Genomic DNA, 57,671 nt, shown 5'->3' on the forward strand with positions numbered 1-57,671 from the left:
CGGAAGAGCCGGGGGAGGACGAGGGTGAACACGAGCAGTTCGATGACGACGATGGGGCCGAGGTTGAGCAGGAAGTCGTTGAACGCGAGTCCGGCCCGGCTGCCGATGATGATGTTCGGGGGGTCGCCGATCAGGGTGGCGGCGCCGCCGATGTTCGAGGCGAGGACTTCGGCGATGAGGAACGGGACGGGTTTGATGCCGAGCCGGTCGCAGAGCAGCAGGGTGACCGGTGCGATGAGCAGGACGGTGGTGACGTTGTCGAGCAGGGCGGAGGCGACGGCGGTGATCAGGGTCAACAGGATCATCACGCGCAGTGGTGATCCTTTGGCGCGTTTGGCGGCCCAGATGGCGACGTATTCGAAGACGCCGGTTTTGCGCAGCACGCTGACGATGATCATCATGCCGAGGAGCAGGAAGATGACGTCCCAGTCGACGCCGGTGTCGTGGGAGTAGAAGGCGTCTTCGGAGCCGGTCACGCCGAGGGCGAGGATCACGGCGGCGCCGGCCAGCGCGGCGATCATCTTGGGGATTTTTTCGGTGGCGATGAACAGGTAGGCGACCACGAACACGGTGATCGCGATGAGAGAGCTCATCGGGTGGCCTCGCTGTTGTCGGCGGGTGGGGCGTGAGGGCCGGCTGCGGCAGCTTGTCGCGCGATATCGTCGGCGTGCACCGGGTGAGCGTAGGGCGGATCGAGGGTGGGCGGGCGCGCCGAGCAGGCGGGCGCCGAGTTCCGCGGTGCTCTCGCCGGTGACCGGTGAGAGCGGTTGCTGTCAGTGAATTTTGACTGCACCTGGGGTATGCGGAGGCGCACCGACGTGCCCCGGGTGAGCGGTCGAAGATTGAGTTGCATGCCACGATCCGCTGATCTTGGGCCGGTAGATCTCGTGGTCGCGGTGGCGTTCTGCGGCGGTCGTGTCCGGGATGTCCGAGACGTACGATGGTGGTCAGGCATGCCTGTCGGGGCGTCCGGTGGGCGCCCGCAACCCGGGAACACAGCTGTGTTCCCGGGAAGGAGACCGCGATGTCGCGTTCGTCTCATGACCCCCCACCCACCGCTCCCACCGGCTCGTCCGGGCCGCCGGCGCAGGACTTGTCGCCGTTGGTGCGGACTGTTCTCTCGGCCAGCCCGACCCGGTCGTATCGTCTCGGCGTCGCGGTCGGTGCGTTGCTGGCGGTGTCGGTGGCGTTGCTGATCATCCAGAGCGGCAGTCCGCGGGCCTGTCCTGGCTGGGTTGGCAGTTCCAGGTGCCGTTGTGGCTGATCCTGCTGCTGGCGGTCGCGGCCGGTGCGGTCCTGATGGCGGTGGGGGTGCTGTTGGGGATGTGTGCTCGCAGCCGCCGCGACCGGCGTAGTGCCGCGGCTCAACGGCTGCAGGAGCTCGCCGAGCCCGCCCACCCCGCGAGCGCGGGGCCCGCCCCGTCCGCAGGCGTGCCCAGCCCCGCACCGGCACCGCTGGCGCGACGCCGGCCATGCCGCACCCGGCCGAGCGAGGCAGCCCGGCCGACGCCGCCCGGAACGACGGTGCCCGCAGTCACGACACGGCCGCGAAGCCCGGGGACCGGCGATGATCGGAGGTGGGGGCGTGGTGACTTCGACGCACGAGCGTCCCGGCCGGCATCCGCAGGTATTGCCGGGGGGTGTGCTCGATGCGCCGGGTCATCATGGCCCCGTTCGCCGCCGTGGTGACCGCGTGCCTGGCCCAGGACGGCGACATCGAGGCCGCTGACGGCTGGACGTTGCTGTGTCGGGACGGGTAGCGGCTGCTGTTGCAGCGCGGCTGACCGCCGACGCGTGGGCGTGGCCGCGTGGTGGCTGTCCGGAGTCGGTGTGGACTCGATGGAGTAACGCCGGTAACCCAGACGGCGGCGTAAGCGACAGTTCCTGTACACGACCCAGACCTCGTCGTGAGGAGGCCGACCGATGCCGACACCCCGATCACGACCGGGCACCGCCCGCGACACCGTGACCCTCCGGGCAATGCTGGCGGCGTGGCGCCGTGACATCGACACCGAGCCGGTCAGCCGCGGCCTGGACCCCGCCGCGCTGACCCGCCGCTGGCAGCGACACCGGTAACTCTTCCCTGTTCCCTTGCTTCCGCCTCCGCCGCGCCCGCGGGGATGCGGCGATGTGTCGACCCCTGGAGGTATCGGTGAGCACGTCTGCCCACGCGGTGGGAATGCGCCCGCGCTACCGGGCCCGCCACGCCCGGCCCCGTCCTGAGCTGCGCTGGATCCGCCGCGGCGCGGCGGCAGCGCTGCTGGCCAGTACCCCGGCGGCGCTGGTCGCAGGCGGAGCACTGGCGTTGGTCCCGGCGGCGATCCTGGCTGCGCTGCTGGGTGTGAGCGTCGGACTACTGCTGCTCGCGGTGCGTGCCCTGCGTCGTGCCACCCGGCGCGTCGAGGGCATCTTCGCCGAGGAGCTCCCCGCCGGGTCCGTGTCCGGCACGCACGGTGGCCGGGACAACGCCTCGTTCTCGTCTCGGCGCCAGGCGTCATAATCCGCCGTGTGCTCCCTCTGGGGTGGGTATCCGGTGGTGTGCCCGGTCGGCAGGCCCCCCGACCGGCCCGGCGCACCGCCGGACCCACCACAGTCCGGCCCCTCGTCGTTGCTCCGTTTGGCCTGGAGTGTCGGTCCATGAGTACTGTGCCCGCGGCGACGTTGCGTGAAGGCGACTGGTTCTGGCATGAACCCTGGCCCGGATACCGGGCGGGGCTGTTGCAGGCCGTGAGCATCGAGCTCGGCGAGAGCACGGTGCAGATCACCACCACCGACTGTGAACGTGCGCTCGTGGACTACCGCCACAACCGGCCCCTGCACCTCGCCGACGCACCCCCGGCCGCCGCCACGCTGACCGAGACCGGGCAAGCGACCACCTAGCCTTGGGCGTTCTCCCTGAGCAAAGAGCTGGCCGGGGAGCTGGTCCTCGGCATGACCCCCTCTTGGTCCCGGCACCACTGTGCGGCGCCTCGTCTCGAGCTGGAAGGACCGATCGACATCAATCTCCACCTGCGTCGGAGAATCTTAAAACGCCCATGCATCTGAGGCCGGCTATCTGGTCCTGGGACGAATCGGTCAACCTGCCAGGATGAGCGGCTGCGTCTCCGCACGTAGACGACGGTTCTGTTTGTCGATGGTCGCTCCCCGACGGTCACGGCTGGGATGCGGGACGCGCTGATGCCTCTGTCGATTTACGTTGGCCCGCTGCCCTTGCCGCTGTCACCAGCGGTGTGACCATCGCACGGGCCGCGATGGCGATCTCGGTGGCGCATTTCTTCACCGCTGATGTGCGCCTGGCACGGGCCGGTCGCGGGTAGCGGGGTGGTGGCGCGAGCAAGGCGGCTGCCCAACGGTCGGCCCAGCCCGACGGCGCGCCCGACCGCCTCACAGAGGTGTCGTTTCGGCGGGTCTGTCTGGCAGAACGGCCCAGCCCCGCGTCAGGCCGGGCACGACCCGCCTGGGTGTGTGTCACGTCTTCGACAATGGCCACCGCTGGATCAACCTCCCGAACTGGAAGTAATTCACCACCATCTGTCATTCGGCGGCAACTCGGCGTCCGGATTGGTGACCAGCGGGCTCACGTAGATTGGCTGGTCGCAACGGGGTCTGGGTGGGCCCGATCACTCCATCGGGGTAGCCGTCGTCACGCGCCCAGGCTGGGTGCTCTCGCAGCGTTGACGTGAGGCGGATGGCGACGTTGCGGAAGAATCACCCGCCGCAGCTCACTCCGGGTGGAATCGCAGGGTAACGGGTATCGCCGGATACACCGACCGGTTCGAGGGATGTGTTGTCGTGCCTACCGAGTGGCCCTGGATTCCACGCCGGCGCCACCGTTCGTGTGGCGACGTCGAGAAGGAGGACGAGGCTGCCTGAGTTCCTGGTCGTCACCGCGGGCCTGCCGGACCGGATGGGGCGCGGCCGGTCAGGCTGCGACGCCGAGGCAGTCGCGCAGGCGGATCAATCCGTCGCGCATCCGCGTCTTGACCGTCCCGGTCGGCACGCCCAGGTTCGTCGCGACCTCGGTGTAGGTCTGGCCCTGGTAATAGGCCATCGTCACCGACTGACGCTGCAGCTCGGTCAACCGGTCGAGGCAGGCGCGGACCTGGGCGCGCTCGTCGCGGTGTTCTGCGGACTCGGCGACCTCATCGAATGGAGTGCTCTGCCCGGCCTCGAACATCGCCTTGGTTTCCCGGTTGGTGGCGGCCTGCTCGGAGCGGACCCGGTCGATCGCCCGGCGATGCGCCATCGTCAGCGCCCAGCTCACGGCTTTTCCCTTGTCCGCGGAGTAGCGCGTGGCGGTGCGCCACAGCTCGATCATGACTTCCTGGGTGACCTCTTCGGCATGGGAACGGTTGCGCAGCACCTGGTGCGCCATCCCGAAGATCGGACCGGCCAGCCGGTCGTACAGCATCGCGAACGCGGCTTCGTCGCCCTGCTGCGCGACCTTGGTCAACAGCTCTTCCGAGGTCAGCCCAGGGCCGGACGATCGCTCCGTGGGCACCGAATGGAGCGGCACCTGATCAACCACGGCGCACACCTGCACGAGGGGAAATGCGCGAATGGCACAAGATCTGAGGCACGCCGACTCGTCGCTCCCTTGACGGTTCGTACTGGTCCGGATGGCGTAACGCAGTCAGAGCAGTCACCGCCGCGGGGCCGGAAGCCGCGAGTTCACCTTCGTCCGGGCGTGCCGGATCGCCGCCCGCCCGGGACCACCGGAACCTCTTCCAGAGTCCCTCCGGCGCACCTTCCCCTTCGCCGACGCCACCACCGGGTGATCCCGGGCACGACACCGCCTCGGGATCACCCGGTCGCCGGCAAAGATCAGGACGGCTTCAGCCCGGGGTGGCAGGCCCAGGCGTAACGGTCCGTGAGCGGGATGTGGAAGAGGTAGGAGACGATCTGGGTCTGGCCGTGGGTCTTCGCCTTGCACGCGGCCAAAGCCGCCTCTGAGTTCTTGCCGTGCGTGATGACTCCCGTAGTGGGATCGGGCAGGACGGACGCCGGAGCCGCGTCAGCAGTGGCCGTGCCCCCGATCACCGCCGCCGCGGCGATCAGGCCGATGCCTGCCGTCCGAGCCAGCCACGTCCGGGTGGCCGACGGTCCCGTGCTCTGTACTTCGGTCATTTCAGATCTCCTTGCGAATGAACGAATGGCTCGAAAGCCGTTTTAACCTGACCCGAGAGTGTCTCTCACGTGGTGATCGATGCTGCTTGAGCCATGATCTTGGGGTGACGGGCGACGCCGCGGGCATGGCGCGATCCGGCCACGCCGTTGTTCGGCCCGCTCAAGTTGCCCGTGGCTGACGACCATCAGGTGCGGATGCCGCTGCACGATCGGCTCGGTGGTGTCCGATGTGTAGAGCCCCGCGCTGCCGTCCTCGATGAACAACAGGTATCGGGCCAGCCGGCTTTCCCCCGTGCGGCCGAGGTAGTCCTCGACGACGGCGCGGTCGTTCCTGCGCCGCCCCTCCGGTCAAGCCCTGCGTCGCGCTGGTCGTCATTTCGGCGAACCTCCTGCCCGTCCTTGGGAGTACTGCGATCACCTTGTCCCGCACGGCCCTCGCCGGTCAATCAAACTGTCCAACTGGAGCAGTGCACGGTCGGACACCGCACTGGCCGGTTTGCCCGGTCCTGTCTGACCTTCGCCAGGTGCACCGGTACCTGATCGTCGACGTCTTCACCGACACGCCCTTGCACGACAACCTCGTCGCCGCCTTCCTCGACGCCGCGGACCTGCCCGCCGATCTGATGCAACGCCTCGCGCGAGCTCAACCTGTCGGAGACCACGTTCATGCTGCCGCCGGAGAACGACGGTGACGTGCGGGCGCGGATCTTCACCCCGGTGAACGAGCTGCCGTTCGCGGGCCATCCGACGCTCGGCACGGCGATCGCGCTGGGCGAGTCCGTCTCCGGCGACCGGCTGCTGATGGAGACGGGCAGGGGCACGATCCCGTTCGACCTGCACCGAGCCGGCAGCCGCGCGGTGTCGGCCCGGATTCGCCAGCCCGTGCCGACGTGGGAGCCCTACCTCCGGACCGGGAACTTGCCGGCCGCGCTCGGTATCGAGTCCTCGACGCCGCCGGTCGAGGTGTACCGCAACGGACCGCGCCACGTCTTCGTCGGCCTGCCGGACGTTGCGGCCAACTGCTTCGTCCCCGAGGGTACCCGGCGGCGGACGCGCATGGTCTCGCCCGCCACCGGAATCGCCGGGGACACCGCGGCCGGCCCGCTCGCCGTGCACCTGACGCGGCACGGCCTGGCCCGCTTCGGCACGGAAATCGAGATCCGCCAAGGAGTGGAGATGGGACGCACCTCGGTCGTGCGGGCCGAGGTGCACGGATCGGCAGGTGGCATCGACGTCGGCGGGTCCGCGGTGGTCGTGGCGGCCGGCGAGTTCCGCGTCTGAAACGCCAATCAGAAGTGGACGGCCGCCCCGGCGGAGCGGCCTGCTCCAGCGACGACGCCCGGTCGAGCGGCTCCCGCTCGTCGGCGAGGGGTTCGCTTTGCCGGGTCGCCACCGACATCGTGTTCGCCCAGTCCGGGCGGACGACCCACAACGCGTCCGTCTCGGTGTCGCCCCAGCCGCTCGACGTGGCCGGCGAGGCTGATCTGCTGGTTGGTCTCGCGCCAGTAGGACTTGCCCGCCCGTAACCGGTCTTCACGAACTCGATTCCCTTGCAGCTGCCTGCATGCGTGGCGAAGATGATCCCGCGGCCGGTGATCCGGCTGAGCCGGACCATCCGGCTCGACACGTGGCCCGGCCGCCCCGCCGTCGTCAGTGCCATCGCTCCCGGTTCACGGACGCCACGGGCCACGGCCAGCTCGAACCACCGCTGCAGCAGCGAAACGGTCTTCCGGGAACTTGTCGAACTCGCTGCCGAGTTGCGCGCGCTGTTCACCTCCATGATCACTCCTGGCCTTCCGGTGCGGCGGCCTCGACGTCCAGCACGAGCCGCAGGTTCGGCGGTAGGCTCCGCCGGGATCGGATACCCGGAACTGGTGGCACGGACTCTCGACCAACACCCACGCGTCCGTGCGCTCCTGATCATGCTCGGGAGGATGGCCGGTCTCGGCGCGTCAGCACCGATTCGGGGTGGAACTGCGCCGACGCGAACCGCGGGTGAAGCGTCCACCGCCGTCATGCGGATGCCCACGTGCGCGTAGACCCCGTAGATGATCAGCTGGTCCCGTCCGTGTGAGGGACAGCGCGGTAGCGCCACTTCGTGCGCAGCCAGTCGGACGGCCCGGGCGTCAGCGCGTCGACGATCTCGTGGTCTGCGGCGTCCCGCGCATGCCGGGTCCCCTGATGTCCTTCAGCAGCCGTATGTCCACATCGGACATCCGGCCGCGCTGGGCGGTGTGGGCCGTCGGCATCCCCGTGGCCCGGCGGTACTCGCGCAGCGCCACCACGTTCTTCGTCAACGGATCGGCGAGTCCCGGTACGAACGGCCGAAGGAAGTACCGCTGCCTGTCGTGGATCAGCAGCACCGCGCGAGCGGGGATCCACGACCCACGACACCAGCCGCTCCGGCGGATCTTCGTCCGCGGGCAGCGGGCAGGAAGTGATCTGCGGAATACCGGCCATGAGACGCGGAAAGCGCGCGTCAGGAAGCCAGGTCGCGTTCGAGCTGCTCGGCCAGTGCGCGCCAGCTCACGGCGTTCTGCCTGGCGAGGGCCGCCAGGCTGCCGTGACAATGCGGTGGCAGGTGCCCGACCAGGTCCGTCCAGCCGGACCTGAAGGTGCAGCAGGCGCAGCAACGCACGCCCGGCTTCGGTCGACCGCAGTGCCGGATCGTTGCCCAGCCGCTGGAGCGTGTCGCCGTCCGTCTCCGGGCTGCGCGTGGGCAGCCGCCTGGGGCGCGCCACGTCGGCGGCCGGCTGCGGCGCCGTGGGCCGGTCTTTGCCAGCGACGAGGTCCGCGCGGACGGCGCGGACGGTCTCCGGTGACAGCCCGGTCGCCCTCGCCGCCTGACGTAGGGACAGGCGCGGGTCGTCCAGCAGCAGCTCACGGACGAGCCGGCGCCGCTGTGCGCTGTCGGTGGGACGACGGCGGCCGTCCAGGCCCACCCGCTCGGCGGCGTGACGGCCCAGCTGGTCACGCAGCTGCACGACGGTCCGCGGCGGCACGCCCGCCGTCGCGGCGATGCGCCGATCAGACCACTGTGGACACAACGACAGGAAGTGCGCCGTCGCGGCCCGGCGATCCGCCTGGGTGAGCGGCAGTCCGCCGTGGCCGGTGTTGGCCTTCAAGGCGAAGGCGAACGCCTCGATGTCCTCGTGGCCGACGAACCGAGCATCGATGTGCGACGCACCGCGCAGCCGGGCCGCGCGCACCCGGTGCCGGCCGTCGATCACCTGCATCGTCGCCCGCTGGACGACGATGGGCGGCAGGTCGCTCTCGGGCAGTGTGGATAGCCTCCGGACGTGCGCCGCGTCCTCACCGCCGACCCGCACGGAACGCCCGGTGGCGAGCGCGTCGATCGGCAGGCGCACCGTGGCCCCGTTTTCCCGATCCTCCGCAGTCGACTTGGCCATGCTTTCCCCGATCGATCAGGACGTGCGCCCAGCACTCGTACAGTGGACCCAGTAATCATGGGAACTTCTTGCTGGGCGTCGCAATCCGCCAGTTCACGGTGTTCCATTCGCCAGGTGACGAAGCCGGTCGCCCATAAGTCTGCGGTAATTGGCAGGTCTTGGGGAGTGCACTATTATCGGCTGCGAGATCGACCCGTCCGATGGATCGGGACTGTGGTATGAATAGGGAATTGACGGCTGCCGAAGGTGTGGTCGAAATCATCACCGGCGGCTGATGTGCGCAACGCCTTTGCGTCGCCGTAAAACTGGGCATTCCGGACCGGATGGCGGGCCGGTGGGAACCGGTATCGCGCTGGTGAGGGTAGGTGGCGTCGGGGAAGAGGGCGCCCGCCGGCTGATGTGACTGCTCGTGGCCGTGGGGGTATTGCCCGGCGATGGAAACACCGGTTACCGGAACACGCACGTCAGCCGCTCCTGGCCAGCGTGCGGGAGTTCCTGTGGAATATATGCCGTGCTCTGCGGCGAAGAGTTCTACGCGGCCAGGACGCACGCCGAAAATCGGTCGTCACGCTTACCGCAGGATTCGAAATCGTGTTCGGTGCGCCCCTCTGCGAGCGCATCGGCCACCGCGAAGAACTGAGTGAGCGGCTCCAGTTCGTCATGAAGGCGGGAAACCTGTTCTTCGACCACACGTGCCCTGCGTGATCGGCCTGTCCGGAGAGACCTTCGTCGACGTCGGGTCGAGCCCCGGGCAGCTCACCCCCGGCGACATGACGAAGACCGTCTCCACCGGTGGCGACGTCTACTTCCGGTGTCGGGTGCCGGCCGGGTGGAGCGGCGCTGCGGGGTGTTCGAGAACGTCCGTGCCGCCATGCCGGATGGGGCATCCCGGCCCGTCATCCTCGAACGCGTCGTGGTCGATGAAACCCGACGGTCCTGCCCTCGTTGCGGGCCCTGCACCTGCTGATGGATTCGGTGCCGTTGGCGGCGGGTTCGCCGGGAGCCGAGCGTGGATGCGGTCGCGAGGCGGGTCCCCTGTCGCCAGACCGCGCGAATCGAGAGGCTGTCGTCGATGGTCGTGGTGGGATCACCGTCGACCAGGACGAGATCTGCTCGCAGGCCTTGCTTGACGCGGCCCCGATCGTGGAGGCCGAACCGTTGCGCTGTCAGTGAAGTCGCCGAGCGCAGGGCTTCGGCGGGGCTGAAACCGGCCTGGACGAACAGTTGCAGCTCGCCGTGCAGGCTTGCTCCGTGGGTCACGCCGCGCACGGCCAGAGCCGCGGCGTCGGTGCCGGCGATCACGTCGACCCCAGCCTGGCGCAGGGCGGCGATCGTGGCCAGTGCCAGGTCGAAGTGCGAGGCGGGCAAGCCGCCGAACGTGTCGGAGAGGTGAGACCTCAGCTCCGGCGGAAGCTTTCCCGCCACGCGGGGATCTTGCGCCAGGTCGGTGCTGTGAGACAGCCCGACGATGGAGGCAAGGGGAGTCAGTGTCGGCACCACGAACACGTTCGCGCCGGCGATGCGGTCGACGATCTCCGGGGTGTGGGCCGTGTCGGCGAACAGGTGGGCGAGGCCGTCGGCGCCGGCGTCGACCATCTGTTCGGTCTCGTGCAGTGTCATGGCGTGGGCCATCACCATTTTCCCGCGAGCGTGCGCCTCGGCGATCACGGCGGCGTGAATCTCCAGTGGTACGTGCGGCAACTCGAAGCCGAACGCCCCACCGCTCTCGGCTATCAGCTTGATGTAGTCCGCGCCCTCGCTGATCCGGTCGTCGACGAACCCGGCCGCCTCCGCCACCGTGGTCGCGGTCGGCCAGACCGGATCGCCGAGGCCCTTCCGGAACTGGTGGGGGTGGCCGTCGGGGTGGGTGAGCGAAAAGGAGGCGCTCCGCACGTCTGCGAGACTCCGGTCGGCCTCGACCTCGGCGCGCAGCGGGATCATGGTGGCGGGGACCGAGCCCATGTCGAGTTCGGTGGTGACGCCGAAGGTCAGGGCCTGGCGCAGCATCGCGGCATCGGTGTGGGTGTGTGCGTCGATCAGGCCCGGCAGCAGGGTTGCGCCGGTGGCGTCGACGACTTCCACCCCGGTGACACGCGGCCCGCCCACCGAGACGATGACGCCGTCGTCGACGTGCACGTCGACGTGGCCAAGGTTCTTCTCGCCGTCGAACACCTTCGCGCCGACGATGACGAACTCGTTCATGGAACTCTCCTCGCAAAGCCGGCTCGTCGTGCGGGTGGGATGGGAATCGGCTCGACGCCTTGCACGACGCGGGTGGTCAGGGTGCCGAGTTGTTCGACGGTGACGGTGACGACGTCGCCGGGTTGCAGGGGGCGGTGGGCGTTCAATCCCTTGCGGCCCCACAGTTCGGCGAGGCAGCCGCCGCCGCAGGTGCCGGAGCCGAGGATGTCGCCGGGGCGGATCTTGGTGCCGCGGGAGGCGTAGGCGATCATGTCGGCGTAGGAGAACGCCATGGCCGACCAGCGGTCCTGCCCCAGCCGTTCGCCGTTGATCTCGACCGTCATCGTCAGGTCGAACGAGGTGTCGGTGCGCCAGGGTTGCAGCTCGTCGGGGGTGACCAGGACCGGTCCGAGGGTGTTGGCGGTGTCCTTGCCCTTGGTGGGGCCGAGCCGGACCTGCATCTCGGCGAACTGGAGGTCGCGGGCGGACCAGTCGACGAGGATGGTGTAGCTGGCGATGTAGGCGTCGGCGTCGTCGGGGTGGATGTCGCGGCCGGTGCGGCCGATGACGGCGGCGATCTCCAGCTCGAGGTCGAACATCCGGCTGCCGGGCGGGACGGGGACGTCGTCGGCGGGGCCGAGGATCGCGTAGGGGTTGGTGAAGTAGAACGCGGGTGCCTCGTACCAGCGTTCGGGGACGGTCGAGTCGGGTCCGCCGAGTTTGGCGACGCCTTCGACGTGCCGTTCGAAGGTCATGAAGTCCCGCACGGTGGGCGGGTCGGGGATCGGTGCGCGCAGCCGGAGGTCGCCGACCGCCCGGGGCGCGGCGGGCGCGGCCAGGGCCTGCTCACCGGCTTCCCGCAGGGTGCCGTCGCGTAGGAGGCCGAGCATCGTGACGCCGCGATCCAGGGGATGGACCTGGTTGTGGTGGAGGACGCCGACCCGATCACCGTCGTCGTCGGCGTAGGTCACGAACCGCACAGTCGCGCTTCCCTTCAGACGGAGGTGTGCATCGGGTGGCCGAGCCAGGCGACCGCGTCCTCGAACGCGGCGATCACGTCGAGGTCCCGGCCGGTGTGGTCGGCGTAGGCGCGGTGCAGGTTGAGCACGATCCGTTCGGCGTCGGCCCAGCCCGTGAACTCGCCCAGGTCGGCCTGGCGGGCGGTCTGCAGGGGCGTCAGAGCCCGGGAGAGCCCGCCCTGGGCGGTGTCGAGGATGAGCCGGTAGTAGCGGCGGTGCTCGTCCAGGACCCGCGTGATGCCGGTGCCGGTGAGGACCGGGCCGTGGCCGGGGACGACGACGTCGGGTTGCAGGGACTCCAGCCAGTCGACCGCGGCGAGGGCCCCGTCCACCGAGCCCATGAAGACCAGCGGGGTGAGTCCGGCGAACACCAGGTCGCCGGAGAACAGCACGCGTTCGCCGGGCAGCCAGGCGATCCCACAGCGGAGGGCAGCCGTCGATGACCAGGTCGGCCTGAAGCCCTTCCCGCATCCGGCCGTGCCCGACGATCACCGTCGTGGCGGGGAGGAGGCTGTTGCCGTAGGTGTGGTCACCGTGCTGATGGGTGTTCACCGCCAGCCGGACGGGCGCCCCGCCGGTGGCCGTGTCCACGGCGTCGAGAAACCGGCGGGTGCGCGCCGCGGTGGCACAGGTGTCGATCACCAGGACCCCGTCGTCGCCGGCCACCGCGCCGGCGTTGTTGACCCACCAGGTCCCGTCCGGCTGCACCCAGGCGTGGATCCCGGGCAGCAGCTCCTGGAGTTCCGCCGCGTCCGCGGTGGGCGAAGGAGCGGAGTTCGTCACGGTCGGGCGCATGGCAATCCTCGGGATTCGGGTGAGTCGGCAGTGGTCGGGGTCGCCGTGTCAGACCGGCGGAGCGACGAAGACGCCGTGGTCGACGTCGTTCTGCATCTCCTTGCCGACCATCTCGTTCATGGGGTTGGCCGTGCCCCACTGGTCGGAGTTCTCGGGCTGGGTGATGTCGTAGATGTGCGGGTGCCAGGTGTCCTCGTCCAGCTCCTCGAGTTCGGTGGTGTACTCCACCGTGTTGCCGTTCGGGTCGAGGAAGTAGGTGAAGGTGTTGTCGCCCGCCATGTGCCGCCCGGGGCCCCAGATCTTGCGGGCACCCGAGCGCATCACCCGGCCGGAGCCGCGCATGTACTCGTCGATGCCGCGCATCTCGAAGGAGATGTGCTGCAGGGAGGTGTGCGGACCGCGGGCAATGGCCATGGAGTGGTGCTGGCTGCTGATCCGCATGAAGTGCATGAGCTCGCCCATGTGCGGAATGCTGAGCGTGTCGGACAGCCGGAAGCCGAGATGCCGCTCGTACCAGGCGCGGGTGGCGCTGGGGTCGGTGGAGTTGAGGACGACGTGGGAGAGCCGGACGGGGATGGATTCCTTCTCCTCGACACGACGGTGCCGGCGTGCCTCGACGTCGGAGGAGACCTCGATGGTGCGGCCGTCGATGTCGAAGAAGCGGAAGCCGTAGCCGCCGCCCGGGGTGTCGAGTTTGCCGGGCTGGCCGATCAACTGCATCCCGCCTGCGAGGAGCTGTTCGGCAAGCGTGTCCACGTCGGCGGGGTTCGCGGCGCCGTAGGAGATGAGGTCGAGCCGCTTCTCCTGTGCCTTGCGGAGCCGGACGATGTACTGCTCGGGGGAGCCCTCGGCGGCGAGGAAGGAGATGCCCGAGTCTTCGGCGACCTTGGTCAGGCCCCAGACGCCGGCGTAGAACTCGAGCTGCTTGTCGTAGTCCGGCACGGCCAGGTCGACGTGCCGCAGGTGGGTGAGCAGACGCGCGTCCATGGTGGAGGTTCTCCTCTGTGCGTTCGGATGGTTCAGGCAAGGCGCAGCAGTGCTGCGGCGTTGCTGCCGCGCACGGCGTGGAAGTGAGAATCGGGGAGGTCCTTGACGGCGCGCAGCGCGCCGAGCGGGTCGTCGGTGCCCATGTCGAAGGGGAAGTCGGAGCCGAGCAGCACCCGGTCGGGACCGGCCACCCGGATCAGTTCGCGCAGGACGTGCGGGTCGTGGACGAGGGAGTCGAAGTACAGCCGCTCGAGGTAGCTGCTGGGCGGGTGCGCACAGCGGCGGGCGTCGGGGCGGGCCCGCCAGGCGTGGTCGGAGCGGCCGATGTGGGTGGGCAGGTAGCCGCCGCCGTGGGCAGCGATGATGCGAAGCCCTGGATGGTCGTCCAGGACGCCGGAGAAGATGAGGTGGGAGAGCGCGACGGCGTTCTCGGTGGGCTGGCCGACGGTGTTGGACAGGTACCAGCGGTCGAGGCGTTCGTCGAGCGTGCAGCCGAAGGGGTGCAGGAAGAGAATCACCCCCGTTTCCTCGGCATGCTTCCAGAACGGTTCGTAGGCGGGGTCCGACAGCTCGCGCCCCGGCGCGTGGCTGGAGATCTCGACACCGCGCAGGCCCAGGCCGAGGGCGTGGTCGAGGGCTTCGACGGCGTGCTCCGGGTGCTGGAGCGGGACGAGGCCGAGGCCGAGCAGTCTTTCCGGGGCGTGCGCTACGTGCGCGGCGGTGCCCGTGTTGGCCTCTTCCCAGACCGTGCGGGCCAGTGTCTCCTCGGCCCAGTAGTGGTAGTGCGACGGGGAGGGCGAGACCAGCTGGACGTCGATCCCGGAGGCGTCCATCGCGGCGAGCCGGGCCTCGACGTCGGTCAGTTTGGGGACGCGGTCGCGGAACATCGGGCCGCTGACGGCGAGCGCCTCGGGGCCGTTGCGGCGCGCGTCGAGAGCTCGGGCGGCGGCCAGCGCGGGATGCCCCGCGACGGTGTCCTCGACCTGCGGGAGCAAGACGTGCGCGTGCACGTCGATCGTGGGCGTGCTGCCGAGCGGGCTCACGGGGCCTCCATGATGACGGACATCGTGTGGCCGATCAGGCCGGGCATGCCGGCGTTCCCGGCGCCGTCCAGCTGCCACTGACCGAGCTGCACCGAGGCCTCGACCACCGTGCGGACACGGTGGATCCGGCGTTCGTGGAAGCCGGTCAGCAGGGCGTCCAAGGAGCTCCAGTCCTGCCGGTCGCTCAGCATTTCGGCCAGCACGGAGGCGTCTTCCAGCGACATGGCCGCGCCCTGGGCGAGCGTGGGGGGACAGGCGTGGGCGGCGTCGCCGATCAGGACGACCCGGCCGCGGTGCCAGGGGCCCTCGACGAGCAGCCGGTGGAACCACGTGTAGTTGACCTTCGCCGGGTCGGTGATGCTCGCGGCGATCTCCCGCCAGACGCCGCCGTAGCCCGCGGCCAGCCGACGCATTTCCTCCGCGTAGGAGTCGGGGTCGATGGCGCTGCGGTCGCGGTTGGCCTCCACGAGGTAGGCGTACATGGTGTTCTGGCTGGTGGGGCAGTAACCGGCGATGTAGCAAGAGCCGCCGTAGACCAGGGCGGAGTGCTCCACGCCCTCGGGGCGGTGCGTGGCGACGCGCCAGATGGCCATGCCGGTCGGTTCGGGCTTGTCGCCGATGCCGATCATGGCGCGGGTGGCGGAGTTGAGTCCGTCGGCGGCGATGACGAGGTCGTAGCGTCCCTCGGTGCCGTCGCTGAGGCGGACGGTGACGCCGTCCTCGTCCTGGAGCAGTTCGCTCGCGGTGGTGCCGAGGCGGACGCTCGCGCCGCCGGCGCGGACGGCCTCGCACAGGATCTTCTGAAGCTGTGCCCGCTGCATGCCGGCGGTCGCGGGCAGATCCTCGCCACCCGTGCGGGCGTCCTCGTGGACGAAGAGCATCGTCCCGTCGGGCGCGGCCAGGCCGATGGCGTTGAAGGGATAACCGGCCTCCTGGACCTCGTCCCATACGCCCAGTTCGCGCAGGACGCGCAGCGCGTTGCCCTGCAGGGTGATGCCGGAGCCGAGGACGTTCCAGTCGGGTTGGGCCTCGATCAGGTCCACGGTGATGCCGGCCCGCCGGAGCAGGATGGTCACGGCGTTGCCGGACGCGCCACCGCCGATGACGAGGACGGTGCGAGGACGGGGATCTGTCATGGGGTCTCCTGTGCGGGGCAGCGAGGCGCTACTTGGCGGCGGTGGGGGTGACCGGCGAGGCGACACAGCGGGTGCGCTGGGCGCCGAGCCCGGTGATCGAGCCGTCCATCACGTCGCCGTCGCGCAGCAGCCGGCCCCAGTGGATGCCGTTCCCGGCCGGGCTGCCGGTCAGCACCAGGTCGCCGGGAAGCAGTCGGGCCGTCTGGGAGATGTACGAGACGATCCGCGCCACGTCGAAGATCATGTCCTTCGTGGACTCGTTCTGCATGGTCTTCCCGTTGAGCTTGAGGGTGACCTGCAGGTCGGACGGGTCGGCGACGGAGCTTGCCGGGACGATCCACGGGCCCAGCGGGGTGAAACCGGGGGCGTTCTTGCTGCGCAGCCAGTCGGTACCGATGGGGGGCATGTCCCGGCGGAAGACGGTCGCGCGGTCGGTGAGGTCATTGGCGATGGTGTAGCCGGCGACGTGGTCCAGGGCCTCCTCCACGGTGACCTGGTAGGCGGGGCGGGAGATCACCGCGGCCAGTTCCAGTTCCCAGTCGGGCTTTTCCGCCCAAGCGGGGAGCACCACGTCGTCGTAGGGACCGCAGATCGAGGCAGGCAGGCCAATGAAGACGTACGGGAGGTCCTCGGCGGCCCGCTTGTCCATGATCGCCGCGATCTCGGCGCGGGCCTCCTCGACGGTGCGCGGGTCGTCCGGGGCGCGCTGCGCGACCCCCAGATCGATCACGTGCTGCCGGTAGTTGGCGCCCGACTGGAAGATCTGCCGGGGCTCGAGGGGCGCGTGCACGGCCAAGCCCGCCAGCGGCCGCCAGTCGCCCGCCGGATCCGCCACGAGGGAGTGCAGGAGTGGCAGCTGCTCGTCCCAGCGCTCCAAGAGCACCAGCGTGGTCAGCGTGGGCTCGCCCAGTGCTGTGGACAGGTCGAGGACCCGGCCGTCCCGCGCCACGAGACCGGGGAACCTGGGCCCATCCGGAGCCGAAAGGGTGCCGATGGCGAACGGGCCGGAGAAGGGGGCCGACGCGGCTGTGGATGTCACGGAGCTGTCCTCCCGATTGCGATGCCCCCAATCTGGCCCGTAAGGTGTGATCTGGCAAATCGATTCCTTGGATGGCCTCAATCCAGGGCGCAAATACTTCTACGTTCCGACTCCGCACTGGGATGCTTCGTGAATCTGGCCAGCCTGGACCTCAACCTCGTCGTTGCCCTGCGCGCTCTGCTGGAGGAGCGCAACGTCACCAAGGCGGGCCGGCGCATCGGGCTCAGCCAGCCCGCCATGAGCGCTGCCCTGGCCCGGCTGCGACGTCATTTCGACGACGACCTGCTCGCACGGGCCGGAACACGCTACGAACTGACCGCCCTCGGCCTGGCTCTCCTCGACCGCACCGCCACCGCCTGCGACCTGCTGGAGCGCGTCTTCGCCAGCCAGGCCGACTTCGACCCGGCACGCGAGGAGCACGAGTTCACCCTGATCGCCTCCGACTACGCGGTGGCCGTCTACGGCGCCGAACTCGCCCGCACCATCCATGCCGAGGCGCCCGGCATCCGGCTCCGGTTCAAGCAGGCGCCGACGGAAAACATCGACGACGCCGGGGAGTTGCTGAGTACCGTCGACGGGCTGCTGATGCCCCACGGCATCATTCGCGGCTTCCCCACGGTCGATCTCTATCGGGACAGCTGGGTCTACGTCGTTGCCGACGACAACCCCGACGTCGGCGAGCAGCTCACCCTCGACGACCTGGCCCGGCTGCCGTGGGTGACCTACCAGCGCACCTACGACGCGCCCGCCGCTCGCCAGATCGGTTTGCTCGGAATCGAACCACGCGTGGAGGTCTCCGTGGACAGCTTCCAGCTGATGCCTCAGCTGGTCGCAGGTACCCGCCGGGTGGCCCTCGTCCAGAGACGGCTCGCCGAGCGGCTGGCCGGGTTCGTCCCGGTCCGCGTGGTGGAACCGCCCTACGACGCAGTGCCACTCCAGGAAGCCCTGTGGTGGCACCCGGTGCACACACACGACGCGGCGCACATCTGGCTGCGTGAGACGGCGGCCAGGATCGGCGAGGCTGTCGATGTCGAGCGGCCCGTGATCTCCGGGCCGCCGATTTGAGCGCGCGTCCGGATTGTGTGTAGTGACCTCGGAGGCCGCTCGACCCTCGTCACGGCGACCTTCATGTCCAGGCGAAGGGAATTTGTCCGATGTGGACGTTCGTCGGCTTGACAATGCTTACTATGGTGGATGTAGCCGGTGACCGAGCGCGGTAGTTTCCGTCCGGCCGGGGCGGCGCCAGTCTCGGCTCCTTTCCGCTGAAGTCTTGTCTTGAGAAAACAAAGGTGAACGAAATGACCCAGATCGATTCCTTCGTCAACACCGGTGATTCCCTCCGGCCGCTGGAGATGGTGACGCGAGTGGCTCCGGTGACCTGCTTCGAGGCTGCTTTCCACGGCGTCATCGCCGCCATGCTCATCAACCATGTCGTCGAGAGGGGCGTCAACTGGTGGCAGCAGGGCCACCAGCACCAGGGTGGTGGCCACTTCGCCGGCAGCTCTGAATCGGGCGTCACGGCTGCGCCGTCCGGCATGTCGGGTGACGGTCTGGTCGAGCTGCTTGCACAGCGGTTCTGACGGCTCGCTTTCCACGACGATGGGGTCCGGTGCTGCACCGGGTCCTCGGTTCACCGGGTGCACCCCGCAGGTGCCCTGCCCGGGCTGGGTGGCCGTGGCTCCGCTGAACGAGAGTTACCTGAGTCCCCTTATGAAGATCGTTTCCGGGCCTTCGCGAACTTTTTCCCGGCCTTGGTGCCCCCGTCGACCAGGATGTCCACCCCGGTCAGATAGCCGGGTGCTTCGCTTGCGCAGAACGCGAGAACGGCCGCGACCTCCTCGGGCTTGCCGAATCGCTTGATCGCTGCCGACTTCACCAGGTCACCGGCGCCGTGGTTCTCCTCCAGGCGTCCCATCGCGGTGTCGAAGCTCCCCGGCGAGACCGAAACGACCCGCGCTCCCCGCTCGCCGAACTCGGCCGCGAGGTAACGGCTGTACCAGTGGACGAAGTTCTTGCTGATGGCGTAGGCCAGTCCGGGCTTCAGCTTGGGGCCGGCGAACTTCGCGCGACCGACGATCGCCTTCTCGAAGTCGTCGGGTCGTTGTTCGGCGAGGCGGAAAGAGCGGAGCGGGACGAGGACCCTGGGAATGCTGTGTCCGGCGGTTGAGGCCACATTGACGAGTGCGTCACCGTTCGCGGCCCGTGCGAGGAATGCTCGCGCGATGTTGACGGTGCCGGTTGCGTTGATGCGGGCGATACGTTCGGCCGTGCCCATGTGCGGACTGACCCCCGCGGCGTGGACTACCGTGCGAACGTGACTTCCTTCCGGCTCCGCGCGCTGGAACAGTTGCTCGACGGATGCCTTGTCGGTGATGTCGCAAACCACGCCGATCGCTTCGATTCCGGCCGTCGCCAGCTCGTGCACCGCATCATCGAGGCGGGTCCGGTCGAGGTCTGCCAGCACGATCCGGTGGTCGTGACCCATGAGCCTTGCCGTGGCCAGCCCCATGCCGCCGGTCCCGCCGGTGATGATCGCAGTCGGGTGTGTAGTCGGCATGGTGATCCTTGTCGTCGAGATCGGAGTCGGAGATCAAGTGCATCCTCGTCCATCCTCGGCATCGCCGACCACTCGGCCGGGGCAGAGGTACCCGATCCGGTCGTGCCATTTGTCATCGAGCGCTTTGTCAGCGCACCACGATGGCGCGTCCGGGACAGTTGACCGCGGCGGAGCCGAGCTTGCCTGCGTGGCCCGGGGCAGCGTCACGCCCGCAGATCCGGCCGTCATCGGGGTCGATGACATCCCCATGGCGAAGTCGGCTACGACAAGAAGACCATGGCCACCGGCCTTCTCGCGCCGGCGCACTTTCCCGGACACGAACGAGCCGACATCGCCAGCGGCTCACCGCGCTGCCCCGGCCCGAGCGGCCGGCCACCATGTGGTGGCGGGCGTTCAACCAGCTCCGCGGGCTGCCGGAGCAGCTGTGCGCACGCGTACGGCGGTCCAGCTCGTGGCGGAGCCGGCCCGTGATCCGGGCCGGCTCCGCGATCCGGATCACCGGCCGGGCGACAGCGACGGCGTCGTTCCGCCACCCGTTGGCCCTCGTCGGCGTGCCGGGTGGACTCGGACGGGGTCTGGGTGAAACCGCGCTCTTGCGCAACCTCCGAAGCTCCCGTCCGAACCGGTCCAGCTCGGCTCCGGCTGCCCGGCGCACACCATGGTTGCCCGCCTCAGCAGCCGATGCGGCTCATGCCGCGCGGAAGACGTAAGTGGTGATGCTCTGTGCCGGCAGGTTCAGCGACGCGGTGGCGCCGGACACCGTGGGCAGCCCGACAGCGACCAGGTTCTCACTGGCGCTGGTGCGGTACGCGCCGCTCGCCGTGACGCCGCCGGACGGGAGCTGCACGCTCACGGCTTGGGCGCTCTTGTTCAGGTTGTTGACGACGAGCGTCCAGTTACCGCCCAGGAACGTGGCCGTGACCTGCACTCCGCTCGGTGCACCCGTCACGGGATGCCGCACGGATCCCGGCCGGACGAACTTGCTGTACTGGCCGAGTGTGTAGAACCGCTTGGTCAGGTAGAGATTCTGGTTGCCGTTGCTCGCGTACTTCGGGTCGAAGTAGATCAGCCCGTCGTTGTAGCCCACGCTGTTGATGGTCGTCGCGCACGACGCGCTACCAGCCGGGTCGCAGCCCATCACCTTGGACAGCGCGGTCCACCAGTGGAAGGCCGAGTCGTTGGAGACCGCGAAGTCCCGGTAGATCATGCTGGCCATGCCGAGGCCACCGGTGATGGTGGGGTCGTACTGGGCGCCGTAGACCGGGCTGGTGGGGTTGTTCCAGCAGCAGAGCTCGGTGGCCCAGGTGGCCTTGCCGTACTTCTTGGCCATCGCCGGGATCTTCGCGAGCGTCGCGTCGCTCGGGAAGTCGTACGTGTGGTGGGCGAGAGCCGACACGTACTGCGCGGTGCCGGGCTGGCCGATCCACTGGGGTACCTCGGAGAGGAACTTGTCGACGTGGTCGGACTCGTCGGCGATGATGCGCGTGTCCGGGGCCCGGGACGCCAGGGTCTGTCCCACCGCACGCACGATGTCGTCGCGCTGGCCGGATGCGACGTGCATGCCCTCCTGGTTGCAGGCGGAGAACGACACTCGCGGTTCGTTCATCGGGCTGATGTAGTTGATCTTCACGCCCTCGGCGCGGAAGTGGGTGACGATATCGGCCAGGTAGCCGGCGTACGCCTGGGTCGAGCCCGATTTCAGGTCTCCGCCGCAGGCCTTGCCGTTGCTTGTCCACACCGCCGGCGCGCTGTTGACGAACCCGACGATGTCCGGCACTCCGTACTGGGCGGCGTAACGCAGGAAGGTTGTCCCGCCGGGGTCTCGGTTCCAGTCGTAGCGGCCCGGTGAAACCAGGAACGTCTGCGGCGCCCGGTCACCGGCCGCCACGCCGGTTCCGCCGCCGCCGATGTTGAACCGGTACGCGGACAACTGGATTCCGCCGGGGCCGAACAGCAGGTCTGCCACCCGCTGCTGGGTGGCCGGGGCGAAGCGGGCCAGATCGTTGACCCACCAGGCACCCGACGCCCCGATGTTCTGGATCGTCTGGGCAGCCGCCGAGGAGACCTGGACGACGGCCGCGGCACCGATGCCCGTGGCAGCCGCATGGGGGAGCGCGATCGTGCCGGCGAGGATGCCCGACGCGAGCGCGACGGATCTGAACCACGATCGGGGTGTGGTGGCCATGTGACTCGTTGTTCCTTTCTGTCCTGCCCGTATCGCTACCGGACGCCTGTCACGACACCGGTGGCCGCACTTCAGTAGCGCAGGGCGGCCAGGTTGACCGCGTTCGCCATGGCCTGGTAGCCGCGGTCGCCCGGGTGCAGGTGGTCGCCGCTGTCGTAGGCGGGGGGGATGCGGGTGGTCTCGCCGGGGTCGCGGATCGCCGCGTCGAAGTCGATCACGCCGTCGAAGGCGCCGCTGGTCCTGATCCACTTGTTGACGGCTTGGCGGATGCTTTCACGTCCTGCGGTGTAGCCGCTGAAGTGTCCGAACGGCGTGATGGTGCCGCCGTAGACGGCGACTCCCGTGTTGTGGGCCTTGGTGATCAACGTCTGGTAGGCGTCGGTCAGCTGCTTGGCCGTCAGGGAGCTGCTGTTGGTGATGTCGTTGATTCCTTCGAGGAGGATGACGTCCCTGACGTTCGGTTGGCCGAGCGCGTCGTGGGCGAAGCGGTCGAGTGCCCTGTCGCCGTAGGTGTTTCCCGCGTTGGTGAGCACCCGGTTGCCGCCGATTCCGGCGTTGACGACGCAGAGCCGGGGGCCGCCGGACACCGCAGCGAGGCGGCGGGCCAGGTAGTCCGGATAGCGCCGGTTGGTCCCCTTCGACGACTTCGCTCCATCGGTGATGGAGTCACCGAAGGCCACCAGCGTGCCCGTTGCGGTCGTGCTGGTCACTTCGAGGCCGGACAGGAAGTGCCAGGAGCTTTTCGTCGAGGGATACCGGCTGGTGCCGTCGTCCGCGGCGTGGTCTCCGGTGGTCGAGACGTAGGTCGTGTCGGCCGAGCTGGGGTGCCAGGTCGACGCGCCGGTCGTTCCCGGGACGTACACGCTGGCCAACAGGTTCTGATTGGTGCTCACGGTCATGGACACGGGGTCGCTGACCTGTTCCTGGCCGGGTGGGATGGTCGCCGTGGCCGAGCCGGCGAAAGTCACCCGGTGGTGCGTGCCGGTCGTCGCGGTGCCTCCGGTGGACTGCGCGGCGAGATCAACGTGGCCGATGGTGAGTGCGGTGGTGCCGTGCAGGTTCGACAGACGCAGCCGGGTGCCGTCCCGCCGGCCGACACGTGCACCACTTGCCGGATGGTCTGGTTGGTGAATCCGGGGCCTCCCGCGTTGACTCCGGGTCCCCAGCTGCCCACTGTGGTCGTGGCCACCGGTGCCGCGACCGCGGTGGCGGCCGTGCTCGCCGTGACGAGAGCCGCCGAGATGGCCACGGCCAGCAGGTGGAGCGTGCGGTGACGGCTCACGCTGGTCGTGGGGCCGTTTTCGTGCAGGGTGGTCACGGGCGCTCCTTTCGTCTGCGAAGGAACTCGAAGGGCGAGGGCGGCTCAGCCCCAGCGTTGCAGGAGCCGGTCGTACTCGGCCTGGGTGATCGGCAGGACAGTGCCGTGACGCGGCTTGCCGGGCATGGCGTAGCCGGAGACGGGCGACCATTGCCGGGTGTTCAGGTCGGTGGTCGTGAACGGGAGGTAGCCCCTGCCCCCGTACTCGTCGATGAACAGGTACCAGCGCTCTTCGGTATTCGACTTGAAGATCAGCGGCCCCTCGCCCTGACTGATCGCTCCGCGCCCGAGGCACTCGGCGACGAACGAGTAGGTGTGAGCGAGGATCGCTGCCGACTTCTCCGCGAGGACGAACTTGCCGCAGGTGGACTGCGAGGCGCTCCGCTCGTCCTTGGTGAAGCGGTAGTATGTGCTATTGTGCTTGATGAGTGTCGAGTCGATCGTCGAGTAGCCCTTGTCGACCCAGACCTGCGGGGCGCTGAAGGTGCGGAAGTCGGACGTCGTGGCGTACATCATCCGGTTGTAGGTGGTGCCGGTGTGGCGGGGATCGTTGGTGGCGTACAGCTTCGACGCACAGAACACGACGTACTGGCCGAGTCCTTCGTCGTAGTAGGCCTCCGGGGCCCACGTGTTGCCCGCTGTGTCCGGTGAGACGCGTGTCAGGCGAGGCGCGCTCCAGGTCACCAGGTCGGCCGACTCCCGGACCACAATGGACTTGCTGCCCGTCCGCTGGACCTGGTCCCAGTTGCCGTTGCCGTACATCCGCAGGTCGGTGGCGATCTGGTAGAACCTGTCACCCTGCGGTGACCGGATGACGAACGGGTCGCGCACGCCGCGGGTCCCGACGGTCGAGGTCAGCACCGGCTTCCCGCCGTTGAGCTGCCGCCACCGGGTCGGGTCGTTGCCCTGGCTGAGCCCGAAGTAGACCTGTTCGCCGGTGGAGGAGTTCTCGCCCGTGAAGTAGGTGAACAGATAGCCGGCGTACGTCGGGGCCGGTGCCGCGTCCGCCGGCGGTCCGGCGGCCAGCGCGGCGAGGCCGCCGGCGAGCAGTGCGCCGACGAGAGCGATCACGGTGCGGCGGCGGCGCGGACGTCGCGATGAGACCGGAACGGGGGAATGCTGTGTCATCGAACCCGTCCAATGTGGTTACGTGGTCGGATGCGGCGGGCCCGCTGTGCTGGGCCACCGGGGTGGGGGTGGCCCAGCACAGCGGGTGGGTTACCCCAGTTGGGCTTCCCATTTGATCTTGGTGCCGGACGCGTCGGCCGCAAGGCGATCCCGTGCGGCGGTGTCGCCGTACATGGTCCAGCGGGCCCAGTCGACGACGGTCTTGGGGAAGCGCTGGTCGCTCCAGAAGCTGGTGTGGCTGCCGCCGACGAAGGTGAGGAACGCCTTGGGCCACTTGATCTCGTTGTAGGCCTGTCGGGCTGAGGAGTAGGCGCAGGTGGTGTCTTTGTCGCCGTGGACGAACAGGGTCTTGGCGGTGACCGAGGCGGCGGGGTTGCCCATGTCCACGCAGGACTGGGGGTTGGCGGAGACGATCCGGCTGTCGGGCCAGGAGGTCAGCAGGCCGTGGGTGACCATGCCGCCGAGGGAGTGGCCGGAGACACCGACGCCGATGGTGGTGTTGATGTGTCCGGCCAGGGGTCCACTGGTGTTGAGGGCGAGGGTGTTGGTGAGGATCTGGGAGACGTCCTTGGAGGTGTTGCCGTTGTTGACGTCGCCGAAGTTGTGGTTGAAGTGCGGGGCGGGGACGACGAAGCCTGCGGCGGCCAGGGCCTTGATGATGAACAGGGAGTTCTGGGGGCTGCTGCCGTAGCCGTGGGTGAAGTTGTAGACGGGGAAGACGCCGGCCGCGGTGGGGGCGTTCGTCACCGGGTTGCCGCCGGCGGTGCCGGTGGCGGGGTAGTAGACGTAGGTGGTGCAGGGGCGGCTGCCGCGTTTCCAGTCGTACCGGCGCACGCCGACCGCGAACGGCGTGGCTGGCGCCGTGCCCAGCGGTCCGAGGGCGGCCAGTGCCGGTCCTGCGCCGAGCAGGGCCAGGCCTGCGCCCGCCGCGCCGACGGCGGTCATGCTGAGGAATTTCCGTCGTTGCATGGTCATGGATGGCTCCTGGGGTGTGGGGTGGGATAGGCGTCAAACCACTGACTACTTGAGGTAGCCCGCGAGGCCGATCTTCTGGTCGCGCAGCGCCTTCGCCACGACGCGCGCGATCTGGTCCGCGCCCGCGGCTTCGAAGTGGGTGTGGTCGTTGCAGAAGAATGCGCCCACGGCGCCTTTGCTGTAGTCGCCGTTGTTGGGACACAGCTTGAGCGTGTTGTAGAGGGTGTAGCTCAGCTTGTGCAGGTCGATCACGGGCGCTCCGGTGGCGGTGCCCGCTGCCGTTGTGGGGGAGAGGAATCCCCGGTTTCCGACCGCTGTGCTTCCGCTGCAGGTGATGGCCGCGACCGGGGTCAGCAGGACCGGGTGGGCACCTCGGCTCTTCGCCGCGTCGACCATCGTGGTGAGCAGGCTCTGGTAGCGGGCTGGGCCGACGTGTCGTGGGCAGTTCGGGTCGCCGTCGTTGATGCCGAACTGGATGAACAGGTAGTCGCCTGGTTGCATCCCTTTCGCGGGATCGAGCATGTCCAGCCAGCGTTGGGTGTAGGTGTTCGGGCTCACCACGCATTCACCGGCGGAGTTCTTGGTGCGGGTCACGTTCGATTCGTAGAGCCAGGTTTGGATACTGCGGCCCGACACGGCTTTGTTGACCACGGTCACCTGGTCGTTGAACAGCGGGTCGAACTTGTTGCCCCAGCCGACCGGGCAGGAGGACTTCGGATCCGCCATGGTCGAGTCACCGGCGAGCCACACCTTGACCGTGGCCGCTGCCGTCGCGTTCGACTCCGCCGGGCGGGCCGCGCAACTCGGTGCGGCAGTTTCGTGGAGCGAAGCGCTTGCCGGAACGGCGCCCGTGAACATCGGCGCCGCCAGCACTGTCGCGATCGTGAGAACGAGTTTTCGCAAGGCGGTCTCCTTCTGGCGGTCAGCGCAGGAACGCGGCGGCGGGCAGCTGAGCCTCGGCCATGCCCTGGGTGACGAGACCGGCCATGACCGTTCCGCCGTATTCGGAGAAGTGGGCGTAGTCCTGGACGCCGTCGTGCTGGACGGTCAGGTACAGCGGCCAGGAAGCGCTTTCTCCGAGTCTCTCGAGCAGGGCCTGGCTGCGCGCGGTGAGGTCGATCAGCGGCACGTGCAGCTTGCCGGCGAGGTCGCGGATCACCGCGGGCAGGTCGACGCCGAGGTTGTTGACGATCAGCCCGGTGGGCGTGAGCTTCCCGTCCGGACCGAACTGGTGCCGCACCGGCGGGGTGACCAGGACCGGCAACCCGCCGCGCTGGCGGACGCCGTCGACGAGCTTGCCCAGGTTGGCCTGGAACGTGCTTTCGGGGGTGGTTTTGTCGTTGTGCGCCAGCTGGATCAGCACTTCGTCGCCGGGCTGGATCAACGGCTTCACAGTGGCGAACAGCCGCGGGTTGCTCAACCAGCTCCCGGTGCTCTCCCCGGAGTCCGCGTAGTTGGCGACCACGATCCCCGGTCGCAGCAGCTGGGGCAGTTCCTGCGCCCAGCCCCGCTTCGGGCCCTTGAGCCAGTCCGAGGCGGTGGAGTCGCTCACCACGAACAGCCGCGGCCGGCGCACCGGTGCCACGGACACGTTCACCGCGGCCGGACGGCTCCCGGTGAGATGGACCTGCAAGCCGGGCGTCCCCGTTCCCTCCTCGCCGGTGGGCATGCTTTCCGGGCTGCGCACGTTCACCGTCAGCACCTCCCGGCGGAACTCCCCGGCGCGGGTGCTCACGGGCGCGAGCATGGTGCGGCGGGCCTCCACCTGGACACCGGTCTGCGCGGCCTGGGTCGCGCTGCCCTTGGTCAAAGTGACCTCGTAGTCGCCGGGCGCCACGGTGAAGGAATAGTCGACGGCGGCCGCCGTGGCGGCGCCGGCCCCGCCCTCGGTCACGACGAGCCCGGCGACGAGCAGCACGGCGACTCGTGACGTGAGCCGCACCAGGCTCACCGGAAGCCGTCCATGATGGCGGTGGGCTTGCGGGTGGCGGAGTCCCAGGCGACGTTGGCGTAGCCGGTGAACGGCGAGTACCCCTCCGGCTCCCAGTAGAAGAGTCCCTGCCCGCCGGTGCTTTTGAGCGTGCTGAGGTAGGCCACCAGCGAAGCCTTGGTGGACGAAACCTTGCTCACCGGGCCGCCGAACTCGCTCTGCAGGAACGGTTTCCCGTACTGGTCGGAGATTTTCTTCATGTTCGCCACGATGCCGGAGGCCAGATTGGCGCTGCCGTAGGAGGAGAAGACCGACATGTCCCACTTGCCGCCGTTTCCGGCGTAGCGGCTGAAGAAGGTCTGCATCGAGTCCCACTTCTGGGGCTGGGCGAGGTGGATGCACACGGTGGTGCTCGGTGACACCTGCTTGACCTGGTTGTAGGCGGCGTTGAGCAGGCCGGTCATCTGGGCTCCGTTGGAGACGCTGCCGACGGGGCGGCAGATGCCGCTGTTGATCTCGTTGCCGATCTGCACCCAGGTGGGCAGGACGTCGTTGCTCTTCATGACGTTCATGGTCTGGCTGACGTAGGAGTTCATGGCGCTGAGCATTTGGCTGTAGCTCATGTTCTTCCACGCCGCGGGCGGGTTCTGCACGCCGACGGAGTTCCAGGTGTCGCCGAACATGTAGTCCAGCATGATGGACATGCCCGCGGCCTTGACCCGCTTGGCCAGCGCGGTGACTTCGGTGATGCTGCAGTGGCCGTCGGTGGCGCTGCCCGAGGGATTGACGAAGGTGCGCAGTCGGATCGCGTTGATGCCGTAGCCCTTGAGGATGGTCAGCAGGTCCTGGGTCTGCCCGCTGGAGTTCTTCCAGGTGTAGCCGTGGGCTTCCATTTGTGGTGCCCAGCTGATGTCGGCGCCTTTGAAGAAGGCGGCCGCGGCGGGCTGCGCCGGGAACACGGCGGCCATCGCCTGCGTCGCGGCACCTGCGCCCAGCGCGAGCGCGCCCACGCCCGCAGCGGCGCCCAGTAGCACACTGCGGCGTCCCAGCGGAGGCGAAACGATTTCCGGCCTTTCGTTCATGGGGAACTCCGTTTCGTGCATGGTCATCCGATCTCCCTTGATCGACGACGAAGGCCGCGGAGCCAGGCTGGGAGCGTACACAACCGACTACGTGCGGTTCTGGTGAAGATGGAACCTCAAGTTGGGGGCTGCCGCAAGACTTGCGGACGAAATCCTGTGAACGTACACAGTCGCCGGGGGCGAACCTGTCGATTCGATCTGGGTTCGACACTGTTTCGTCGAATTCTTCCGGATGATCGAACGATCGAATTCCGGCGTGACCGTGACAGGGCTTTCAGGCCTTGCGGCGTTCTGTGTTGTGCGGTTCCATTTCCAGGGAATCATGCGGCGCCGCGCCGCCCTGTGGAAGGGGATACTCCCGTGATCGCCAAGCCGCCGGGCCATCCGGATGACGACGCGTTCGTGCCATCCCGCCGGTCGTTCCTGCGGGGGCTGGCCGCGGTGGGTGCGTTGCCGCTGACCCCGGCCTTGCCCGCCGCCGAGCCGGCCGCTGCCGCGGGTGATGGCTTTCCCCTGGTTGCGGGCGGTGTCGCCGCCGATGTGTTCGTGGACGCGGCCGACGACGTGGCCGTCCGCCGCGTGGCGGGAGACCTGCAGGCGGACATCGAGCGCGTCAGTGGTGTGCTTCCCATCCTGACGAACCGCACTGCCGGGCTGTCCCGCACGGCGGTGCTGATCGGCACGATCGGCCACAGCCCGGTCATCGACAAGCTCGTCGCGTCCGGCCGCCTCGACGTCTCCGATGTTGCCGGGCGCTGGGAAGCGTCGGTGACCCAGGTCGTCGAGGCGCCGATCGCCGGGGTCGACCGCGCGCTGGTCATCGCCGGCAGCGACCGGCGCGGCACCGTCTACGGCGTTTACGACCTGTCCGAGCGCATCGGTGTCTCGCCGTGGTACTGGTGGGCCGACGTGCCGATCCCGCACCGCGACACCGTGACCCTGCCTCTGGCCACGGAGAAGCGGCGTGAGCCGGCGATCCGGTACCGCGGCATCTTCCTCAACGACGAGGACAACCTGTCGCAGTGGGCGTATCGGACGGAAGAGCCCGGCAAGCACATCGGGCCGGTGACCTACACCCGGATCTTCGAGCTGATGTTGCGGCTCAAGGCGAACTACCTGTGGCCGGCCATGCACCCCGAATCGGACCACTTCAACAAGTACCCGGACAACCCGCGCCTGGCGGACGAGTACGGCGTCGTCGTCGGGTCCAGCCACCCGGAGGCGTTGCTGCGCAACAACGTGTACGAGTGGCAGCCGTGGGCGCAGGCGCACCGCAACGCGGACGGCAGCCTCCCGGAGTACGACTTCACGGTCAACCCGGAGACGATCCTGGACTACTGGCGCGCGCGGGCGAAAGCCAACGCCCGGTACGAAAGCGTGTGGACGGTCGGCATGCGCGGCATCCACGATTCGGGCCTGGTCACCAAGAACGCCAAGACCACGGCCGAGCGGGTCGCGGTGATGAACGACATCATCACCCAGCAGCGCCGGATCCTGGCCGAAGAGGTCGCCCCGGCGGCCGGTGCCGTGCCGCAGATCTTCATCCCGTACAAGGAGGTGCTCGACCTCTACAACGCCGGGGTGCGGGTGCCCGAGGACGTGACGCTGATCTGGCCGGACGACAACCACGGGAACATGCGGCAGCTGCCCACGGCGGCCGAGCGGCAGCGCTCCGGCGGCAACGGCCTGTACTACCACATCTCCTACTGGGGAGCACCGAAGAGCTACCTGTGGCTGGACACCACGGCGCCGGCCAAGATCTGGCAGGAGCTGCGCCGGGCGTACGACAACGGGGTCCGCCACACCTGGATCGTCAACGTGGGCGACCTGAAGTCGCAGGAGACCGGGCTGTCGCTCGCGATGGAGCTCGCCTGGGACATCGACCGGTGGCGCGCGGAGGACGCGCAACCCCAGCTGGCCGAGTGGGCCGGTCGCCAGTTCGGCGCCGCGCACGCCCGGGAGATCGCCGAGATCCGGCAGGGCTACTACGAGCTGGCCGCGGCGCTGCGCCCCGAGTTCATCCAGAGCGGCGTCTTCTCCCTCGTCCACCACGGCGACGAGGCGGATCGGCGGATGACGGCGTACCGGAGCCTGATCGACCGCGCCGAGGCCGTTGGCCGGCAGCTGCCGCCGTCCTATCAGGACGCTTTCTTCGAGCTGCTGCTGTATCCGCTGACCGGCGCGTACCTGATGAACCTGAAGTTCGTGTGCGCCGACCGCAACGCGCTCGCCGTCAAGCAGGGCCGCGGGGCCGGGGTGAACGTCTTCGCCGACCTGGCCGAGCGGGCCCAGGCCGACGAGGAGGCGCTGACCCGCCGCTACAACACCACGATCGCCGGGGGCAAGTGGAAAGAGATCATCAACCCGTACCCGGCCAACGTCCCCAAGGCCCCAAGGGTGCCCGCCGTGACCAGACGCACGCCGACGAGTGCCGTGGGTCTCGGGGTGGCCGCCGAGGGCAACGAAACCGGCGTCGCCCGGCCCCTGACGTTCTCCTCGTACACCCGAACCACGCGCTTCATCGACATCTTCAACACCGGGTTCGCCCCCCTGTCCTGGCAAGCGTCCCCCAGCCACCCCTGGGTGCAGGTCAGCACCAGGGCAGGGACCACCCCCGACCAGGCGCGGATCTGGGTCAGCGTCGACTGGGCCGCGGCCCCGCCGGGCGTCAGCAGCCCACAGGTGCGCATCACCGGCGCGGGCGCAACCGTGACCGTGCCGCTGCAGGTCGCCAACGACGGCGAGCAGGGCCGGGCGGCGGCGATCGGGTTCGTCGAGGCACACGGCTACGTGTCGATCGAAGCCGAGCACTACGACCGGCTGGTGCCGCGGTCCGGGGCGACCTGGCAGACGGTGCCCGGCCTCGGCCGCTCCGGCGCCGCCGTCATCGGCGCGCCGTTCACCACGGCACGCCTTGACGGCGACAGCCGCACCGTGGCGCCCGAGCTCCAGTACAACGTCCGCTTCGCCACGGCCGGCACCTTCCCGGTCACCGTGTACCGGCTGCCCTCCCTGGACGCACGCGGCACCCGCCGGCTCGCCATCGGCCTCGATTCCGGCACCCCGATCCTCCTCAAGGGAACGGGAGTCACCTCCGCCACCGCCGCGTGGTCGCGCAACGTGGTCGAGGGCATCGAGAAACTGACCACGAGCATCACCGTGGACCGGCCGGGCGAGCACGTCCTCAAGCTGTGGATGGTCGACCCGGCGAACGCCGTCGACCAGATCGTCATCGACACCGCCGGGCTGCCGGCCACCTACCTCGCCCCACCGGAAAGCTTCCACCCCACCTTCAACCCGAACCCCGGGCAGTGAAGGCGAGGGTGCGAGCCTGAGGACGAGTTGTGCCCACGGAACGTTCGCCGTTCTGGTTCGACGGCCCCGCCACGCGCTGGGTGGAGGGCCTGCCGGTCGGCAACGGCCGTCTCGGTGCGATGGTGCGCGGCGACGCGGCGGAGTTGTGCTGTTCGGTCAACGAAGACACGTTCTGGTCGGGGCCGCCGTCCCGTGGCGAACCGGACGTGCCGGACGGACTGCTCGAAGCCGTCGACGCGGCGCTGCGTGCCGGTCGGCACGCCGATTCCGGCGAGTTGCTCAAGACCGTCCAGGGCCGCAACGCCGAAGCGTTCCAGCCGGTGGGCGATCTCGTGTTGCGCTGGGCCGGCCCGGCAGGCCGGGCGGACCTGCGGCGCGAACTGGACCTCGCCGGAGGCGTCGCCACGCATCGCCTGACGGACGGGACCGTCGTCGAGGTCTTCGCCGAGGTTCGGCACGGACTCCTGCTGGTGCGCTGGGAAAGCCCGGCTCCGAGGGACGGTGAACTGCGGTGGCGGACACCGCAGCGGCGGCAGGCGATCCGGTCGCGCGGTGCGGACGCGCTCGAGCTCTCGGTGGTCGCGCCGTCGCGGGTCGGCCGGGACGACCGTGGCCCGGTCGTGGAGTACGCCGACCACGCTGTGCGGGCCGCCGCGGTGGCCCGGGTACGCGTCGAAGGGCCCGGATCGGTGGAGCCGGCCGCGGACGGGCGGGCCCTGCGGCTGCGCGGTGTCCGGGCCGTGACGGTCTTCGTGAACGTGGCTACGAGCTTCGCCGGCTGGGACCGTCCCCCGATGCGAGACGAACAAGCCTGCGCGACGGCCGCGGCGCACGGGATCGCGCCGGCTTTCCCGGAGACCTGGGCGGAACTCCGCGCACAGCACACAGCCGAGCACGCCGCGCGGATGAGCCGCGTCACGCTGCGGCTCGGCAGCCCGGCGGCCCCGGCCGAGACCCGGCCGCTCGACGCGCGGTTGCGCGCCCGGGCTCAGGGCGAGCCGGACGAGCAGCTGCTGCCCGTGCTCTTCGACTTCGGGCGCTACCTCCTGCTGGGATCCTCGCGCGAGGGCACCCAGCCCGCTCACCTGCAGGGGCTGTGGAACGATCAGGTGACGCCGCCGTGGAACTGCGACTACACGGTGAACATCAACACGCCGATGAACTACTGGCCGGCCGAGCCGACGGCGTTGCCGGAGTGTCACGAACCCTTGCTGCGTCTCGTCTCGGAGCTCGCGTCGGCCGGTCGTGGGGTGGCCCGGGCATTGCACAGGGCACGCGGCTGGGCCTGCCACCACAACACCGACCTCTGGCGAGCGAGCTGGCCGGTGGGGGAGGGCCGGGACGACCCGATGTGGTCGTTCTGGCCGATGGGCGGCGTCTGGCTCTGCCTGCACCTGGCCGAGCACTGGGAGTTCGGCCGCGACCGGGACTTCCTCCGCCGCACCGCCTGGCCGGTCGCCGCCGGGGCCGCCCGCTTCGCGCTGGACCTGCTCCACGAGGACGACGACGGCCGGCTGATCACCGGTCCCGCCACGTCGCCGGAGAACCGGTTCGTGACCGCGGACGGCCCGGCGTCGGTCGACCTGTCCACCACAATGGACGGCACGTTGCTCCGCGAGCTGTTCGCCTTCCTGCGGCGTAGCGCGACGGACGCGGGCGACGTGGCAGACCCGGCGCTGCTGGCCGAGATCACCGCGGCGCTCCCGCGGCTGCGCCCGCTCGCGGTGGGGCCGGACGGGCGTCTGCTGGAGTGGCACGTCGAGCGCGGGGAGACCGAGCCGGCGCACCGGCACCTCTCGCACCTGATCGGCGTCTTCCCCGGGAGCTCCTTGCCCGCGGAGTACCGGGCCGCGGCGCGTCGCAGCCTCGAAGCGCGCGGCGACGAGAGCACCGGCTGGTCGACCGCGTGGAAGGCCGCGCTGTGGGCGCGGCTCGGTGACGGGGACGCGGCGCACCGCCTGCTCGGCCTGCTGCTGCGGCCCGTCCCCGCCGACGGCTCCGGTAGTGGTGGCGGCGTCTACCCGTCCCTGCTCTGCGCCCACCCCCCGTTCCAGATCGACGGGAATTTCGGGGCCACGGCCGCCATCGCCGAGATGCTGCTCCAGTCCCACGAGAGCGGTTGTCTCGATCTGCTCCCGGCGCTCCCGGCTGCCTGGCCCGAAGGTGAGGTGCGCGGGTTGCGCGCTCGCGGTGGCTTCCAGGTGGACCTGCTCGCCTGGGCGGATGGTGTCCCGGTCCGCGTCCGCGTGACCGCCGCGGAGAACGCCGTCGAGGGCGGTGCGGTGCGCCTGCGCTGGCGCGACGGCTCCGGCGTCGCCCGCGAGCGGGTCTGGCGGGCGGGGGAGGCCACCGTCGAGCTGACGTAGCTTCGCGGTTACGGGGCCAAGCCGTGCTCGTGCAGCCAGGCCAGCTGTACCGTCGGGTTCGAGCCGTAGCCGCCGCCGTGGTCGGCGAACGGCCAGACGGTCATCTGCCGGTCTTCGCCCGCGTAGCGGTTGAACGCGGCGTAGACGGTGGAGGGCGGGCAGATCGGGTCCATCAGGCCGACGCTGAACAGAGCCGGCGCCGTCGCCCGTTGCGCGAAGTGGACGCCGTCGAAGTAGGACAGCGTGGCGAACGCCGGCTCGACTTGGTGACGGCTGTGCCAGCGCAGGTACTCGGCGAGTTCCCCGTACGGGCCGTCTCCGCTGATCTCCGCGCCCCGGCGGAAGTGACACAGGAACGGCACGTCGGGCAGCGCCGCGGCCACCCGGCCGGCCAGCCCGGCGACGGCCAGCGCCAGGCCGCCGCCCTGGCTGCCGCCCGCGACGACGACCCGGTTCGGATCGAGACCGGGTAGCTCGCCGACCGCGTCCACGGCGCGGACGCAGTCGGTGATGAGGCGCCGGTAGTAGTGGTGCTCGGCGGAGCCGATACCGCGGGTCATGAAGCCCTTGACCCACTGGGAGGACTCGCCCGCATCCCGGTCCGGCGTCTCGTGGCCCTGGCCCCGGCTGTCGACGACGAGCTGGGCGTACCCGGCGGCGGAGAAGAGCAGGCGGTCGGTCGGGAGCCCGCGCCCTTCGCTGTAGCCGAGATAGGTGACGACGACGGGCAGCAGACCTTCGGCGTCGCGCGGCCGCAGCAGCCACGCGGCCACCGGCTCGCCGTCCCAGCCCGGGAAGCGCACGTCGTCGACCTCCACTGTGCGCAGCAGGTGCCGGTCGGTGATCCGGTCGGCCTTGACGGCTCCGCCGTGGCCGCGCGCCTGGATGAGCGTTCGCTCCCAGAAGTCGTCGAAGTCGCCGGGGGCCGGCAGCTCCGGGCGGTAGCCGGTCAGGTCTTCGAGCGGGAGGTCCGTCAGCGGCATTGTGCTCCTCCGGGTCGGTGGGAGAGGGGGTTCACCCGGCCGCCTCGGGGGACGAGCCGAATCGGAAGCCGGCGAGCCGGAAACCGCCGTGCAGGGTCAGGTGCAGGTCGTGAACTCCGGCCACCGGGCCGGCGAACTCGCCGGTCACGGTCGTCCACTTGTAGCGGCTGCCGGTGACCGGGACCGGGAGCAACGCCAGCAGCCGGTCACCCGCCCGGAGCTCGAGCAGTGCTTCCCCCGGTTCCCCTGCTTCCCGGGCGACCTCGGCCTCGACCCGGACCGCACCGGACAGGTCGGGGGAGCGGAACTCCAGGGTCGCGCCCCGCCCTGTGGGGCAGACCGCGTCCCCGGTGGTGCGGCCGGCGTCGACGAGCGCGATGTCCGTGTGGTCGTCGAAGTCGGCGGCCCGGGTGGTCCGGTCGACGACCACGCGCGGCGCGGGATCGGGCCCGGTCACCGTGAGCCCCGCGGTGAGGACGACGTCTTCGGCCGAGCGGGCGACGAGCACCTCGTAGGAACCGGGGTCGACGGTGAAGGCCCCGGTGGCGACGTCCCAGTGCGCGAACTCCGCGGCGGGCAACCGGAAGACCAGGTCGGTGCTTTCGCCCGGCGCGAGCCGGATCTTGCGGAAGTCCGCCAGCTTCAGCCGGGGTGCGTGGTAGCGGGCGTCGAGGGCGCGGACGTAGAGCTGGGCCACTTCGCTGCCGGCCCGCGCACCGGTGTTGGTCAGCGTCACCGCGACGTCGACGGAGTCGTCCGGGGCCAGTGCGGTCCGGGACAGCCGCAGGTCGCGGTAGGCGAAGCCGGTGAAGGAGAGGCCGTGACCGAAGGGGTACAGGGGCGCGGCGCGGTGGTACTGGTATGTCCAGCCGGCCTTGATGATGTCGTAGTCGAGCGACGGCGGCAGCTCGTCGTCGCCGCGGTACCAGGTCTGGGGCAGCCGGCCGGCGGGGTCGGCCTCGCCCAGGAGCACGGAAGCGAGCGCGCGACCGGTCTCCTGCCCGCCGTGGGACATCCACAGCGCGGCGGGAAGGTGAGCTTCGGCCCAGTCCAGCGCGTAGGGATAGCTGCTCATCACGACCAGTGCCGTCTCCGGGCGAGCCGCGGCGACCGCGCGCAGCAGCGCGTCCTGTGTCTCGGGCAGGGCGGTACTCCGTCGGTCCTCGGTCTCGCGCCCGTTGATGAGCGGCTGGTTGCCGAGCACGACCACCGCGACGTCGGCCGTCCGCGCAGCGGCCGTGGCCTCCGCGATGCCGTCGCGCAGCACTTCGCGCTGCCAGCGCTCGGCGGCCTCGGGCGTCTCGGCGGTGACGGCGACCCGGCCGTCCGCACCGTCGACGACGGCGTAGCGGCCGGTGAGGACGCTGCGCAGCAGTACGCCGGGGCCGCCGTCGGGATCGGGCTCCAGGCGGAAGGTTTCGTGCACGTCCCAGCTCTTGACCTGGTCCTGGTCGGCGACCAGCGAGGCGTCGGCGTCTTTGAGGCTCAGGTACCGGCCGCTCTCGGCGGACTGCAACGTCAGCACGCCACCCCAGTCGACGACGTCGAACGCGGTCTCGCCGAGCAGCGCGCCGGAGGTGCGGGACCGCAGGGTGATCCGGTCGGCGGCCGGCACGCAGACCACTTCGCCGCCGTGTTCCCCGAGCGCCGCCGCCAGCCCGGCCGCCACGGTGCTGCGGTACGGCATGGTGCCGCTGTACCAGTCCTCGCACAGCAGGTCGGCGAGCGGACCGACGACGGCGACCCGCCGGACCCGGGTGGCGTCGAGCGGCAGGAGGCCGTCGTTCTTCAGCAGCACCACCGACTCGGTCGCGGCGCGCAGGGCGAGGTCCTGGTGCTCGGGACAGTTCACCACTTCCGGTCCGATCCCCGCGTAAGGGTCGAGGTCCTCGTCGAACTCGCCCAGCCGGAAGCGGACCAGCAGCTGACGGCGTACCGCGCGATCCACGTCGTCGGCGTCGATGAGGCCGCGGTCCAGTGCTTCGCGCAGCCGCGCGATCGTGACGCTGCTGTCGAGGGCGTGGTCGGTGAAGCTGTCGATGCCCGCCTTGAGCGCCGCGGCGTGGGACTCGGCGTGGTCGTCGAAGTAGTGCTCCAGGTCGACCAGATTGGACGGTGCCTCGGCGTCGCTCACGACGAACAGCTCGTGCCCGGTCGGCTCGGCCCAGCGGCGCAGTTCCGTCCCGATGAGCGGGCTGACGTGGCACGGGCGGCCGTTCACCAGGTTGTAGGCGGCCATCGCGCCGGTGGCCGCGCCGGAGGCGACCACGGGCCGGAAGGCGGCGAGGTCGTACTCCTGCAGGACCCGCGGGCGCAGGCCGGAGGACGTGACACAGCGGTCGTCCTCGTTGTTGTAGGCGAGGAAGTGCTTGAGGACCGGGGCCGCGCGCAGGAACTGGGGATGGTCGCCGGCCAGCCCCCGGCAGAAGGCCACCGCCAGCCGGGCGGTGTGCACGGGGTCCTCGGAGTACCCCTCTTCGTTGCGTCCCCAGTGCGGGTCGCGCAGCAGGTTCACCGTGGGGGCCCAGGCCTGCAGGCTGTTGGCCGCGGTGCCGTCGACGGGCGGGCGGTGGTAGTGGAAGGCGCGCACCTCGACGGAGACGGCCTCGGCGACCCGGTGCACCAGCACCTCGTCCCAGGTCGCACCCAGCCCCACCGCCTGGGGGAAGACGGTCGCGGGGCCGAGCCAGGAGACGCCGTGGAGGGCCTCGGTCCCCGTGCGGAAGGGGCGGACGCCCAGGCGCGGGACGGCCGGCGCGTGCTGGTGCAGCATCGCGACCCGCTCGTCGAGCGTCAGCCGCTCGAGCAGGTCGTCGACGCGCTTGCGCAACGTCAGCGCCGGGTCGCGGAATGGGAGCCGCTCGGCGGCGGAGACGGGGAGCGAACTCACGTGGCAACCCTTCGGGCGAAGATCGGATGTGAAGCGCTTCGACATTCGCATGAGGGTCTGGACCTGTCAACTACCAGGGACTACTGGCGAATATGGCAGATGAACCCTTGCCGAACGAGAATCGATGTGACTACGCTCACCGCCAGCGTTCAAGCGCTTCGACACTTCAACGAGGAAGGGCGCTACACCCATGGGCATCGAGTGGAACCGCAGAAGGTTCATCAGCGCCGCCGCCACCGTCGCCGGAGCGGCCGCCATGGCGCCGGTGCTCTCCGCGTGCACCGGTAGCCCGGCCCAGCAGACCGGGGCCAACACCGAGTCGGGCCTCCAAGCGGCCTTGCCGGCGTATCTGCCGAGCACGGCGGTCAAGGCGGACATCCCCGCCGTGGCGGGTGGTCCCGACGTCCTGACGGATGCCGGCTTCCTCAGCTACCCGGCCAACCTCGTCACCACCGTCTCCGGAGTCCCGGGCCGGGGCGGGAGCTACTCCGCGGTCACGCCGCTGTGGGGAACCGTCCCGCCGGCCGGCAACTCCTTCTACCAGGCCATGAACAAGGCGCTCGGCGTCGACCTCGCGATGAAGCCCGCGGACGGGAATAACTACAACACGATCGTCCCCACCATGACCGCCGCGAAGCGGCTGCCCGACTGGATCCAGCTCCCGGCCTGGTGGAACCCCAACTTCAACATGGGCGGCCTGGTCGGTACCCAGCTGGCGGACCTGACGCCCTACCTGGCCGGCGACAAGATCAAGAAGTACCCCAACCTCGCGGCCCTTCCCACCGGCGCCTGGAAGGCGGGCGCCTGGGGGGACAAGCTCTACGGCATCCCGTCCTACTCCACCGGCTTCTCCATCGCCGGCATGATCCAGTACCGGCGCGACATCCTGGACGCGAAGGGCATCACCGCCGACCAGGTGCGCTCCGCGGACGACCTGATGAACCTGGGCAAGGAACTGACCGACGCCAAGGCCGGCGTGTGGGCCTTCGACGACGTGTGGACCTACCTCTACAACTCGGCCTTCGGCGCGCCCTACAAATGGCGGGTAGACAACGGCAAACTGGTTTACAAGTACGAGACGCCCGAGTTCCTCGAGGCACTCGACTGGCACTACCGGCTCGCCACCTCCGGCTACCTGCACCCCGACGCGCTGGCGGGCGACAACGCCAACGCCAACACCCGGTTCTACGCCGGGAAGACGCTGATCGGCGGCGGCGGTCCCGGCCAGTGGAACCTCGCCGACCACCAGGCCGGCGCCGCCGCGAACCCGAACTACCGCCGTGGCGCGTTCCCCATCTTCGCCGCCGACGGCAAGAGCACTCCGCACATCCCCATGAATCCCCTGTCGACCAACGTGCTCAGCTACCTCAACGCCGGCTTGAAGCCCGAGCAGATCGAGGAACTGCTGTCAGTCGCGAACTATCTCGCCGCACCGTTCGGCTCGGTGGAGTACTCGATGGTCAACTACGGCGTCGAGGGTGTCCACTACACGATGGTGAACGGCGTGCCGACCGCCACCGAAGAGGGCAAGAAGGACGTCCAGGCGGCGACCTACCCCTTCCTGGCCTCCCCGCAGGCCGTGATCAGCAACCCGGGTGCGGACGTGGTCACCAAGGACTACACCGCCTGGCAGGCGGCCAACGTCAAGGCGCTCACCAAGCCGGTCTTCTGGAACATGAACGTCAGCATGCCGCTGTCGATGTCCACGGCCGACGCAGCACAGGCCGTCGAGGACACCGTCAAGGACTGCTACCACGGCAAGAAGAAGGTCGCCGACGTGCGGGCGGCCATCGCCGGCTGGAAGTCGGGCGGCGGCGACCGGCTGACCCAGTGGATGACCGACAACGTGCTGCAGAAGTACGGCACGGGCCAGTGAACACGGCGGTGACGCGGCGGGCGGCACCGCCGCCGCGGCGGAACTGGCGGTTCCGCCTGCGCCGCGACCGGTCGCTGCTGCTGATGACGGTGCCCGCGATCGTGCTGGTGATCGCGTTCAACTACGTGCCGCTGTTCGGGCTGGTCACCGCCTTCCAGGAGTACGACCCGCTGGTCGGGGTCCGGTACAGCGAATGGGTCGGCCTGGACCAGTTCAGCCGGCTCTTCGACGACCCGCTGTTCTGGGGGGCGCTGAAGAACACGCTCTACCTCAGCTTCGTGCAGCTGATCCTGTTCTTCCCGATCCCGATCGCACTGGCGCTGCTGCTCAACTCGGTGCTCAGCGAGCGGCTGCGCAACTTCATCCAGTCCGTCGTCTACCTGCCGCACTTCTTCTCGTGGGTGCTCGCCGTCACGATCTTCCAGCAGATGCTCGGCGGCGCGGGTGCCCTCAACCAGTTCCTGCGCAGCCACGACCTCGGCACCTGGGACGTCATGACCGACCCGCACACCTTCGCGCTGCTGGTCACCTCCCAGGCCATCTGGAAGGAGGCCGGCTGGGGGATCATCGTGTTCCTGGCCGCCCTCGCGGCCATCAACACCGAGCAGTACGAGGCGGCGGCCGTGGACGGGGCGGGGCGGTTCCGCCGGATGTGGCACATCACGCTGCCCGGTCTGCGCGGCGTCATCATGCTGATGCTGGTGCTGCGCCTCGGCAACGCGCTCACGGTCGGCTTCGAGCAGTTCCTGGTCCAGCGGGAAGCCGTCGGCCACGACGCGGCCGACGTGCTGGACACCTTCTCGTTCTACTACGGCATCGCCACCGGGAACTACAGCTACGGCGCGGCGGCGGGCCTGTTCAAGAGTGTCATCTCGCTGCTGCTCATCTGGGGTGCGAACAGGCTGGCGCACGCCTTCGGTGAAGACGGGTTGTACCGCAAATGACCGATGTGCTCACGATCCAGCGCACGGACGGGAACGCCGGCGCGACCGAGGTCCCCGTCCGGCGCAGGAAACGGCCGGTCCGACCGGCCTGGGAGGAGCCGCCGACGACCGTCGGCCAGGCCGCGAAGGGGCTCACCTTCACCGGGGTCCTCGCGGTCGTCTTCGTTCCGCTGTGGATCGTCGTGGTGACCAGCCTGTCCACCCAGGCCGCGATCAACCGCGCCGGGGGACTGGTGATCTGGCCGGACGGTCTCACCCTCGAGGCCTACAGCCAGATGCTGGCCGACACGACGGTGCGCTCCGCGTTGCTGGTGAGCCTCGGTATCACGGTGGTCGGCACAGCCGTGTCCATGACCGTCTCGGTGCTGTGCGCCTACGGCCTGTCCCGATCCCGGTCGTTCGGGCACCGGTTCCTGCTGGCCCTGCTGGTCGTCACGATGTTCGTCAGCGGCGGCCTGATCCCGACCTTCCTGGTCGTCACCGGGCTCGGCGGCTACGGCCAGTGGTGGGCGCTGATCCTCCCGGGCGCGGTCTCGGTGTTCAACATCCTCGTGCTGCGCTCCTTCTACGCGAGCACGTCCGCCGACCTGATCGAAGCGGCACGCATCGACGGGGCGGGGGACTGGCGGATCCTGTGGTCGATCGTCCTGCCCACCTCGCGGGCCGTGACCGCGGTGGTCGCGCTCTTCTACGGGGTGGGCTACTGGAACTCGTTCTTCAACGTCATGCTCTACATGCCGACGGACAGCGAGAAGTGGCCGTTGCAGTACGTGCTGTTCACCTACGTGAGCAGGGGCAACGGGATGCCGGGTTCGGTCAACGCGGGCTTTGGCACACTCGAAGCGCAGACCGCGCCCCTGGCGCTGCAGATGGCCGTGGTGGTACTGACTCTGGTGCCGCTGCTGATCGTCTACCCATTCATGCAGAAACACTTCCGCACCGGTGTCCTGACCGGAGCGATCAAGGGCTGACTACCCAGAAAGGCAGGCACCCCACCATGGTGACCCTCGCCGACGTGGCCAGACACGCGGGCGTCTCGGCCAGCACGGTCAGCTACGTGCTGAGCGGCAAGCGCGCGATCTCCGAATCGACCCGGCGCCGGGTCGAGCGGGCGGTGTCCGAGCTCGGGTACCACCCCAACGCCGGTGCCAGGGCGCTGGCCGGGCGCCGCTCGCACATCATCGCCCTCGTCGTGCCGCTGCGCGCGGACGTCTACGTGCCGATCATGATGGAGATCGCCATCTCGGTGACGACGTCGGCCCGGCAGCACGGCTACGACGTGCTGCTGATCACCAACGACGAGGGCCCGGACGGAGTGCACCGGGTCGCCGCGAGCGGGCTGGCGGACGGCGTGATCCTCATGGACGTCGAGCTGGAGGACAAGCGCATTCCCGCGCTGCTGGCCAACGGCACACCGGCCGCGCTCATCGGCCTGCCCGCCGACCCGCGCGGCCTGTCCTGCGTGGACCACGACTTCGCGGCGGCGGGTGCGCTTTGTACCGACCACCTTGCCGACCTGGGGCATCGGGAGATCGCCTTCATCGGCTACGGGGCCGGGGTTTACGACCGGCACGCCGGGTACGCCGAGCGCACGATCACGGGCTTCCGCGAGCGTGCCGAACAGCGCGGCGTGCGCTACGTGCACCGGCCTTGTGAAGGCACCTACGAAAGCACCGCCGGGGTGCTCTCCCGCATTCTCGCCGACCGGCCCGAGACCACGGGTTTCGTGGTGCAGAACGAAGGCGCGATCGGTCCGCTGCTCGGCCTCCTGCGCGCCGGCGGGCGAACGGTGCCCGAGGACGCCTCGGTGATCGCCCTGTGCCCGGAACAGCTCGCCGAGCAGTACGCGCCCCGGCTGACGGCCGTGACCGGTCCGGCCCAGGAACTCGGCCGCGTCGCCGTCGACCAGGTCATCGGCACCATCGCCGCGTCGGCCAACGGCGGGGACCGGGAGGACCGGCTGGTCCTGCTCAGCCCGGTCCTGACGGTGCGCGAGAGCACGGGGCCCGCGCCGCGACAGGGTCCCCCCCCGCGCATCGAGGAGCGGACATGACCATCCAGGGCCTGATCGACCGGCTCGGCGGACTCGCCTTCGGCGGGGACTACAACCCCGAGCAATGGGATGAGCCCGTGTGGCAGGAAGACGACGAGCTCATGCGGCGGGCCAAGGTCAACCTGGCCACCGTGGGCGTCTTCTCCTGGGCCTTGTTGGAGCCGGAGGAAGGCTGCTACGACTTCGCCTGGCTCGACGCCCACCTCGATCGCCTCCACGCCAACGGGGTCGCCGTCGACCTGGCGACCCCGACCGCGTCGCCGCCCCCGTGGTTCACCCTCGTCCACCCGGACGCCCTGCCGGTCACCGCCGACGGCACGACGCTGGTCCACGGCAGCCGCGACACCTACTGCCTCGCGGCACCCGCCTACCGGAGCGCGGCGAGCCGGATCGCCGCCGCGCTCGCTCAGCGCTACGGCGACCATCCGGCGGTGGCGCTGTGGCACGTGCACAACGAGTACGCCACCCTCTGCTGGTGCGAGCACACCGCCGTGGCGTTCCGGCGGTGGCTACGGGCGCGCCACGGCTCGCTCGATGCGCTCAACGACGCGTGGGGGACGGCTTTCTGGAGCCAGCACTACACCGGCTGGGCGCAGGTGCTCCCGCCCCGCGCGACCCAGTGGCACAAGAATCCCGGACAGGCGCTGGACTTCCGCCGCTTCTGGTCCGACGAGGTCCTCGCCGCGTTCCGCGAGCAGCGCGACGTGATCCGCGACCACAGCGACCGTCCGGTGACGACCAACCTGATGGTGCCCGGGTACCAGAACCTGGACCTGTGGGCGATCGCCCGTGAAGTCGACCTGGTCGCCATCGACCACTACCCGGACGCCCCGGGACCGGGCGCCGCGGCGGACACCGCTTTCGGTGCCGACCGCGCCCGGTCGTTCGCCCGCGGCCGGCCGTGGCTGCTGATGGAACAGGGCACCAACACCGTCTACGCCGGCGACCGGACGCTGGGCAAGGAGCCGGGGGAGATCCTGCGCCACAGCCTCGGCCACATCGCGCGCGGCTCGGAGGGCGCGCTGTTCTTCCAGTGGCGCCAGTCCCGCGCGGGCGCCGAGCAGTGGCACTCGGCGATGGTCCCGCACGCCGGGCCGGACAGCCGCATCTTCCGCGAGGTGACGGCGCTCGGCGAGGTTGTGGCCGGCCTCGGCGAGCTCGCGGGATCGACGGTCGCGGCCCGGGTGGCCGTGCTGCACGATCCGGACGCCTGGTGGGCACTGGACGGGGACGGCCTGCCCTCGCCCGACCACGGCTACCACGCGATCCTGCGCCGCGCGCACCGGACGTTGTGGGAGGCCGGTGTCACCGCCGACTTCGCGCATCCGGAAGACGATCTGAGCCGCTACCCGCTCGTCCTCGCCCCGGCCCTGTTCCTGATCCCGGACGCCGGCGCCGTCAATCTCCGGCGCTACGTCGCCGACGGCGGCACGCTGCTCGTCCAGCACTTCAGCGGTGTCGTCGACGAACGCCTCCACGCCCGCCTCGGCGGTTACCCCGCCGCGCCGCTGCGTGAGGCGCTGGGAATCCGGGTCGAGGAGCACCGGCCGCTTCGCCGGTCCGAGCGGATCACCCTTTCCGACGGCTCACACGCCACCGCTTGGAGCGAATCCGTGCGTGCGGAGGGTGCCGAGACGCTGGCCGCGTACACCGGCGGCATGCTCGAGGACTCTCCGGCACTCACTCGTCACCGCTTCGGAGCCGGACGGGGCTGGTACCTGTCCACCACCCTCGAAGACCCGGATTACGCCGCTTTGATCGCCCGGCTGCTCGCCGAGACCGGCGTCGATCCGGAACGGCCGGAGCTGCCCTCCGGCGTCGAAGCCGTCACCCGTCACGCGCCGGACGGCCGGCGATGGCTCTTCCTGCTCAACCACGGCACGGAAGCGGTGCCGGTGCCGGAACCCGCGCACGACCTGCTCACCGGGGGGAGGGTGGACGAGCTGGCCCCCGGCGGCTGTGCCGTGCTGCGGCTGCCTGAGGCCGCATGAGTCACCGAATATGCCATCAGTCTCCTTTCGAGACTTTCGAGTCTCGAATTCTTCGATCGCACTCGGTCGCCGGAGTAATTGGCGTCAGAACGATTGACTGCGTGAAACCACCGTGTTTGACTATGTTTTCCGGTGCGCGAGGTTGAACCGCGCCAACGGGTCGGCATCGTGCCCAGTCGAGCTACTCGATCTTGAATCCCTTGGCCTGGAAGAGAGAGGAGTCATCGTTGACTTCACAAAAAAGGAAAATCCGATCCGTCCTACTCGCTGTGGCGGTTGCGCTCACCGCCTCGGTGTCCGGATTGGCGAATCAGGCATCGGGTGAAACCGCGGCATCGCTGAACGCCTCGCAGATCGTTGCCGACATGGGTGCGGGCTGGAACCTGGGAAACCAGCTGGAAGCCAGCTCCAACGGATACCCCAGCGAAACAGCATGGGGTCAACCGACCGTGACGCAAGCCCTGATCGACAGGGTGAAGGCGGCGGGATTCAAGACGATCCGCATCCCGGTCTCCTACCTGAGGAACATCGGGCCCGGCCCGAACTACGCGATCAATTCGGCCTGGCTGAACCGGGTTCAGCAGGTCGTCGACTACGCCTACAGCCGGGGCATGTACGTGCTGATCAACATGCACGGCGACGGCTACAAGAGCGTCACCGGCTCCTGGTTGATCTGTGATGCCGGCGATCAGGCGACGATCAAGGCCAAGTACCAGAAAGTCTGGCAGCAGATCGCCTACCGGTTCCAGGGTTACAACCAGCACCTGATCCTGGAGTCCATGAACGAAGAATTCGACGGGCAATATGGCAAGCCGACCCAGCCGTGTTACTCGAACATCAACGCCTACAACCAGATCTTCGTGGACACCGTGCGGAAGACCGGCGGGAACAACAGCTCGCGCTGGCTGCTCGTCGCCGGTTGGAACACGAACATCGACTACACCGCGGGGAACTACGGCTTCGCGCTTCCGAGTGACCGGTATCGCTCCTCCAGTATTCCCGCCAATGAACAGCGGATCATGCTTTCCGTGCACTACTACAGCCCTTGGGACTTCGCCGGGGAGACAAGCGGCGCCATCACGCAATGGGGCCGCGGCGCGACGAATCCGTCGAAGAAGTCCACCTGGGGTCAGGAGGACTACCTGGACGCTCAGCTGAAGATGATGTACAGCAAGTTCGTCACCAGCGGATATCCGGTGGTCGTCGGAGAATACGGGTCGATCGACAAGTCTTCGTTCGATTCGTCGAACAACAGGTACCGCGCGGACTTCGCCCGTGCCGTCGTGGCCACCGCCAAGAAGTACGGGGCCGCCACCGTCTACTGGGACAACGGCCACAACGGGCAGTACGGGTTCGGCCTGTTCGACCGAAGGTCCTACGCGGTGACCCAGCAGGGCATCATCAGCGCGATCATGAGCGGCGTCGGGTAGCAGCCAGGCCTGCAACCGGCGAGGCCGGGCCGCGGAACAAGGGGCCCGGCCTCTCGGGTGCCGGCCCCACGGCGGCGTACCGCGAACGCGGTACCGGCATGACCGCGCGAGGCTGACGCTTCGGACGGTCGGGAACGGGAGGCTGGTCGGCGACTACCTCTCCTTCCCGAAAGGCTTTCCCTGTGAGTGCTCTCGCCCGTTGGTGTTACCGGAGGCGGGGTGTCGTGGCCGTGGGCTGGGTCGCCGGTCTCGTCCTCCTCGCCCTGCTCGTGTTCGGGGTGGGGGCGGCGTTCACCGACTCCGCGGACTTGCCCGACAGCGAGTCGGCCACCGCCACCCGGCTGCTGGGCAACGGCCCGGCCGTCGTCCGCGGCACGATCGCGTGGCACGCCGGCGACGTCGGCTCCGGGCCGGTGCGCGAGCGGGTCGGCGCGGCGCTGCGCGACATCTCCGCGATGCCCGGCGTGAACCGGGTGGTCAGCCCGTATGACCCGGCCGGTGCGGCCCAGCTGAACCCGCGGGCCGGGACGGCCTACGCGACCGTCACCCTGGACAAGGGCGCCGCCACCGGCCTGTCGTGCAGGCCGCCGAACGGCTGCGGGTGCCCGGGCTCGACGTCGAGGTCGGTGGGCAGGCGTTCACCGAGAAGCCCGCCGGCTCGAACGGCACCGAGGCGATCGGCATCCTCGCCGCGCTGGTCCTGTTGCTGCTGCTGTTCCGGTCCTTGTGGGCGGCGGTGCTGCCGATCGTCACCGGGCTGGCCGGCGTCGGCGCGTCGCTGCTGGTCGTCATGCTCGGCTCGCACGTGGTCGACCTCGCCGCGACCAGCCTCACCATGGGCGCGCTCATCGGTCTCGGCGTCGGCATCGACTACGCGCTGTTCATCGTCAACCGGCACCGCAAAGCCCTGCGCGCCGGCGCGACCGTCGGCGAAGCGCTGGTGCAGGCGGTGACCACTTCCGGCCGGGCGGTCGTGTTCGCCGGAGGTACGGTGATCATCGCGCTGCTCGGCATGTTCGTGGTCGGCCTCGGCCTGCTCACCGGCATGGCCCAGGCCGCCGCCGTCACCGTCCTGTTCACCGTCGCCGCCGCGCTCACGCTGCTGCCGGCGCTGCTGGGCATGCTCGGCTACCGGGTCCTGTCCCGAACGGACCGACGGGCCATCGCCGCGGGCCGGTTTCATCTGGCGTCGAACGAAAAGAACGCGAAGGCGAGCCGCTGGGCGAACCTGGTGCAGCGCTTTCCCGTGGCCGTCGGCGGCGGCGCCCTGGCCGTGACAGTGCTACTCGCTTCGCCGGTTCTGGGTCTGCGAGTGGGCAACGCGGACGCGAGCAGTGACCCCGCCGGTTCGCCGACCCGTGCGTACCACGACCTCATGGCGAATGCCTTCGGCGACGGGTTCGACGCCTCCCTGCTGCTCGTCGCGAGCACACCCGACAGCGCGTCGGCCCAGGCGTTCGCCACCTTGGTCCACCGGCTGGACACGCTCCCCGGTGTCGCGCGCGTCGCCATCGCCCCGGCCGGCCGGGACGTGGCCTCGGCGACCGTCACCCCGACGACGACGGCCCAGGCCGAGCAGACCGCGGACCTCGTCACGACCCTGCGTGAGAACGTCATCCCGGTCGCGGAGGCGGGCACCGGGCTGAAGGTCCACGTCGGCGGCCAGACGGCGACCAGCATCGACGTCGCCGACGCCCTGATGAGCAAGCTGCCGCTGTATCTGGGGCTGATCGCCCTGCTCGGGTTCCTGTTGCTGGCCGTGGCGTTCCGCAGTGTCCTGGTGCCGCTGGTGGGTGCGGTGAGCAACATCGCCACGATCGGGGTCGGGCTCGGTGCGGTGACCGCGATCTTCCAGCACGGGTGGGGTCTGGCGCTGCTGGGTGTGGGCTCCGGGGCGCCGGTGATGTACCTGGTGCCGGTGCTGGTGGTCGGCGTCATGTTCGGGCTGTCCATGGATTACCAGGTGTTCCTGGTCAGCCGCATGCACGAGGAGTGGGTCTGCACCCGCGACAACGGGCGCTCGATCCGAGCCGGCGTCACCGAAACGGGTAGGGTCATCGCGGTCGCGGCGACGATCATGCTGTGCGTGTTCGCCTCGTTCGGGTTCAGCGGGGAGCGGATCGTGGCGATGATCGGCATCGGGCTGGCGATCGCGGTCCTGGTCGATGCGTTCGTGGTCCGGCTGACGCTGATCCCCGCGATCATGACGCTGCTCGGCCGGGCGAACTGGTCGTATCCGCGGTGGGCGGAGCGGATTACGCCGCGGCTGTCGGTCGAAGGCCCCGAGCGGGTGCCGGACACGCAGGAGATGATGGCCGGATGACGATCCGCGTCCTGCTCGCCGACGACCAGGCCCTGCTGCGGGCGACCTTCCGCCTCCTCGTCGATGCCACCGATGACATGGAGGTGGTCGCGGAGGCCGCCGACGGGCAGGACGCGGTGACGAAGGCGCGCGAGGCGCGGGCCGACGTCGTCGTGATGGACATCCGCATGCCCGGGGTGGACGGGATCGAGGCCACCCGGCGGATCACCGCGGACGAGGACCTCGCGGGGGTGAAGATCCTGGTCCTCACCACGTTCGAGAACGACGAGTTCGTGGTGGCCGCGCTGCGGGCCGGGGCCAGCGGCTTCCTGGGCAAGGGCGTCGAGCCGGAGGTGCTGCTGCAGGCGATCCGCACGGTGGCGGCGGGGGAGTCGCTGCTGTCGCCGTCGGCGACCACGGCGTTGATCGGCCGGTTCCTGGCTCAGCCGGAGGCCCGGTTGGTGGAAGCGCGGGCGGAGCTGGGTGAGCTGACGGCACGGGAACGGGAGATCACCGCGCTGGTGGGGTCGGGGTTGTCCAACGCTGAGATCGCCGCCAAGCTGTTCATCAGCGCCGCGACCGCGAAGACGCACGTCAACCGGGCCATGATGAAGACCGGGGCCCGCGACCGGGCTCAGCTGGTCGTGTTCGCCTACGAGACCGGGCTCGTCGCCCCCCCGAAACCCCCGGCCACCACGGTGAGGCCCTTCGGGAGGACCGCCTGATGTGGGCGCGAGAAGACACCGGAGTGCCGCGATGGTGGCACGTCGTGCTGCCCGTGGTGATCGTCACGCTGGTCGGGGTGTTCCAGCTGTCCTATCGGGACGCGGGCGGCTGGAACCCCCCGAACTCCTGGCAAATCTTCGTTTACGCGAGCGCTTGCCTTGCTCTGCTGCTGCGATACCGCCACCCCGTGGCGGTCGCGTCGGTGACCGTGGTGCTCAGCGCCACGGTGCCGGTGATCCACCCGCACACCGTGATCGTCGACGCGCCGAGCATCCTCGCGCTCTACACCGTGGCCAGGCACACCGACCGCCGCACGGCGTGGACCCTGGGCGCGGCCGCGGCGGTGCTGCTGACCGCCGGTTCGGCCTGGTGGCTGCCGGGACACCTGGCCAACATCCGCAACATCCTGCCGGCCAACTACATCGGAATCGCCGTCGCCGTCGGCGATTCCGTGCGGGCCAACCGCGCACTCCTGCACCAGGCGCGGGAAAAGGCCCGCGAAGCCGAACGCACCCGTGAGGAAGAGGCCCGCCGCCGGGTGCGCGACGAGCGCATCCGGATCGCCCGCGACCTGCACGACGTCGTCGCGCACCACATCACCCTGGTCAACGCCCAGGCCGGAGTGGCCCACCACCTGCTGGACCGGCAACCGGAGCAGGCCCGGCAGGCGCTGGCGGGCATCAAGGAGACCAGCCGGGCGGCTCTCGACGAACTTCGCGCCACGGTGGGCCTGCTGCGCCAGGACGACGACCCGCCGCAGTCCCGGCAGCCCACGCCCGGATTCGCCCAGGCCGGCGCGCTCGTGGACTCGTTCGTCTCGGCCGGGTTCGACGTCGGCCTGACTTCGAGCGGCGCCGCCCGGCCCCTCGCGGGCCCCTCCGACCTCGCGGCGTACCGCATCCTCCAGGAGGCGCTGACCAACGCCGGTAAGCACGGCACCCAGCACCGCGCCCACGTGGACCTCGCCTACACCCGGAACCACCTGGAACTGACGGTGACCAACCCGGCCAGGGCGGGCCACGGAGGGGCCGGCACCGGGCACGGGCTCATCGGGATGCGCGAACGCGCCGTGAGCTCCGGTGGTTCGTGCACGGCGCAGCTGCGCTCCGACGGGCTGTACGAGGTGCGGGCAGTGCTGCCCCTGCGCACCTCGGACGCGACCGCCGGTTAGCGGGTACCGCGAACGCCGTACGGCCCGGATACCGCTTGCGGCCGACGCTTTGCGGGGCCGCGCCGGACAGCATGGAACCGTGATCGACATACGAAGACGTGCGCCGCGGCGGGGCGTGGTGACCATGCTGGTCCGGTGCGCGGCAGTTGTGGTCGTCGTGGTGACGGCGGTGGCCTTCGTCCGCACCGTCGGCAGCGGCGAACTCGCCGAGGTCTTCGGGAGCGCCGAGCCTGTGTGGATCTGCGCCTCGCTGGCCGTCTTCCTCGTGCCGTTGCTGGGCAACGTACTGGCCTTGCGGGCCGTCGCGCCGGTGCGCTTGCCGTGGGGGCTGACGACGGTCGCGCAGCTGGCGGGCTCGTTCGGCAACCTGGTGGCTCCCGGCAACCTCGGCGGCATGGCGACGAACGTCCGGTTCCTGCACCGGCGCGGGGTGGCCACCGCGGGGGCGGCGGGCGCCGTCGGGGCCGTGCAGGCTGCCGCGGTGCTCGTGACGGTGGCCTTGGCCCTGCCGGGCCTGGTCTCGTCGGGCCGGCTCGCGGACGTGGCGGGCTCGGCGGTTTTGGTTCCGGTGGCGATGATCGTCGCGGCGGTACTGCTAGTCGGAGGGGCGTTGCTGCGGTGCACGGCGACAGGGCGCCGGCTGGCGGGGCGGGCGCGTTCCGTCGGCGCGGCCACACTGGCGGCGTTCCGCCGCGCGGTGGCCGACCCCGGCCGGGCTTGCGTCACCGTGGCCGGGAACCTGCTGGTGACCCTCGGTTCGACCGCGGCGCTGGCTGCGGCGGTACAGGCGTTCGGTGCCACCGTTTCGTTCGGTGACCTCCTGCTGGTGGTGGCGGGCAGCGCGCTCACCGGCGTCGTCCCCCTGCCCGGCGGCGCGGGTGGCGCGGAGGTGATCCTCGCGGCGCAGCTGACCGCAGTGGGCCTCGAGCCGCCGGTTGCCCTGGCGGTGGCCGTGCTCTACCGCCTGGTGACGTTCTGGTCGCGGGTTCCGGTGGGCTGGCTGGCCTTCTCATGGCTGCGACGGGCCGGGCACCTGTGAGCTGAGGGCCTGCGGTGTTCCGAAGATCGCCGGACCCGGACGGTCGCGGGCCACCGTGCCGCGCGGGAGCGGCACGGTGGCCCGCCGAGCCTCCTACGCTCGCGAGAGCAGGATCAGGTAGATCGCGTTGGGCTGCAGGTCCGCCTGGTAGGTGTAACCCTTGTCCGGGACCACTGTCCGTTCGTCGACCTGCTGCAGCTCGGCCTTCGCCGGATCGGTGTTGCCCGGTGTCGAGTAGTAGTTGCTGGTGTTCTGGTCGACCCGGTAGACCTTCACCCGGACGGGACACCCGGTGCCGAGGTCCGGTGGCAGGTTCGCCATGTCGATCGTGGCGTGGAACGCATTGCTGCCGGTGTCCTGGTAGTTCCACACCATCACCGACGCGCCGCTGGTGTCCTTCGCCGCGAGCGCGTAGACGCCGATCCCCTTCGCGTCCAGACTGTCCGAGGTGGCCGACACCTTGGTCTTCTTCATCTTCGACTGCATCAGCAGCGAGTTGCCGTACGGCGTGAAGGCGTTGGTGACCGGCCCGCCGGGACACGTCGTCGTGGTGCCGGCGCCACCCGCGGCGGTGATGCTGGTGCACCCGGGACCGCGCGTGACGAACTGATCCTTGCGCTCGTTGCCGGAATGCCGGGTGACCCAGTTGAACGCGGACGTCTTCGGTTCGTTCGCGTACCAGTAGAGCAGTGATGCCTGTCCCGCGGCCTGCCGGGCGTAGTCGGCCGTGTACCACGGAGTGGCGGTGGTGGTGGGTGCTGTGTCGGTGCAGTCGTCACACAGCGGTCCCGGATAGACACCCGACTCGGTGATGAAGGCCGGCACGCCGGGATCGAGGTGACGGGCGGTCAGCATGGCCTGCAGCTCGGTTCGTTGACCTTCCACCATCCGCGGGTTGTCCTTGTAGAACTGCGGGTTCTGCAGGGTCGCCATGTCGCCGAATTCGACATACCCGTGGTATGAGAAGAAGTCGAGCCGTTTCGCCCGGTCCGGGTCCGCGGCGTAGTCGTCGAGGAACTTCCCGATCCAGCTCGGATCGAACTCGAAGAAGGCCGGGCCGCCGACCTGCAACCGGGGCGACAGCTTGAGCTCGGCGTTGACCTCGTTGGTGATCTGGTAGAAGTCGGCGTAGTACGGGTAGACGAGGGCCGGGTTCATGAATCCGCGTTTGTCCGGCGCGTCCGGTTCGTTGAACGCCTCGAGGTAGCGCACCGCCGGGTAGTTCGCCTTGACCGTCTTGACGATCTGCTTGAGCAGCGGCTTGGCCTGCGCCGGCGATACGCCCTGCTTGATCAGCGGGCTGATGTCGAGGTTCAGCAGGATCGAATCCGACACGGTAGCGGCGTTGGCGAGATAGCCGTTGACGTCGCCGGTCGGAGAGGCGGGATCGGAGGAGAGCGTGCACGACGTGGTCGACCCGCCGCACCAGTCCACCTTGGCCCATGCCCGGTAGACGGAGCCGTGCAGACCGACGTCGTTCAGGTAGGCCACGTCGGCCGTTCGCGGGTTCTGCCACGTCGTGGCCGCCGTGAAGTTGTTGTACCGCTCGCCGTGCCGGAGAAGGCCCTGGTTCTGGGCGAAGTCCACGGACACCTGGGCCGGAGAAGCCGGATCGGCGTTCGCCGCGGGCGCTGACAACACCGCCGAAGTCGAGAGCAGAACGAGCGCCGACGTCAGCACCGCCCACCGTCGGCGGCCAGGGGCACCGGTGGAGAAAAGGATTCTGGTGGTCAAGGGCATCCTCGCTTTCGGGATCTGCCGTGCCTGAGGTCGTCCTGCAGGCATGACGATCACCTTGACGGGGGGTTTGGCCGGGCACATCCGCCCAGCGCGGTACCGAGTGGTACTGCCAACGCCGTAGCCGGCGCAGCGCTACGGCAACGGCAGTACGCTCCGGCGGGAACTTGTGTAAACGTTTTCTGCCGGCGCGCATCAAAGCGCTGCGGTGATTCGATGCATTCGAAGCAAGATGGCGCGTTCATTGCCCTCAATGGGTGGTTGACGTCATATGTCAGCGCGTTTACCGTGCTTGAGCCGATTCAAGGACGAATTCCGGCGAGATCGCCTCGGGCCGGTCGAAGAGGGGAAATCGGATGAACGGACGGTCCGGTGGGTTACGTGCCGGCCTGTTCGCCGCGGTGACCGCGCTAAAGCAGGGGTTCGGCGACGACGCGGACTTCGCCGGCCGGTACCCGGACGTGCCCGGCGTACCGCTTTCCCGTGATCAGCTCGACGGCCCGCTCGCCGACCGGAAGCACGGCGTCCTCACCGGAGTGGTTGATCGCGAAGAGGTACCGCCCTTCCGTCCCGCGGCGTTCGACGACCTCGACGTCCGGGGGCAGGTCCCGGGCGGGCAGCGGGGCGTCCGCGGCGACTGCGCGCAGCACGGCCGCGAGGCCGTCCGCCGTCAGGCGCGTCGAGACGTGCCACGCCGTACCGTCGCCGATCGCGTGCCGAGTGACCGCCGGTCCGCCCGCCGCCGGTCCGTCCACGTAACACCACACGGCTTCGGCGCCGTGGAGGGCGATGACCTCCGACCAGACGTCGCCTACGATGTTGCCGCTCAGCCGGACCTGTTCGCCCGCGCGCAGCGGGGTGAACTCCTCCACGACCAGGCCCAGCACGTCGCGCAGCGCACCGGGGTGCGGTCCCGGGTGGACGGTATCGTGCTCGTCCACTATTCCGGAGAAGCACGACACGACCAGGACTCCGCCGTCTTCGACGTACCGGCGGAGGTTGGTTGCCGCGGTGTCCGTCATGGCGTACAGCGCGGGCACGACGACCAGGGGATAGCCGCTCAGATCGGCCTTGGGATGGGCGAAGTCGACGGTGAGGTGCCGGTCGTAGGCGGCGGCGTACCAAGCGTCCGCCCGCTCCCGCGCGTCGAGATCGACGCTCGGGCGCCACTCCAGCCGCTGCGCCCACCAGGACTGCCAGTCCCACAGCATCGCGACATCGGCGATCACCCGGCTGCCGCGGATCGGTGCGAGCGCCTCGAGATCCCGGCCGAGCCGCACGACCTCACGCCAGATCCGGCTGTCCGTCCCGGCGTGCGGCAGCATCGCCGAGTGGAACTTCTCGGCGCCCGAGCGGGACGCGCGCCATTGAAAGAACATCGCGCCGTCCGAGCCGCGCGCCACGTGCCCCAGGCTGTTGCGCGCCATTTCCCCCGGCCTCTTGGCGATGTTGCGCGGCTGCCAGTTCACCGCGCTGGTGGAGTGCTCCAGCAGCAGCCACGGCCGCCCGGCGGCCAGGGACCGGGTGATGTCGGCGGCCATCGCGAGGTTGATGTGGTTCCGGTCGGCTTCGGCGACCAGGTAGTGGTCGTTGGTGACCAGGTCGACCTCGCCGGCCCAGGCCCAGTAGTCCAGGGTTTCGCACTGGGACAGAGCCGCCTGGAAGTTCGTGGTCACCGGGATGCCGGGGGACAGCGCGTGCAGCACGTCCCGTTCCCGTTTGAAGTTGGCCAGCAGCTCGTCGCTGGTGAACCGCGCCCAGTCCAGCTGCTGCGCCGGGTTGCACACCGTCGGCGTCAGGCGCGGGGGCGACACCTGGTCCCACGAGCCGTAGGTCTGGCCCCAGAACGTGGTGCCCCAGGCTTCGTTCAGCTCCTTGATCGTCGTGTAGCGGTCGGCGAGCCACTGGCGGAACGCGGCCGCGGACGTGTCGCAGTAGCAGGCGCTGATCGGCACGCTGTACTCGTTGTGGACGTGCCACAACGCCTGGGCGGGGTGTGCGGCGTAGCGGCGGCCGAGCTGCCCGGCGATCGACACGGCCGCCTGCTGGTAGGCGGGCGAGCTGTGGCAGATCGCGCCCCGGCCGCCGAAGCTGTAGCGCACGCCTTCGCGGGTCACCGGCAGCGCGTCGGGATGGCGCTCGTAGAACCACGCCGGCGGCACCGCCGTCGGCGTGGCGAGGTCGGCGCGAATCCCGTTGTCGTGCAGCAGGTCCAGCAGGTCGTCGAGCCAGCCGAAGTCGTACTGGCCCGGTTCGGGTTCCAGCAGCGCCCAGGAGAAGATGCCGACGCTGACCATGGTCACGCCCGCCTCGCGCATGAGGCGCACGTCCTCCTGCCACACCGGTTGCGGCCACTGTTCGGGGTTGTAGTCGCCGCCGTACGCCAGAGCGTCCAGTCCGACCGGCCACTGCCACGCCATTCGCGGGCCCCCGTTCCTGTGATCGTGCACAGAATGATTACTCGCAATTTCGCCCAGATAACCGCAAGCGTCCTGCCCTTGACAAGTATTGACCTGAGGGCCGTACTGTGCACGTACACAGTCGACGGCCCCACCTCCCCCTTGACTCCGGAGGATCGGATGCAGCGCCGCACCGCCCTCGCAGCAATCGCCCTGATCGGCTCCCTCGCCCTCTCCGCCTGCAGCGGCAGCGACCAGCCCCCGCCGACAGGCGGACCGGTCGAGCTGACCATGTGGTCGTGGGCGCCCAACCTCGACAAGGTCGTCGCCCTGTGGAACTCCGGGCACCCGGAGGCCAAGGTCACGGTGCAGAAGCAGGCGGGCGGTGACGAGCTGATCCCCAAGATCCTCACCGCGGAGAAGGCGGGCACCGGGCCGGACCTGGTCCAGGCGGAATACCAGATGATCCCGACGCTGGTCACCAACGACGCGCTGGCCGACGTCGGCAAATTCGCGGCCGGGGCCAAGGAGAAGTTCGCGGGAAACGTCTGGAAGCAGGTCACCCTCGGCTCGGACGCGGTCTACGGAGTCCCGCAGGACATCGCGCCGCTCGGGCTGTTCTACCGCGGCGACCTTTTCGAACAGTTCGGCCTGAAGGTCCCGGCGACGTGGCCGGAGTTCGCCGACGCCGCCCGGGAGCTCAAGCGGAAGGATCCGTCCCGCGCGTTGGCGACGTTCTCCAGCAACGACCCCGGCCTGTTCGCCGGCCTGGCCCAGCAGGCGGGCGCGGCGTGGTGGACGTCGTCCGGCGACACTTGGAAGGTCGCCATCGACGACGAGGCATCGCGCAAGGTCGCGGGGTTCTGGGGCGGCCTGGTCGCCGAGGGCGCGCTGGACAACCAGCCGATGTACACCCCGGCGTGGAACAAGGCGCTCGACGACGGGAAGCAGCTCGCGTGGGTGAGCGCGGTGTGGGCCCCGGGCACGCTGACCACGGCCGCGCCGTCGACCAAGGGCAAGTGGAAGCTGGCCCCGCTGCCGCAGTGGACCGCGGGCGCGTCGGCGACCGGCAGCTGGGGCGGCTCCGCCACCAGCGTCACCCACGGCGCCGAGAAGCGGGGTAAGGCCGAGGCCGCCGCGAAGTTCGCCACCTGGCTGAACACCGACCCCGCCGCCGTGGCCGCGTTGGTGAAGGAATCGGCGGTCTACCCGGCCGCCACCGCCGCGCAGACCAGTGGGGCGCTGACCACCCCGGAGTTCTTCCCGAGCCAGCCGGACTTCTACACGCTGGCCGCGGACGTCGCGAAGGGCACCGCGGCGGCCGGATGGGGGCCGGACGTCATCGTCGCGTACTCCGCGTTCAAGGACGCGTTCGGCAAGGCGGCGCAGGACAAGTCGGACTTCGTGGCTGCGCTGGGCACAGTGCGGCAGGCGACTGTGTCGGACATGAAGAAGAACGGGTTCAAGGTCGAAGGCTGAAGGGATCTGTGGTGTCCACCCGTGCTCCCCGCCGGTTCGCGCCGTACGGCTTCCTTTCTCCGGCGATCCTCCTGTTCGTGCTCTTCTTCGCCCTGCCGATCGGCTACGCGATCTACCTGAGTCTGCACACCGTCCACGTGCGGGGGCTCGGCCTCGGCGGGAAGGCCCGTGAGGAGGTGTGGGCGGGGCTGGACAACTACACGGGCGCGCTGAGCGATCCCGAGCTGCTGGCGGGGGCGGGCCGGGTGCTGCGGTACGGGGCGATCGTCGTGCCGTTGATGCTCGGCCTTGCGCTGCTGTTCGCCCTGTTGCTGGACGGCGCGCGGACGAGGTTCGGGTCGTTTTCCCGGCTGGCGATCTTCCTGCCCTACGCAGTGCCCGGCATCATCGCTTCGCTGCTGTGGGGCTTCCTGTACGTGCCGAGCGTCAGTCCCGGCTACTTCCTGCTCCGGGCGGCCGGGCTCGACGGCCCGGAGCTGCTGCAGGGCGGTGGTCTGTACCTCGCGTTGGCCAACATCGCGGTGTGGGGCGGCACGGGCTTCAACATGGTCGTCATCTACACGTCCCTGCGCGCCGTGCCGCCCGAGCTGTACGAGGCCGCCCGGCTGGACGGCTGCTCGGAACGGCGGATCGCGGTGCGGATCAAGATCCCGCTGGTGCTTCCCGCGCTGGTGCTGACGTTCTTCTTCTCGGCCATCGCGACGCTCCAGGTGTTCGCCGAGCCGATGACGCTGCGGCCGCTGGCGAACACGCTGAGCACCACGTGGAGCCCGTACATGAAGGTCTACCGGGACGCCTTCGTCCAAGGTGGACTGTATTCGGCCGCGGCGACCGCCGTGGTGATCGCGGCGGTGACGCTGCTGCTGTCCCTGGTCTTCCTGAAGCTGGTCAACCGGCGCGCCACGGAGGCGGGTTCGTGACCGCCCTGCTGACCCGGCCGCGGGTGGACTCCGCCGCGACGGCCCGGCCGGGGCGCCGCACGGCGTGGGCGCCGACGATCCTGCTGCTGCTCGGCGCGGTCTACTGCCTGATCCCCGTGCTGTGGGTGATCATGGCCG

At 69.6% G+C, this 57,671-nt stretch carries 48 protein-coding genes and 3 pseudogenes (1 of these 51 running past the window's edge); 23 read left to right on the forward strand and 28 right to left on the reverse strand.

All coding sequences use genetic code 11. From position 1 onward, the window contains the following. The coding region (locus tag ACIA5G_RS52510; protein WP_395937869.1) for an SLC13 family permease at positions 1–593 on the reverse strand (593 nt) is incomplete at its 3' end. 637 nt (positions 594–1,230) lie between these two features. Here ACIA5G_RS52510 and ACIA5G_RS52515 point away from each other — a divergent pair. The 4 genes from ACIA5G_RS52515 (at position 1,231) to ACIA5G_RS52530 (ending at position 2,880) form a co-directional block, all read left to right on the forward strand. Further along, positions 1,231–1,689 (forward strand): hypothetical protein, encoded by a 459-nt coding sequence (locus tag ACIA5G_RS52515; protein ID WP_395937990.1) that lies wholly within the window; start codon positions 1,231–1,233, stop codon positions 1,687–1,689. A gap of 234 nt (positions 1,690–1,923) precedes the next feature. Continuing rightward, complete coding sequence (locus tag ACIA5G_RS52520; RefSeq protein ID WP_395937871.1) at positions 1,924–2,076, forward strand: hypothetical protein; 153 nt, start codon at positions 1,924–1,926, stop codon at positions 2,074–2,076. Positions 2,077–2,152: 76 nt separating this feature from the next. Continuing rightward, positions 2,153–2,500 (forward strand): hypothetical protein, encoded by a 348-nt coding sequence (locus ACIA5G_RS52525; protein ID WP_395937873.1) that lies wholly within the window; start codon positions 2,153–2,155, stop codon positions 2,498–2,500. Positions 2,501–2,637: 137 nt separating this feature from the next. After that, the gene (locus tag ACIA5G_RS52530; RefSeq protein ID WP_395937875.1) at positions 2,638–2,880 is read left to right on the forward strand and encodes a hypothetical protein; all 243 of its coding nucleotides are present in this window, start codon (positions 2,638–2,640) and stop codon (positions 2,878–2,880) included. Positions 2,881–3,922: 1,042 nt separating this feature from the next. Here the strand turns inward: ACIA5G_RS52530 and sigK are convergent. The 3 genes and pseudogenes from sigK to ACIA5G_RS52545 all read right to left on the reverse strand — a co-directional run. Next, the gene (sigK, locus tag ACIA5G_RS52535; protein ID WP_395937877.1) at positions 3,923–4,543 is read right to left on the reverse strand and encodes an ECF RNA polymerase sigma factor SigK; all 621 of its coding nucleotides are present in this window, start codon (positions 4,541–4,543) and stop codon (positions 3,923–3,925) included. Between the two features lie 281 nt (positions 4,544–4,824). Further along, complete coding sequence (locus tag ACIA5G_RS52540; RefSeq protein WP_395937879.1) at positions 4,825–5,127, reverse strand: hypothetical protein; 303 nt, start codon at positions 5,125–5,127, stop codon at positions 4,825–4,827. A 42-nt stretch (positions 5,128–5,169) separates the two neighbouring features. Next, positions 5,170–5,451: pseudogene (locus tag ACIA5G_RS52545) on the reverse strand (PhzA/PhzB family protein); the annotation flags it as partial. A gap of 200 nt (positions 5,452–5,651) precedes the next feature. On the opposite strand from ACIA5G_RS52545, the gene ACIA5G_RS52550 reads away from it, so the two are divergent. Both ACIA5G_RS52550 and ACIA5G_RS52555 read left to right on the forward strand, forming a co-directional pair. After that, entirely contained in the window at positions 5,652–5,819 is a 168-nt protein-coding gene (locus ACIA5G_RS52550) for a hypothetical protein (protein WP_395937881.1), read from the forward strand. Further along, the gene (locus ACIA5G_RS52555) at positions 5,794–6,408 is read left to right on the forward strand and encodes a PhzF family phenazine biosynthesis protein (RefSeq protein WP_395937883.1); all 615 of its coding nucleotides are present in this window, start codon (positions 5,794–5,796) and stop codon (positions 6,406–6,408) included. Before ACIA5G_RS52550 ends, ACIA5G_RS52555 begins: the two co-directional genes overlap by 26 nt. An 845-nt stretch (positions 6,409–7,253) precedes the next feature. On the opposite strand, the gene ACIA5G_RS52560 is transcribed toward ACIA5G_RS52555, so the two are convergent. The 10 genes and pseudogenes from ACIA5G_RS52560 to ACIA5G_RS52605 form a co-directional block, all read right to left on the reverse strand. After that, positions 7,254–8,537 (reverse strand): ParB N-terminal domain-containing protein, encoded by a 1,284-nt coding sequence (locus ACIA5G_RS52560; protein WP_395937885.1) that lies wholly within the window; start codon positions 8,535–8,537, stop codon positions 7,254–7,256. Positions 8,538–9,068: 531 nt separating this feature from the next. Continuing rightward, positions 9,069–9,227: a hypothetical protein gene (locus tag ACIA5G_RS52565; RefSeq protein ID WP_395937887.1), complete on the reverse strand. Its 159-nt coding sequence runs from the start codon at positions 9,225–9,227 to the stop codon at positions 9,069–9,071. Positions 9,228–9,293: 66 nt separating this feature from the next. Then, positions 9,294–10,739, reverse strand: coding sequence for an amidohydrolase family protein (locus ACIA5G_RS52570; protein ID WP_395937889.1), 1,446 nt, complete (start codon positions 10,737–10,739; stop codon positions 9,294–9,296). Further along, positions 10,736–11,689: a fumarylacetoacetate hydrolase family protein gene (locus ACIA5G_RS52575; RefSeq protein WP_395937992.1), complete on the reverse strand. Its 954-nt coding sequence runs from the start codon at positions 11,687–11,689 to the stop codon at positions 10,736–10,738. The genes ACIA5G_RS52570 and ACIA5G_RS52575 overlap by 4 nt, the downstream gene beginning before the upstream one ends. Positions 11,690–11,712: 23 nt before the next feature. Continuing rightward, positions 11,713–12,129, reverse strand: coding sequence for a hypothetical protein (locus ACIA5G_RS52580; RefSeq protein ID WP_395937891.1), 417 nt, complete (start codon positions 12,127–12,129; stop codon positions 11,713–11,715). Positions 12,130–12,271: 142 nt separating this feature from the next. Next, a pseudogene (locus ACIA5G_RS52585) lies at positions 12,272–12,532 on the reverse strand (hypothetical protein); the annotation flags it as partial. A 48-nt stretch (positions 12,533–12,580) separates the two neighbouring features. Beyond that, positions 12,581–13,519 carry a VOC family protein gene (locus ACIA5G_RS52590; protein ID WP_395937893.1) on the reverse strand — a complete coding sequence of 313 codons (939 nt, stop codon included), beginning with the start codon at positions 13,517–13,519 and terminating at the stop codon, positions 12,581–12,583. A gap of 32 nt (positions 13,520–13,551) precedes the next feature. Continuing rightward, positions 13,552–14,562: an amidohydrolase family protein gene (locus tag ACIA5G_RS52595; RefSeq protein ID WP_395937895.1), complete on the reverse strand. Its 1,011-nt coding sequence runs from the start codon at positions 14,560–14,562 to the stop codon at positions 13,552–13,554. Further along, the gene (locus tag ACIA5G_RS52600) at positions 14,559–15,698 is read right to left on the reverse strand and encodes an FAD-dependent oxidoreductase (RefSeq protein WP_395937897.1); all 1,140 of its coding nucleotides are present in this window, start codon (positions 15,696–15,698) and stop codon (positions 14,559–14,561) included. Before ACIA5G_RS52600 ends, ACIA5G_RS52595 begins: the two co-directional genes overlap by 4 nt. A gap of 28 nt (positions 15,699–15,726) precedes the next feature. Beyond that, entirely contained in the window at positions 15,727–16,737 is a 1,011-nt protein-coding gene (locus ACIA5G_RS52605; RefSeq protein WP_395937899.1) for a fumarylacetoacetate hydrolase family protein, read from the reverse strand. Between the two features lie 129 nt (positions 16,738–16,866). Here ACIA5G_RS52605 and ACIA5G_RS52610 point away from each other — a divergent pair, with 129 nt between their 5' ends. After that, positions 16,867–17,802, forward strand: coding sequence for a LysR family transcriptional regulator (locus tag ACIA5G_RS52610; protein WP_395937901.1), 936 nt, complete (start codon positions 16,867–16,869; stop codon positions 17,800–17,802). A gap of 233 nt (positions 17,803–18,035) precedes the next feature. Further along, positions 18,036–18,317 carry a hypothetical protein gene (locus ACIA5G_RS52615; protein ID WP_395937903.1) on the forward strand — a complete coding sequence of 94 codons (282 nt, stop codon included), beginning with the start codon at positions 18,036–18,038 and terminating at the stop codon, positions 18,315–18,317. A 128-nt stretch (positions 18,318–18,445) separates the two neighbouring features. On the opposite strand, the gene ACIA5G_RS52620 is transcribed toward ACIA5G_RS52615, so the two are convergent. The 9 genes from ACIA5G_RS52620 to ACIA5G_RS52660 form a co-directional block, all read right to left on the reverse strand. Continuing rightward, a complete protein-coding gene (locus ACIA5G_RS52620) occupies positions 18,446–19,294 on the reverse strand; it encodes an SDR family NAD(P)-dependent oxidoreductase (RefSeq protein WP_395937905.1) in 849 nt (282 codons plus the stop codon). A 688-nt stretch (positions 19,295–19,982) separates the two neighbouring features. Next, the gene (locus ACIA5G_RS52625) at positions 19,983–21,479 is read right to left on the reverse strand and encodes a glycoside hydrolase (protein WP_395937907.1); all 1,497 of its coding nucleotides are present in this window, start codon (positions 21,477–21,479) and stop codon (positions 19,983–19,985) included. Between the two features lie 71 nt (positions 21,480–21,550). Beyond that, entirely contained in the window at positions 21,551–22,378 is an 828-nt protein-coding gene (locus ACIA5G_RS52630) for an SGNH/GDSL hydrolase family protein (protein WP_395937909.1), read from the reverse strand. Between the two features lie 65 nt (positions 22,379–22,443). Next, on the reverse strand, positions 22,444–22,797 hold the full coding sequence (locus ACIA5G_RS52635) for a hypothetical protein (RefSeq protein WP_395937911.1): 354 nt from the start codon (positions 22,795–22,797) through the stop codon (positions 22,444–22,446). Between the two features lie 45 nt (positions 22,798–22,842). Next, positions 22,843–23,868 (reverse strand): glycoside hydrolase family 43 protein, encoded by a 1,026-nt coding sequence (locus ACIA5G_RS52640; RefSeq protein WP_395937913.1) that lies wholly within the window; start codon positions 23,866–23,868, stop codon positions 22,843–22,845. A 147-nt stretch (positions 23,869–24,015) separates the two neighbouring features. After that, positions 24,016–24,900: an alpha/beta hydrolase family protein gene (locus ACIA5G_RS52645; RefSeq protein ID WP_395937915.1), complete on the reverse strand. Its 885-nt coding sequence runs from the start codon at positions 24,898–24,900 to the stop codon at positions 24,016–24,018. Between the two features lie 45 nt (positions 24,901–24,945). Next, positions 24,946–25,803 carry a GDSL-type esterase/lipase family protein gene (locus ACIA5G_RS52650; RefSeq protein ID WP_395937917.1) on the reverse strand — a complete coding sequence of 286 codons (858 nt, stop codon included), beginning with the start codon at positions 25,801–25,803 and terminating at the stop codon, positions 24,946–24,948. A gap of 19 nt (positions 25,804–25,822) precedes the next feature. After that, positions 25,823–26,851 carry a rhamnogalacturonan acetylesterase gene (locus ACIA5G_RS52655; protein ID WP_395937919.1) on the reverse strand — a complete coding sequence of 343 codons (1,029 nt, stop codon included), beginning with the start codon at positions 26,849–26,851 and terminating at the stop codon, positions 25,823–25,825. Further along, the gene (locus tag ACIA5G_RS52660; RefSeq protein WP_395937921.1) at positions 26,848–27,912 is read right to left on the reverse strand and encodes a glycosyl hydrolase 53 family protein; all 1,065 of its coding nucleotides are present in this window, start codon (positions 27,910–27,912) and stop codon (positions 26,848–26,850) included. The genes ACIA5G_RS52655 and ACIA5G_RS52660 overlap by 4 nt, the downstream gene beginning before the upstream one ends. Positions 27,913–28,272: 360 nt before the next feature. Between ACIA5G_RS52660 and ACIA5G_RS52665 the strand changes: the two genes are divergently transcribed. Together ACIA5G_RS52665 and ACIA5G_RS52670 are read left to right on the forward strand one after the other, a co-directional pair. Further along, complete coding sequence (locus tag ACIA5G_RS52665; RefSeq protein ID WP_395937923.1) at positions 28,273–31,227, forward strand: glycosyl hydrolase 115 family protein; 2,955 nt, start codon at positions 28,273–28,275, stop codon at positions 31,225–31,227. A gap of 29 nt (positions 31,228–31,256) precedes the next feature. Beyond that, a complete protein-coding gene (locus ACIA5G_RS52670; RefSeq protein ID WP_395937925.1) occupies positions 31,257–33,593 on the forward strand; it encodes a glycosyl hydrolase family 95 catalytic domain-containing protein in 2,337 nt (778 codons plus the stop codon). An 8-nt stretch (positions 33,594–33,601) separates the two neighbouring features. Here the strand turns inward: ACIA5G_RS52670 and ACIA5G_RS52675 are convergent, their stop codons facing one another. After that, on the reverse strand, positions 33,602–34,576 hold the full coding sequence (locus ACIA5G_RS52675; RefSeq protein ID WP_395937927.1) for an acetylxylan esterase: 975 nt from the start codon (positions 34,574–34,576) through the stop codon (positions 33,602–33,604). Positions 34,577–34,607: 31 nt separating this feature from the next. Continuing rightward, positions 34,608–37,466, reverse strand: a complete 2,859-nt coding sequence (locus tag ACIA5G_RS52680; RefSeq protein WP_395937929.1) for a glycoside hydrolase family 3 C-terminal domain-containing protein — start codon at positions 37,464–37,466, stop codon at positions 34,608–34,610. A gap of 190 nt (positions 37,467–37,656) precedes the next feature. On the opposite strand from ACIA5G_RS52680, the gene ACIA5G_RS52685 reads away from it, so the two are divergent. The 6 genes from ACIA5G_RS52685 to ACIA5G_RS52710 all read left to right on the forward strand — a co-directional run bounded on the left by ACIA5G_RS52685 (position 37,657) and on the right by ACIA5G_RS52710 (position 45,760). Then, a complete protein-coding gene (locus ACIA5G_RS52685; protein WP_395937931.1) occupies positions 37,657–39,342 on the forward strand; it encodes a hypothetical protein in 1,686 nt (561 codons plus the stop codon). After that, positions 39,339–40,286, forward strand: coding sequence for an ABC transporter permease (locus tag ACIA5G_RS52690; RefSeq protein ID WP_395937933.1), 948 nt, complete (start codon positions 39,339–39,341; stop codon positions 40,284–40,286). The genes ACIA5G_RS52685 and ACIA5G_RS52690 overlap by 4 nt, the downstream gene beginning before the upstream one ends. Continuing rightward, positions 40,283–41,257, forward strand: coding sequence for a carbohydrate ABC transporter permease (locus ACIA5G_RS52695; RefSeq protein WP_395937935.1), 975 nt, complete (start codon positions 40,283–40,285; stop codon positions 41,255–41,257). Before ACIA5G_RS52690 ends, ACIA5G_RS52695 begins: the two co-directional genes overlap by 4 nt. 44 nt (positions 41,258–41,301) lie before the next feature. After that, positions 41,302–42,339 (forward strand): LacI family DNA-binding transcriptional regulator, encoded by a 1,038-nt coding sequence (locus tag ACIA5G_RS52700; RefSeq protein ID WP_395937937.1) that lies wholly within the window; start codon positions 41,302–41,304, stop codon positions 42,337–42,339. Beyond that, positions 42,336–44,330, forward strand: coding sequence for a beta-galactosidase (locus tag ACIA5G_RS52705; protein WP_395937939.1), 1,995 nt, complete (start codon positions 42,336–42,338; stop codon positions 44,328–44,330). The genes ACIA5G_RS52700 and ACIA5G_RS52705 overlap by 4 nt, the downstream gene beginning before the upstream one ends. A 269-nt stretch (positions 44,331–44,599) precedes the next feature. Further along, positions 44,600–45,760, forward strand: a complete 1,161-nt coding sequence (locus ACIA5G_RS52710; protein ID WP_395937941.1) for a glycoside hydrolase family 5 protein — start codon at positions 44,600–44,602, stop codon at positions 45,758–45,760. Between the two features lie 205 nt (positions 45,761–45,965). Here the strand turns inward: ACIA5G_RS52710 and ACIA5G_RS52715 are convergent, their stop codons facing one another. Next, positions 45,966–46,208, reverse strand: a complete 243-nt coding sequence (locus ACIA5G_RS52715) for a hypothetical protein (RefSeq protein ID WP_395937943.1) — start codon at positions 46,206–46,208, stop codon at positions 45,966–45,968. 126 nt (positions 46,209–46,334) lie between these two features. On the opposite strand from ACIA5G_RS52715, the pseudogene ACIA5G_RS52720 reads away from it, so the two are divergent. The 4 genes and pseudogenes from ACIA5G_RS52720 to ACIA5G_RS52735 all read left to right on the forward strand — a co-directional run. After that, positions 46,335–48,083: pseudogene (locus tag ACIA5G_RS52720) on the forward strand (MMPL family transporter); the annotation flags it as partial. After that, entirely contained in the window at positions 48,080–48,787 is a 708-nt protein-coding gene (locus ACIA5G_RS52725) for a response regulator (RefSeq protein WP_395937945.1), read from the forward strand. The pseudogene ACIA5G_RS52720 and the gene ACIA5G_RS52725, both read left to right, overlap by 4 nt. Further along, entirely contained in the window at positions 48,787–49,959 is a 1,173-nt protein-coding gene (locus ACIA5G_RS52730; RefSeq protein ID WP_395937947.1) for a sensor histidine kinase, read from the forward strand. Before ACIA5G_RS52725 ends, ACIA5G_RS52730 begins: the two co-directional genes overlap by 1 nt. A 79-nt stretch (positions 49,960–50,038) precedes the next feature. Beyond that, complete coding sequence (locus tag ACIA5G_RS52735; protein ID WP_395937949.1) at positions 50,039–50,998, forward strand: YbhN family protein; 960 nt, start codon at positions 50,039–50,041, stop codon at positions 50,996–50,998. A 93-nt stretch (positions 50,999–51,091) separates the two neighbouring features. On the opposite strand, the gene ACIA5G_RS52740 is transcribed toward ACIA5G_RS52735, so the two are convergent. Both ACIA5G_RS52740 and ACIA5G_RS52745 read right to left on the reverse strand, forming a co-directional pair. Continuing rightward, positions 51,092–52,732: a hypothetical protein gene (locus ACIA5G_RS52740; RefSeq protein WP_395937951.1), complete on the reverse strand. Its 1,641-nt coding sequence runs from the start codon at positions 52,730–52,732 to the stop codon at positions 51,092–51,094. A gap of 413 nt (positions 52,733–53,145) precedes the next feature. Continuing rightward, the gene (locus ACIA5G_RS52745) at positions 53,146–55,155 is read right to left on the reverse strand and encodes a beta-galactosidase (RefSeq protein ID WP_395937953.1); all 2,010 of its coding nucleotides are present in this window, start codon (positions 55,153–55,155) and stop codon (positions 53,146–53,148) included. A gap of 159 nt (positions 55,156–55,314) precedes the next feature. Between ACIA5G_RS52745 and ACIA5G_RS52750 the strand changes: the two genes are divergently transcribed. The 3 genes in view from ACIA5G_RS52750 to ACIA5G_RS52760 are tightly spaced (at most 11 nt apart) and all read left to right on the forward strand, a layout consistent with a single transcriptional unit that may run on beyond the window. Further along, the gene (locus tag ACIA5G_RS52750; protein ID WP_395937955.1) at positions 55,315–56,613 is read left to right on the forward strand and encodes an ABC transporter substrate-binding protein; all 1,299 of its coding nucleotides are present in this window, start codon (positions 55,315–55,317) and stop codon (positions 56,611–56,613) included. An 11-nt stretch (positions 56,614–56,624) separates the two neighbouring features. Continuing rightward, on the forward strand, positions 56,625–57,533 hold the full coding sequence (locus tag ACIA5G_RS52755; RefSeq protein WP_395937957.1) for a carbohydrate ABC transporter permease: 909 nt from the start codon (positions 56,625–56,627) through the stop codon (positions 57,531–57,533). Further along, positions 57,530–57,671: the beginning of a carbohydrate ABC transporter permease gene (locus ACIA5G_RS52760; protein WP_395937959.1), read on the forward strand. Its footprint extends 743 nt past the window's final position; the window shows 142 of its 885 coding nt (coding positions 1–142); the start codon lies at positions 57,530–57,532; its stop codon lies beyond the right edge, outside the window. Before ACIA5G_RS52755 ends, ACIA5G_RS52760 begins: the two co-directional genes overlap by 4 nt.

This window comes from Amycolatopsis sp. NPDC051758 (assembly GCF_044453095.1).
Lineage (GTDB): Bacteria > Actinomycetota > Actinomycetes > Mycobacteriales > Pseudonocardiaceae > Amycolatopsis.

Coding starts and splice junctions, on each gene's coding strand:
- ACIA5G_RS52590 (WP_395937893.1), bottom strand. CDS start 13,519: ATGGACGCGCGTCTGCTCACCCACCTGCGGCACGTCGACCTGGCCGTG.
- ACIA5G_RS52520 (WP_395937871.1), top strand. CDS start 1,924: ATGCCGACACCCCGATCACGACCGGGCACCGCCCGCGACACCGTGACC.
- ACIA5G_RS52560 (WP_395937885.1), bottom strand. CDS start 8,537: ATGGCCAAGTCGACTGCGGAGGATCGGGAAAACGGGGCCACGGTGCGC.
- ACIA5G_RS52695 (WP_395937935.1), top strand. CDS start 40,283: ATGACCGATGTGCTCACGATCCAGCGCACGGACGGGAACGCCGGCGCG.
- ACIA5G_RS52715 (WP_395937943.1), bottom strand. CDS start 46,208: ATGTCGCGCAGCGCCGCGCCGACCCGCTCGCGCACCGGCCCGGAGCCG.
- ACIA5G_RS52615 (WP_395937903.1), top strand. CDS start 18,036: ATGACCCAGATCGATTCCTTCGTCAACACCGGTGATTCCCTCCGGCCG.
- ACIA5G_RS52705 (WP_395937939.1), top strand. CDS start 42,336: ATGACCATCCAGGGCCTGATCGACCGGCTCGGCGGACTCGCCTTCGGC.
- ACIA5G_RS52555 (WP_395937883.1), top strand. CDS start 5,794: ATGCTGCCGCCGGAGAACGACGGTGACGTGCGGGCGCGGATCTTCACC.
- ACIA5G_RS52540 (WP_395937879.1), bottom strand. CDS start 5,127: ATGACCGAAGTACAGAGCACGGGACCGTCGGCCACCCGGACGTGGCTG.
- ACIA5G_RS52725 (WP_395937945.1), top strand. CDS start 48,080: ATGACGATCCGCGTCCTGCTCGCCGACGACCAGGCCCTGCTGCGGGCG.
- ACIA5G_RS52630 (WP_395937909.1), bottom strand. CDS start 22,378: ATGACCGTGAGCACCAATCAGAACCTGTTGGCCAGCGTGTACGTCCCG.
- ACIA5G_RS52750 (WP_395937955.1), top strand. CDS start 55,315: ATGCAGCGCCGCACCGCCCTCGCAGCAATCGCCCTGATCGGCTCCCTC.
- ACIA5G_RS52675 (WP_395937927.1), bottom strand. CDS start 34,576: ATGCCGCTGACGGACCTCCCGCTCGAAGACCTGACCGGCTACCGCCCG.
- ACIA5G_RS52620 (WP_395937905.1), bottom strand. CDS start 19,294: ATGCCGACTACACACCCGACTGCGATCATCACCGGCGGGACCGGCGGC.
- ACIA5G_RS52600 (WP_395937897.1), bottom strand. CDS start 15,698: ATGACAGATCCCCGTCCTCGCACCGTCCTCGTCATCGGCGGTGGCGCG.
- ACIA5G_RS52625 (WP_395937907.1), bottom strand. CDS start 21,479: ATGGCCACCACACCCCGATCGTGGTTCAGATCCGTCGCGCTCGCGTCG.
- ACIA5G_RS52660 (WP_395937921.1), bottom strand. CDS start 27,912: ATGAACGAAAGGCCGGAAATCGTTTCGCCTCCGCTGGGACGCCGCAGT.
- ACIA5G_RS52730 (WP_395937947.1), top strand. CDS start 48,787: ATGTGGGCGCGAGAAGACACCGGAGTGCCGCGATGGTGGCACGTCGTG.
- ACIA5G_RS52530 (WP_395937875.1), top strand. CDS start 2,638: ATGAGTACTGTGCCCGCGGCGACGTTGCGTGAAGGCGACTGGTTCTGG.
- ACIA5G_RS52745 (WP_395937953.1), bottom strand. CDS start 55,155: ATGGCGTGGCAGTGGCCGGTCGGACTGGACGCTCTGGCGTACGGCGGC.
- ACIA5G_RS52570 (WP_395937889.1), bottom strand. CDS start 10,739: ATGAACGAGTTCGTCATCGTCGGCGCGAAGGTGTTCGACGGCGAGAAG.
- ACIA5G_RS52685 (WP_395937931.1), top strand. CDS start 37,657: ATGGGCATCGAGTGGAACCGCAGAAGGTTCATCAGCGCCGCCGCCACC.
- ACIA5G_RS52645 (WP_395937915.1), bottom strand. CDS start 24,900: ATGACCATGCAACGACGGAAATTCCTCAGCATGACCGCCGTCGGCGCG.